This is a genomic window from Cupriavidus sp. UME77, from assembly GCF_014170355.1.
GTDB classification, from domain to species: Bacteria; Pseudomonadota; Gammaproteobacteria; order Burkholderiales; family Burkholderiaceae; genus Cupriavidus; species Cupriavidus basilensis.
Genome location: NZ_LZZU01000090.1, coordinates 284700 through 342370, shown reverse-complemented (window position 1 = coordinate 342370; position 57671 = coordinate 284700). Strand labels below are relative to the sequence as shown.

General features: G+C 65.2%; 51 protein-coding genes, 1 tRNA gene and 1 pseudogene (2 of these 53 cut by a window edge). 32 read left to right on the top strand and 21 right to left on the bottom strand.

What is annotated here, in order from left to right; translation table 11 throughout:
• The 5 genes from A9975_RS35270 to nadC all read left to right on the top strand — a co-directional run.
• Window positions 1-1262, top strand: the 3' portion of a protein-coding gene (locus A9975_RS35270) for a serine aminopeptidase domain-containing protein (protein ID WP_183036768.1). 478 nt of this gene lie to the left of the window's left edge; 1262 of the gene's 1740 nt are visible here — the last part of the coding sequence; its start codon lies beyond the left edge, outside the window; its stop codon occupies window positions 1260-1262.
• 156 nt (window positions 1263-1418) lie between these two features.
• Complete coding sequence (locus A9975_RS35265) at window positions 1419-2822, top strand: mechanosensitive ion channel family protein (protein WP_183036767.1); 1404 nt, start codon at window positions 1419-1421, stop codon at window positions 2820-2822.
• A gap of 398 nt (window positions 2823-3220) precedes the next feature.
• Complete coding sequence (locus A9975_RS35260; protein ID WP_150986015.1) at window positions 3221-4411, top strand: acyl-CoA desaturase; 1191 nt, start codon at window positions 3221-3223, stop codon at window positions 4409-4411.
• A 169-nt stretch (window positions 4412-4580) separates the two neighbouring features.
• The gene (gene nadA, locus A9975_RS35255; RefSeq protein WP_183036766.1) at window positions 4581-5732 is read left to right on the top strand and encodes a quinolinate synthase NadA; all 1152 of its coding nucleotides are present in this window, start codon (window positions 4581-4583) and stop codon (window positions 5730-5732) included.
• Window positions 5729-6625 (top strand): carboxylating nicotinate-nucleotide diphosphorylase, encoded by an 897-nt coding sequence (nadC, locus tag A9975_RS35250; RefSeq protein WP_183036765.1) that lies wholly within the window; start codon window positions 5729-5731, stop codon window positions 6623-6625. The genes nadA and nadC overlap by 4 nt, the downstream gene beginning before the upstream one ends.
• Window positions 6626-6692: 67 nt before the next feature.
• Here the strand turns inward: nadC and nadB are convergent, their stop codons facing one another.
• The 4 genes from nadB to radC form a co-directional block, all read right to left on the bottom strand.
• The gene (gene nadB / locus A9975_RS35245) at window positions 6693-8291 is read right to left on the bottom strand and encodes an L-aspartate oxidase (protein ID WP_183036764.1); all 1599 of its coding nucleotides are present in this window, start codon (window positions 8289-8291) and stop codon (window positions 6693-6695) included.
• Window positions 8292-8508: 217 nt separating this feature from the next.
• Complete coding sequence (gene rpmG, locus A9975_RS35240; protein WP_006157508.1) at window positions 8509-8679, bottom strand: 50S ribosomal protein L33; 171 nt, start codon at window positions 8677-8679, stop codon at window positions 8509-8511.
• Between the two features lie 13 nt (window positions 8680-8692).
• Window positions 8693-8926 (bottom strand): 50S ribosomal protein L28, encoded by a 234-nt coding sequence (gene rpmB, locus A9975_RS35235; RefSeq protein ID WP_006157507.1) that lies wholly within the window; start codon window positions 8924-8926, stop codon window positions 8693-8695.
• A 200-nt stretch (window positions 8927-9126) separates the two neighbouring features.
• Window positions 9127-9801 (bottom strand): DNA repair protein RadC, encoded by a 675-nt coding sequence (radC, locus tag A9975_RS35230; protein WP_183036763.1) that lies wholly within the window; start codon window positions 9799-9801, stop codon window positions 9127-9129.
• A 90-nt stretch (window positions 9802-9891) separates the two neighbouring features.
• Between radC and A9975_RS35225 the strand changes: the two genes are divergently transcribed.
• From A9975_RS35225 to A9975_RS35195, 7 genes are all read left to right on the top strand, one after another.
• Window positions 9892-10389 (top strand): peptidylprolyl isomerase, encoded by a 498-nt coding sequence (locus tag A9975_RS35225; RefSeq protein WP_150986020.1) that lies wholly within the window; start codon window positions 9892-9894, stop codon window positions 10387-10389.
• 50 nt (window positions 10390-10439) lie between these two features.
• Complete coding sequence (gene ispH, locus A9975_RS35220; protein ID WP_183036762.1) at window positions 10440-11402, top strand: 4-hydroxy-3-methylbut-2-enyl diphosphate reductase; 963 nt, start codon at window positions 10440-10442, stop codon at window positions 11400-11402.
• Window positions 11403-12042: 640 nt separating this feature from the next.
• Window positions 12043-13245, top strand: coding sequence for a branched-chain amino acid ABC transporter substrate-binding protein (locus tag A9975_RS35215; protein WP_183036761.1), 1203 nt, complete (start codon window positions 12043-12045; stop codon window positions 13243-13245).
• Between the two features lie 208 nt (window positions 13246-13453).
• Window positions 13454-14389 carry a branched-chain amino acid ABC transporter permease gene (locus A9975_RS35210; protein ID WP_174425539.1) on the top strand — a complete coding sequence of 312 codons (936 nt, stop codon included), beginning with the start codon at window positions 13454-13456 and terminating at the stop codon, window positions 14387-14389.
• A gap of 13 nt (window positions 14390-14402) precedes the next feature.
• Window positions 14403-15563, top strand: a complete 1161-nt coding sequence (locus A9975_RS35205; RefSeq protein ID WP_150986024.1) for an ABC transporter ATP-binding protein — start codon at window positions 14403-14405, stop codon at window positions 15561-15563.
• A 13-nt stretch (window positions 15564-15576) separates the two neighbouring features.
• A complete protein-coding gene (locus A9975_RS35200) occupies window positions 15577-16353 on the top strand; it encodes an ABC transporter ATP-binding protein (protein ID WP_043349258.1) in 777 nt (258 codons plus the stop codon).
• A gap of 15 nt (window positions 16354-16368) precedes the next feature.
• Window positions 16369-17085 (top strand): ABC transporter ATP-binding protein, encoded by a 717-nt coding sequence (locus A9975_RS35195; RefSeq protein WP_043349255.1) that lies wholly within the window; start codon window positions 16369-16371, stop codon window positions 17083-17085.
• A gap of 109 nt (window positions 17086-17194) precedes the next feature.
• On the opposite strand, the gene A9975_RS35190 is transcribed toward A9975_RS35195, so the two are convergent.
• A complete protein-coding gene (locus A9975_RS35190) occupies window positions 17195-18382 on the bottom strand; it encodes an acetylornithine transaminase (RefSeq protein WP_174425535.1) in 1188 nt (395 codons plus the stop codon).
• Between the two features lie 265 nt (window positions 18383-18647).
• Entirely contained in the window at window positions 18648-19721 is a 1074-nt protein-coding gene (locus tag A9975_RS35185) for a CDP-6-deoxy-delta-3,4-glucoseen reductase (RefSeq protein ID WP_183036760.1), read from the bottom strand.
• A gap of 9 nt (window positions 19722-19730) precedes the next feature.
• Between A9975_RS35185 and A9975_RS35180 the strand changes: the two genes are divergently transcribed.
• From A9975_RS35180 to hutG, 11 genes are all read left to right on the top strand, one after another.
• Window positions 19731-20711 carry an NAD-dependent epimerase/dehydratase family protein gene (locus tag A9975_RS35180; RefSeq protein WP_183036759.1) on the top strand — a complete coding sequence of 327 codons (981 nt, stop codon included), beginning with the start codon at window positions 19731-19733 and terminating at the stop codon, window positions 20709-20711.
• 455 nt (window positions 20712-21166) lie between these two features.
• Window positions 21167-22138 (top strand): ABC transporter substrate-binding protein, encoded by a 972-nt coding sequence (locus A9975_RS35175; RefSeq protein ID WP_183036758.1) that lies wholly within the window; start codon window positions 21167-21169, stop codon window positions 22136-22138.
• Between the two features lie 13 nt (window positions 22139-22151).
• Window positions 22152-23024: an ABC transporter permease gene (locus A9975_RS35170; RefSeq protein ID WP_183036757.1), complete on the top strand. Its 873-nt coding sequence runs from the start codon at window positions 22152-22154 to the stop codon at window positions 23022-23024.
• Window positions 23021-23800: an ABC transporter ATP-binding protein gene (locus tag A9975_RS35165; protein WP_183036756.1), complete on the top strand. Its 780-nt coding sequence runs from the start codon at window positions 23021-23023 to the stop codon at window positions 23798-23800. The genes A9975_RS35170 and A9975_RS35165 overlap by 4 nt, the downstream gene beginning before the upstream one ends.
• A gap of 15 nt (window positions 23801-23815) precedes the next feature.
• Complete coding sequence (gene hutC / locus A9975_RS35160; RefSeq protein WP_183036755.1) at window positions 23816-24589, top strand: histidine utilization repressor; 774 nt, start codon at window positions 23816-23818, stop codon at window positions 24587-24589.
• Between the two features lie 76 nt (window positions 24590-24665).
• A complete protein-coding gene (gene hutH, locus A9975_RS35155) occupies window positions 24666-26246 on the top strand; it encodes a histidine ammonia-lyase (protein WP_150986033.1) in 1581 nt (526 codons plus the stop codon).
• A gap of 276 nt (window positions 26247-26522) precedes the next feature.
• Entirely contained in the window at window positions 26523-28244 is a 1722-nt protein-coding gene (hutU, locus tag A9975_RS35150; RefSeq protein ID WP_183036754.1) for a urocanate hydratase, read from the top strand.
• Complete coding sequence (locus A9975_RS35145) at window positions 28241-28852, top strand: HutD family protein (RefSeq protein ID WP_183036753.1); 612 nt, start codon at window positions 28241-28243, stop codon at window positions 28850-28852. The genes hutU and A9975_RS35145 overlap by 4 nt, the downstream gene beginning before the upstream one ends.
• On the top strand, window positions 28849-30123 hold the full coding sequence (hutI, locus tag A9975_RS35140) for an imidazolonepropionase (protein ID WP_183036752.1): 1275 nt from the start codon (window positions 28849-28851) through the stop codon (window positions 30121-30123). Before A9975_RS35145 ends, hutI begins: the two co-directional genes overlap by 4 nt.
• A complete protein-coding gene (locus A9975_RS35135) occupies window positions 30120-31520 on the top strand; it encodes a formimidoylglutamate deiminase (protein ID WP_183036751.1) in 1401 nt (466 codons plus the stop codon). Before hutI ends, A9975_RS35135 begins: the two co-directional genes overlap by 4 nt.
• A 100-nt stretch (window positions 31521-31620) precedes the next feature.
• A complete protein-coding gene (hutG, locus tag A9975_RS35130) occupies window positions 31621-32436 on the top strand; it encodes an N-formylglutamate deformylase (RefSeq protein ID WP_183036750.1) in 816 nt (271 codons plus the stop codon).
• A gap of 964 nt (window positions 32437-33400) precedes the next feature.
• Here hutG and A9975_RS35125 read toward each other — a convergent pair.
• The 3 genes and pseudogenes from A9975_RS35125 to A9975_RS35115 all read right to left on the bottom strand — a co-directional run.
• Entirely contained in the window at window positions 33401-34474 is a 1074-nt protein-coding gene (locus A9975_RS35125; protein WP_174428788.1) for an IS110 family transposase, read from the bottom strand.
• Window positions 34475-34790: 316 nt separating this feature from the next.
• Window positions 34791-36299 (bottom strand): cardiolipin synthase, encoded by a 1509-nt coding sequence (gene cls, locus A9975_RS35120; RefSeq protein WP_255504228.1) that lies wholly within the window; start codon window positions 36297-36299, stop codon window positions 34791-34793.
• Window positions 36300-36418: 119 nt separating this feature from the next.
• Window positions 36419-37093 (bottom strand): annotated as a pseudogene (locus tag A9975_RS35115) (bifunctional aspartate transaminase/aspartate 4-decarboxylase); the annotation flags it as partial.
• Window positions 37094-37533: 440 nt separating this feature from the next.
• On the opposite strand from A9975_RS35115, the gene A9975_RS35110 reads away from it, so the two are divergent.
• Entirely contained in the window at window positions 37534-38568 is a 1035-nt protein-coding gene (locus tag A9975_RS35110; RefSeq protein WP_183036749.1) for a patatin-like phospholipase family protein, read from the top strand.
• An 86-nt stretch (window positions 38569-38654) separates the two neighbouring features.
• Entirely contained in the window at window positions 38655-39560 is a 906-nt protein-coding gene (locus A9975_RS35105; protein ID WP_183036748.1) for an adenylate/guanylate cyclase domain-containing protein, read from the top strand.
• Window positions 39561-39662: 102 nt separating this feature from the next.
• On the opposite strand, the gene A9975_RS35100 is transcribed toward A9975_RS35105, so the two are convergent.
• Window positions 39663-39747, bottom strand: a tRNA-Leu gene (locus tag A9975_RS35100).
• Window positions 39748-40079: 332 nt separating this feature from the next.
• Here A9975_RS35100 and A9975_RS35095 point away from each other — a divergent pair.
• Window positions 40080-41009, top strand: a complete 930-nt coding sequence (locus A9975_RS35095; RefSeq protein ID WP_183036747.1) for an alpha/beta hydrolase — start codon at window positions 40080-40082, stop codon at window positions 41007-41009.
• Window positions 41010-41060: 51 nt separating this feature from the next.
• Here the strand turns inward: A9975_RS35095 and A9975_RS35090 are convergent, their stop codons facing one another.
• From A9975_RS35090 to A9975_RS35080, 3 genes are all read right to left on the bottom strand, one after another.
• Window positions 41061-41930, bottom strand: coding sequence for an NAD(P)-dependent oxidoreductase (locus tag A9975_RS35090; RefSeq protein WP_183036746.1), 870 nt, complete (start codon window positions 41928-41930; stop codon window positions 41061-41063).
• A 21-nt stretch (window positions 41931-41951) separates the two neighbouring features.
• Complete coding sequence (locus A9975_RS35085) at window positions 41952-43127, bottom strand: ABC transporter substrate-binding protein (RefSeq protein ID WP_370565970.1); 1176 nt, start codon at window positions 43125-43127, stop codon at window positions 41952-41954.
• A 75-nt stretch (window positions 43128-43202) separates the two neighbouring features.
• The gene (locus A9975_RS35080; RefSeq protein ID WP_183036745.1) at window positions 43203-43850 is read right to left on the bottom strand and encodes a glutathione S-transferase family protein; all 648 of its coding nucleotides are present in this window, start codon (window positions 43848-43850) and stop codon (window positions 43203-43205) included.
• Window positions 43851-44024: 174 nt separating this feature from the next.
• Here A9975_RS35080 and A9975_RS38425 point away from each other — a divergent pair, with 174 nt between their 5' ends.
• Complete coding sequence (locus tag A9975_RS38425) at window positions 44025-44195, top strand: DUF302 domain-containing protein (RefSeq protein WP_255504227.1); 171 nt, start codon at window positions 44025-44027, stop codon at window positions 44193-44195.
• 39 nt (window positions 44196-44234) lie between these two features.
• Here the strand turns inward: A9975_RS38425 and A9975_RS35070 are convergent, their stop codons facing one another.
• Window positions 44235-45371, bottom strand: coding sequence for a zinc-binding dehydrogenase (locus A9975_RS35070; RefSeq protein WP_183036744.1), 1137 nt, complete (start codon window positions 45369-45371; stop codon window positions 44235-44237).
• Window positions 45372-45712: 341 nt separating this feature from the next.
• Between A9975_RS35070 and A9975_RS35065 the strand changes: the two genes are divergently transcribed.
• The 5 genes from A9975_RS35065 to A9975_RS35045 are packed head-to-tail and all read left to right on the top strand — an operon-like array spanning window position 45713 to window position 52535.
• Window positions 45713-47173 (top strand): MFS transporter, encoded by a 1461-nt coding sequence (locus A9975_RS35065; protein WP_183036743.1) that lies wholly within the window; start codon window positions 45713-45715, stop codon window positions 47171-47173.
• Window positions 47170-48693, top strand: a complete 1524-nt coding sequence (locus A9975_RS35060; protein WP_183036742.1) for an FGGY family carbohydrate kinase — start codon at window positions 47170-47172, stop codon at window positions 48691-48693. The genes A9975_RS35065 and A9975_RS35060 overlap by 4 nt, the downstream gene beginning before the upstream one ends.
• 22 nt (window positions 48694-48715) lie before the next feature.
• Entirely contained in the window at window positions 48716-50395 is a 1680-nt protein-coding gene (locus A9975_RS35055; protein ID WP_183036741.1) for a glycerol-3-phosphate dehydrogenase/oxidase, read from the top strand.
• Window positions 50392-51945 carry an FAD-binding oxidoreductase gene (locus A9975_RS35050; RefSeq protein WP_183036740.1) on the top strand — a complete coding sequence of 518 codons (1554 nt, stop codon included), beginning with the start codon at window positions 50392-50394 and terminating at the stop codon, window positions 51943-51945. Before A9975_RS35055 ends, A9975_RS35050 begins: the two co-directional genes overlap by 4 nt.
• A 5-nt stretch (window positions 51946-51950) precedes the next feature.
• Entirely contained in the window at window positions 51951-52535 is a 585-nt protein-coding gene (locus A9975_RS35045) for a glycerol-3-phosphate responsive antiterminator (RefSeq protein ID WP_183036739.1), read from the top strand.
• A 69-nt stretch (window positions 52536-52604) separates the two neighbouring features.
• On the opposite strand, the gene A9975_RS35040 is transcribed toward A9975_RS35045, so the two are convergent.
• From A9975_RS35040 to A9975_RS35010, 7 genes are all read right to left on the bottom strand, one after another.
• A complete protein-coding gene (locus tag A9975_RS35040) occupies window positions 52605-52844 on the bottom strand; it encodes a hypothetical protein (RefSeq protein ID WP_183036738.1) in 240 nt (79 codons plus the stop codon).
• A 79-nt stretch (window positions 52845-52923) separates the two neighbouring features.
• Window positions 52924-53181 (bottom strand): hypothetical protein, encoded by a 258-nt coding sequence (locus A9975_RS35035; protein ID WP_183036737.1) that lies wholly within the window; start codon window positions 53179-53181, stop codon window positions 52924-52926.
• 332 nt (window positions 53182-53513) lie between these two features.
• Window positions 53514-54866 (bottom strand): metallophosphoesterase, encoded by a 1353-nt coding sequence (locus A9975_RS35030; protein WP_183036736.1) that lies wholly within the window; start codon window positions 54864-54866, stop codon window positions 53514-53516.
• Between the two features lie 138 nt (window positions 54867-55004).
• Window positions 55005-55823 (bottom strand): LytTR family DNA-binding domain-containing protein, encoded by an 819-nt coding sequence (locus A9975_RS35025; protein ID WP_183036735.1) that lies wholly within the window; start codon window positions 55821-55823, stop codon window positions 55005-55007.
• A 35-nt stretch (window positions 55824-55858) separates the two neighbouring features.
• Window positions 55859-56962, bottom strand: a complete 1104-nt coding sequence (locus A9975_RS35020) for a sensor histidine kinase (protein WP_370565969.1) — start codon at window positions 56960-56962, stop codon at window positions 55859-55861.
• Window positions 56955-57257 (bottom strand): hypothetical protein, encoded by a 303-nt coding sequence (locus tag A9975_RS35015; protein WP_183036733.1) that lies wholly within the window; start codon window positions 57255-57257, stop codon window positions 56955-56957. Before A9975_RS35015 ends, A9975_RS35020 begins: the two co-directional genes overlap by 8 nt.
• A gap of 87 nt (window positions 57258-57344) precedes the next feature.
• A protein-coding gene (locus A9975_RS35010) for a DUF6622 family protein (RefSeq protein WP_183036732.1) crosses the window boundary here: on the bottom strand, window positions 57345-57671 show its 3' portion. 186 nt of this gene lie beyond the right edge of the window; the window shows 327 of its 513 coding nt (coding positions 187-513); its start codon lies off the right edge, out of view — the gene reads right to left on this strand; it ends in the stop codon at window positions 57345-57347.

The following is a 57671-nucleotide window of genomic DNA, read 5'->3' as shown; positions in this document are numbered from 1 at the left end:
CGGAGCCGGCGCCTGGCGCCGGCCGGCAATCTGGCATGGACATCCTGGGCATCCATTTCACCGACGCCACGATCGATGGCCTTGGCGGCATCGAACTGCTCAATGCGCCTTGCGCCCCCGCCCCGCAAATCCTGATCGCGGGCGGCGAGCCTCAGATGGCCCCGCTGGCGCGCCACTACGGCACACTGGGCGCGCAGGTGCGGATGGTGCCTTTCCCTGACCTGATCGACTGGTTGCAGGACCCGTTGCATGGCACGCCACCGGATGCGACCTTCGCGGAGGTGGCCGGCTGGATTGCCGGTCTGGCGCCAGCGGCGCCAGTCGGCGAGCCAGCCCCGGGTGTCCGCGCGATGGCGGCAGGGACGGCTTCGTGCCTGCGCGCCGGCGAGTGGGTGGAAACGCCGGTGCGCTTTGGCCAGGGCCTGTTCGGCATGTTATGTGAGCCGCTCGGGCCGCGCATCGAGCGGCCGGCTGTGCTGATCAACAATTCCGGCGGCACGCATCACGTCGGTGCTGGCCGTTGCGGGGTCATGCTGGCGCGCCGGCTGGCGGCACGCGGTGTTGCCTCGTTTCGCATCGATGTGCGGGGCATCGGGGATGCTTCCGTTGGCGCGCGGGCCATCGCGGGGGTGCCGGCCGATCCGGAGGGGTACCGCGATGCCGTCACCGCCTGCGACTGGCTGCTTGCCCACGGCCATCGCGAGGTGGTGGCCTTCGGCGTGAGCTACGGTGCCAATGTGAGTCTGCACGCCGCGGGCGCGCACCCCGGCCTGGTGGGCGCCGTGCTGGTCAACCTGCAGCGCTTGTTGCGCCGGGAGACCTTCACCCGGCCCCGGTGGCTGATCCATGGCCGCAGCGCACCTACGGCAGAAGAGGGCGCGCCCGGCATCAATGCGGCATCGGTCCTGCCCGAGCCTGCCGCGCACGAGCAGCGGGAGATCGAAGGCTTGCTCCAGTCGCTCGACGCGCGCGGCACGGCCCTGCGCCTGCTGTTCGGCCCGGACGATCCCGGGCCTTTCGAGCTGGCGCGGTTCTTCGGGCCGACGCTGGCCGGCCTGGCCGGCTTCTCGCAGTTGCAGATCGAGACTATCGATGGCCTGGACCACGGCATGCTGAACCCGCCGGGTCGGGCGCGGGTGATCGACTATTGCGTCGACCTGCTATGTGGCCCCTTGCATCCCGGGGCGGACCTGCGGGATCGGCTGCAACGCATTGCCGAGCCGTGGCATCGCCCGCCGGATTGCCGGCGAACATGCGGTTGACGGTGCTCGGCCTCGGCGTAGCGCCGCGCGGAGCAGGGCGGCTAGAATGGCTGACTTTTTGGCCGCGGGGCATGCAGTAACGTCATGTAGTGTCCCGCTCACCTTGCCAGGGACCGCCGATCCTGACCGGATGGACCCTGCCAGCCACGGCAGAGCATGAATCCCATTTCCCTGAACGAACTCCATGTTGCGCATCCGGCCTTTGGCAAGATGCTCGATGATCTGATCCGCGATGCGGGTGGCCCTGGCTTCATCTGGCAGTTGGTGGTCCTCGCCGCTTGCCTGGCGGTGGCCTGGCCATTGGCTAGATTGATCGTCAAGCGCCTCGAAGCCCGCTATGCCGGATCCAGCTTCTCCCTGCGTTTCGCCGCCGCCAGCCTGGAACGCGCCATGTTCCCGTTGTTCGGCTGGCTGCTGGTGATGGGTGCGCGCTTCGGGCTGGAGGCGATGATGTCCATCAGTGTGCTACGGCTCGCATTGGTACCCCTTTCTGGCATTACCTTCCTGTATTTCGCCTTCTACATCCTGCGCCGGGTAATGTCGGGCAATGGCCAGTTGCATGGCATGCTGCTACTGGTCGAAAAAGTGCTGACGACCCTGGTTTGGGCGGCGATGGCGCTTTATGTGCTGGGTTTGCTGTGGGATGTCGTGCATTGGATGGACGATATCCGCTTTTCGCTGGGCGGCAAGCAGAAGATCAGCCTGGCGGATACGCTGGTGGCCATCGTGTGGATCCTGGTCACCGTGCTGGCGGCGATGTGGTTCGGCTCATGGCTGGAAGAGCGCCTGATGCGGTCGACCGGGCTGGACAGCAACCTGAAGGTCGTTCTGAGCCGGATTTCCAAGGCGCTGCTGCTGCTCGTGTCCCTGTTGCTGAGCCTGTCGCTGGTCGGCATCGACCTCACGGTGCTGTCCGTGTTCGGTGGCGCGCTGGGCGTTGGCCTGGGGCTGGGCTTGCAAAAGATTGCCAGCAACTACATCTCCGGATTCATCATCTTGCTGGACCGCTCGGTCAAGCTGGGCGACCAGATCACCGTCGACAAGTACACGGGGATCGTTTCGCAGATCCGGACGCGGTACACCGTGGTGCGCAACGGCGATGGCGAAACCCTGGTGCCGAACGAACAACTGGTGGCGCAGGCGGTGCAGAACCATTCGTTCTCCAATACCCATGTGCGCGTGGCGACACGTGTACAGGCCGATTACGCGGCAGACCCCGAAACGGTGCTCGCCTTGCTCGTAGAGGCCGCCCAAGATATCCCGCGCCTGATGGCACAGCCGGGTCCGTCGGCATTTCTGGTGTTGTTCGGCGACAATGGCATCGAATACGAGCTTGCGGGCTATATCGCCGATCCTCAGAATGGTAAGCTGGGCGTGCAATCGGCGATGAACCGGGCGATATGGCGGAAGTTCAAGGAGCATGGCATCTCGATCCCATATCCGCAGCGCGAGGTGCGGGTACTGGGGAAAGTGGAATTCGACGGCCATGGTGGCCTCGTGAAAGAGGTGCAAGAGGCGCGTATCGATTTGCCGGGCGTCCCCGGTGGCTCGGCATCCTGAGCGTTCACGGGGCGTTTAGGGCACCTTGTGGAACAATCCGTGTTGCTTAGCGTCAAACTGAGGGAAAAAGCGGATGTCCGTGCGATGCGGTTCCGGTAGAATCCAAGGTAGTTGCGGGTTCATTCGAAAGGCACGTTTCGCTCGGGTGAGTTTGTTCGACCTCCCGCCCCACACCAGACAGCCGCCAGATTGCAGCGGCTCGTGTCCAGTCCGCCGGCAGGCAGCAGTTTTGCCCATGGCGCCAGGCGCGCGTGCCTTGGGGGCTCCGGCGAATGCCGGGGTTCAGGCAGGCGCCGTATGACGCAATCATTGAATTTGCAGTCCTTTTTCTGCACCTTGTTTGCGGCTCGCCCTGTCGCGCCGCACTGAATGCCCCTGTTTAATCGACGGAGAACAGTTTGTTCGACACTATTCTTGACTGGGCCGCTAATGGCCTCGCCAACTGGTCCTGGTGGGAGATTGTGATCTACACCCTCGTGGTGACGCACATCACCATCGCGGGCGTAACCATCTACCTGCACCGCTGCATGGCGCACCGGTCGCTGGACCTGCACCCTATCGTTTCGCATTTTTTCCGTGGCTGGCTGTGGCTGACCACCGGCATGGTCACCAAAGAGTGGACCGCCATTCACCGCAAGCACCACGCCAAGTGCGAGACCGAAGACGATCCCCACAGCCCGCAGACCCGCGGCATCCGCAAGGTGCTGCTGGAAGGCGCGGAGCTGTATCGCGCCGAGTCCAAGAACAAGGAAACCATCACCAAGTTCGGTCATGGCACGCCTGACGACTGGGTCGAGCGCAATGTCTACTCGCGCTTTGGCTGGCAAGGCGTTGGCCTGATGCTGATCATCGACGTCGCCCTGTTCGGCGTGATCGGCCTGACCGTGTGGGCCGTGCAGATGCTGTGGATCCCGATCCACGCCGCCGGCATCATCAATGGCCTGGGCCACTGGTGGGGCTATCGCAATTACGATTGCGAGGACGCTTCGACCAATGTCTCGCCGTGGGGCATCATCATCGGCGGCGAAGAACTGCACAACAACCACCACACCTACCCGACGTCGGCCAAGTTCTCGATCAAGTGGTACGAGTTCGACATCGGCTGGGGCTATATCCGTGCCATGCAGGCTGTTGGCCTGGCCAAGGTCAAGAAGACCCCGCCGAAGGCGCGCCTGGTGGATGCCCGCCCGGTTGACCACAATACGCTGGAAGCCATCATTGCCAATCGCTATGACGTGATGGCGCGCTATGCCAAGGCGGTCAAGAGCGCCTACAAGCAGGAACTGGAAAAGCTGAAGGAAGCCCGCGTGGCCGAGTACAGCAGCTTCAAGCCGGCTCGCAAGTGGTTCCACCGCGAAGAAGCCAAGCTGGCCGATCCGCAGCGCCAGCAACTGGCCAGCATCGTGGAGCAGAACAAGTCGCTGCATACCTTCGTGGAAATGCGCCGCGAGCTGGCCGCGATCTGGGGCCGCTCCAACCTGACGCGCGAACAGCTGCTGGCGCAGCTGCAGGCCTGGTGCCACCGCGCCGAGGCCAGCGGCATCCAGGCACTGCACGATTTCTCGCTGCGCCTGCGCCGTTATGCCTGATGCGGGCTGATGCCCGAGCTGGCGTGGCCTGATACAATTTAGATCGCCCAAAAGCCCCGCCTCTGGCGGGGCTTTTGTTTTCGCTAAACTCCCCCAATGTCAGGGCCGGCAGCGATAAGCGGATACCAAGCGGAATTCCGAGGCATGCTGTCCAAGAGGAGTATCGGAGATGACCCCCCAAACGATCAAAGCCGTCGAGTTCGAAAAGCCGAACCTCTCGATGGAGTCCCCCGAGGGCGGCAGCTGTGTCGCCCATGCCTGGGCCAAAGTGCCTCCCGTGCTGTCGGCACAGGATCGCACGGCGCTCAAAGCGCGCATCAAGACCTTGCTGAAGCAACGCAATGCGGTGCTTGTCGCGCACTATTACGTTGATTCCGACCTGCAGGACCTGGCCGAGGAAACCGGCGGCTGCGTGTCGGACTCGCTGGAGATGGCGCGCTTTGGCCGCGATCATCCGGCCAAGACGCTGGTGGTGGCGGGGGTCCGCTTCATGGGCGAGACCGCAAAGATCCTCAGCCCGGAAAAGAACGTGCTGATGCCCGACCTGGACGCAACCTGCTCGCTTGACCTGGGCTGCCCGTCCGACGAATTTGCCGCGTTCTGCGACGCGCATCCCGATCGCACGGTGGTGGTCTATGCCAACACCAGCGCCGCGGTGAAGGCGCGCGCGGACTGGATGGTGACCTCGAGCATTGGCCTGAAGATTGTCGAGCACCTGCACGCGCGCGGCGAAAAGATCCTGTGGGCCCCGGACAAGCACCTGGGCGGCTATATCCAGAAGCAGACCGGCGCCGACATGCTCTTGTGGCAGGGTTCCTGCCTGGTGCATGACGAGTTCAAGGGCATCGAGCTTGACCTGCTGCGCCGGGAGTTTCCCAATGCCAAGATTCTGGTGCATCCGGAGTCGCCGGCCAATGTGGTCGAGCAGGCCGATGTGGTGGGCTCGACTTCGCAGCTGATCGCGGCGGTAAAGGAGCTGGACGCGCGCGAGTTCATCGTCGCGACCGACAACGGCATCCTGCACAAGATGCGCCTGGCCGCCCCCGACAAGCATTTCATCGAAGCCCCCACTGCCGGCAACAGCGCGACCTGCAAAAGTTGCGCGCACTGCCCCTGGATGGCGATGAACGCACTGACCAATCTGGCCGAAGTGCTGGAGAACGGTCATAACGAAATCCATGTCGACGCAGACATCGGCCGCCAGGCCGTGACCTGCATCGACCGCATGCTCGACTTCGCCGCGCAGCAGAAGGCCAATGTGCGGCCCAAGGCCGACCTGGCGAGCGAGCAGGCCTTGTTCAAGGGAATCGGCCCGGCATGAGCAGCAATCCAAACGTGAATACCGTGAATTCGAGCCGCAACGCTATCTTCGACAGCTATGGTCCGGCGCTTGCCGGGGCGCTCCAGGCCAATGTCAGCGCAGCGATTGCTGAAGATGTCGGCAGCGGCGACCTGACCGGCATGCTGGTGCCCGCTGGCAAGCCGGCGCGGGCACGCGTGATCGTGCGCGAGCAAGCCGTGCTGTGCGGCCAGCCTTGGTTCGAGGCATGCATGCGCGCGGTCGATCCGGCGTTGCAGGTCGTCTGGCAACAGGCCGAGGGTGCCCGCATGGCGCCGGACTCGGTGGTCTGCGAGATCACCGGCCCGGCCCGTTCGCTGCTGACCGCGGAGCGGCCGTCGCTGAATTTCCTGCAGTTGCTGTCTGGCGTGGCGACCGCTACGCGCCGCTATGCCGACCTGGTCGAAGGTACCCGGGCGCGCGTGCTCGATACCCGCAAGACGTTGCCGGGTCTGCGCCTGGCGCAGAAGTACGCGGTCAGGGTCGGTGGTGGCGACAACCAGCGCCTGGCGTTGTACGACGGCATCCTGATCAAGGAAAACCACATTGCCGCGGCCGGCAGCATCACCGCCGCCATGCAGGCAGCGGCCGCACTGGATGCCGGTGTGTCGGTCCAGGTCGAGGTGGAAAACCTGGCCGAGCTGGAAGAGGCATTGGCGGCTGGCGCGAAATCGATCCTGATCGATAATTTTACCGAGGCAATGATGCGCGATGCCGTGCGTATCAATGCCGGGCGGGCCTTGCTGGAGGTGTCGGGCGGGGTCAGTGCAGACACGATCCGTGCTTTTGCGGAAACCGGCGTGGACCGGATCTCGGTGGGAGCGCTGACCAAGGATGTGCGCGCGACGGATTATTCGTTGCGGATCATCGAGTAAGCGGACTTGGTCAGGCCATGAAAAAAGCGCGCCTTGGCGCGCTTTTTTCATGGCCTGACCCGGGGGCTTACTTCGCCCGTTCCCGCTTGAACACCGGCTGCATCACCGTGGGCAGCGCCTTCGGCAACGTCTCGGGATAGTCGCGGCTGAAGTGCAAACCACGGCTTTCATGGCGCGAATATGCGCTATCCACGATCAACGAGGCGACTTCCACCAGGTTACGCAGCTCCAGCAGGTCGCGGGTGACGCGGAAGTTGGCGTAGTACTCCGCGATCTCCTCGCGCAGCAGGGTGATGCGGTGCTGGGCGCGCTCGAGCCGCTTGCTGGTGCGCACGATGCCCACGTAATTCCACATCATGCGGCGCAGTTCGTCCCAGTTGTGCGAGACCACGACTTCCTCGTCGGCATCCGCAACCCGGCTTTCATCCCATTGGGGCAGGGCGATGTCGGGTTGGCCGGCCTTGTCCTGTCCGGCGATGTCGAGGGCTGCCGCGCGCCCGATCACCATGCATTCGAGCAGCGAATTGGAGGCCAGGCGGTTGGCGCCGTGCAGGCCCGTGCAGCCGGTCTCGCCCACGGCGTAGAGATTGGCCAGATCGGTGCGGCCCGCAGTGTCGGTGACCACGCCGCCGCAGGTATAGTGCGCTGCCGGTACCACCGGGATGGGCTCGCGGGCGATATCGATGCCAAGTTCCAGGCACCTTGCGTGAATGGTCGGAAAGTGCTCGCGCAGGAAGGATTCGGGCTGGTGGCTGATGTCCAGGTGCACGTAGTCCAGGCCGCGCTTCTTCATCTCGAAGTCGATCGCGCGCGCCACCACGTCGCGCGGTGCCAGTTCGGCGCGTTCGTCATGCTCCGGCATGAAGCGGGTGCCGTCGGGCAGCTTAAGCAGGCCGCCTTCGCCGCGTACCGCTTCCGAAATCAGGAAAGACTTGGCGTAGGGGTGATACAGGCAGGTCGGGTGGAACTGGATGAACTCCATGTTCGACACCCGGCAGCCCGCGCGCCAGGCCATGGCGATGCCGTCGCCGGTGGCGGTGTCGGGGTTGGTGGTGTAGAGATAGACCTTGCCCGCGCCGCCTGTCGCCAGCACGGTGTGGGTGGCGGTAATGGTCTGCACTTCGCCGCTGGCGTCGTCCAGCACGTAGAGGCCGTAACAGCGGTTGCCCGGCAGGCCAAGCTTGCGCGAAGTGATCAGGTCCACCGCGAAGTGGTCCTCGATGATCGTGATATTGGGATGCTGGCGCGCCTGCTCGCTCAACGTGGACACGACAGCATGGCCGGTAGCGTCCGCCGCGTGGATGATGCGCCGACGGCTATGGCCGCCTTCCCGCGTGAGGTGGTAGCCGAGTTCTGCCTGGTCATCGCGGGTGAACGGCACGCCGCGGTCGATCAGCCACTGGATCGCTTCGCGCCCGTGCTCGACGATATAGCGCGTGGCGCTGTCATCGCAAAGGCCGGCGCCTGCCACCAGGGTGTCCTGCGTGTGCTCATCGTGGCTGTCGCCTGAGTCCAGGACCGCGGCAATGCCGCCCTGAGCCCAGTCGCTGGCGCCTTGCGTCATGGCACGTTTGCAAATGATGACAACCCGATGGGTGTCGGCCAGTTGCAGCGCGACCGTCAGACCGGCCAGTCCGCTGCCGACAATGGCGACATCGAAGTTCATGGTGCGAGAGACGCGCGCGGCACGCGGTCGGGAGGCAGGAAAGTTGGAAAGTGTACACCGCCGGCGGGCTTGCGTGGGCAGGCAAGCCATGCGTAAGCCGGGGGTGGGAGGCGTTGGCTACGCAATGCGGCGTATGCTGCCCGGAAAAGCAAAAACCCCGCGTGAGCGGGGTTTCTACAGACATGCCGCGCGATCGGCATGCGGAAGACAGGATCAATTACTTGATCTTGGTTTCCTTGTACGACACGTGCTTGCGGGCGACGGGATCGAACTTCATGATCTCCATCTTTTCCGGCATCGTGCGCTTGTTCTTGGTGGTCGTGTAGAAGTGACCCGTACCTGCAGTCGACTCCAACTTGATTTTATCGCGTCCGCCCTTGCTGGCCATGATGTGCTCCTAATTAGACTTCGCCACGTGCGCGCAGATCCACGAGCACGGTGTCGATGCCTTTCTTGTCGATCAGGCGCAGGCCGGCGTTCGAGACGCGCAGGCTCACCCAGCGGTTTTCCGATTCAACAAAGAAACGACGATTCTGCAGGTTGGGCAGAAAACGACGCTTGGTCTTGTTGTTTGCGTGGGAAACGTTGTTGCCGACCATCGGCGCTTTCCCGGTCACTTGACAGACGCGTGCCATGAAGCACTCCTAACTCTTCTACGTGGACAATGTTCGCAACAGATCAACAAAAGGCGCGCTGGCCCGGACTGCAGCGGTTGAGACTTCAGCAAACGAGCATTATAGACTGGAAAGCACTGGCGAATCAATGCTTTCTCTCGTTTACCGTTCAGGGGTGTGCATCCGTGCGGTGCGCATCACAACACGCATCGCATCTTGCATCACAGCTGGCCGTGTTCGGCGAAGGAGTGGATGTTACTACCTGCGACGATGAAATGGTCAAGAACTTGCACGTCAATCAGGGCCAGGGAGCGGGACAGCGCGCGGGTCATGGTGAGGTCGGCGGCGCTGGGCGTGGTGATCCCCGACGGGTGGTTGTGCGCCACGATGACCGCCGCGGCGTTATACGAAAGTGCCTTACGGGCAACTTCGCGCGGATAGACGCTGGTTTGGGTCAGCGTGCCGCGAAACAGCTCCTCACTGGCGAGCAGGCGGTTGCGTGCGTCCAGGAACAGGCACAGGAAGGCTTCGTAGGTCAGTCCCGCCAGAGACAGGCGCAGGTAGTCGCGCACCGCCGTGGGCGAATCCAGTGCCCCGGGCAGTTGCAGCTGCTCGCCCAGCGCGCGCCGGGTCAGCTCGCGGGCCGCCTGCAACTGCGCGTACTTGGCGCTGCCAACGCCCTTGACGCGTGCCAGTTGCCCGGCGTCCGCCGCAAACAGGCTGCTGAGCGTGCCGAAATCGTTCAGTAGCTCCCGGGCGATGTCGACGGCACTTTTTCCCGCCACGCCCACGCGCAGGAACACGGCAAGCAGTTCGGCGTCCGAGAGCGTAGCGGCCCCGCCGCTCAGCAGTTTTTCGCGTGGCCGCTCATTGCTGGGCCAATCGGTAATGCGCATGGCACGATCCCCTCGGAACAATGGCACCGCGGACAAGGCGGCGCGCGGTCGAGTCGCTTACAATACGGGTTGTTGACTGGTTGAGCACCTATGACTTTGCAAACTTTTGCTTCCGGCCCGAAGGATGGGGACGGCACCCCGGATCTGCGCAAGACCGTGCAGGCGGATTCCTTCCTGACCCTTCACTACAGCATCTCCATGGAGAACGGCACTGAGATCGTCAGTACCTTCGCGGAGAAGCCCGCCACGCTGCTGCTGGGGCAAGGCCAGTTCGCGCCTACACTGGAGCAGGCGCTGCTGGGCATGCCGGAGGGCGAGCGCATGACTTACCGGCTGGCGCCGGAGCACGCTTTTGGCCCGCGCAACCCCGATCTGCTGCAACGGGTTTCGCTGGCGACGCTGCGCGAGAACTCTTCATTTGAAGAGGACTACGCGCCGGGTGACCTGGTTGAGTTCAATGCACCCGGCGGCGGTAAGTACGCCGGTGTGCTCAAGGAGATCGGCACGACGTCGGCGCTGTTCGATTTCAACCACCCGCTGGCCGGACAGACCATCCTGTTCGATGTCCAGCTGATCGGCATTCTCTAAGCAGACCACCGGCCGGGCCTTGTGCCGGCACCCTTGAGTCGAATCCTTGCATGTCTGAACCCACCACAGCCCCCGATGCCGAGATCCTGATGGCGCAGCCGCGCGGCTTTTGCGCTGGCGTGGATCGCGCCATCGAGATCGTCGAGCGCGCCCTTGCACGCTACGGCGCGCCGATTTACGTGCGCCACGAAATCGTCCACAACGCCTATGTGGTGGAAGACCTGCGCCGCAAGGGCGCGGTCTTCGTGCAGGAGCTCGAGGAAGTGCCGCCCGGCTCGACCGTGATCTTCAGCGCCCACGGCGTATCCAAGGAAGTGCGCGCCGATGCCACCGTGCGCGGCCTGAACGTGTTCGACGCGACTTGCCCGTTGGTGACCAAGGTGCACGTGGAAGTCGGCAAGATGCGCACCGAGGGCTGCGAGATCATCATGATCGGCCACAAAGGCCATCCTGAAGTCGAGGGCACCATGGGGCAGGCCGAAGGCGGCATGCTGCTGGTCGAGTCTTCCGAGGATGTTGCCAAGCTGCACGTAGCGGATCCCACGCGCCTGGCATTCGTGACCCAGACCACGCTGTCGGTGGACGAAACGCTGGAGATCGTCGCCGCGCTCAAGGCGCGCTTCCCGCTGATCCGCGAGCCCAAGAAGCAAGACATCTGCTACGCCACCCAGAACCGCCAGGATGCCGTGAAGTTCATGGCGCCCCAGGTGGAGGTGGTGATCGTGGTGGGCAGCCCCAACAGTTCCAACTCCAACCGCTTGCGCGAGCTCGCGGAGCGCCTGGGCGTGCCGGCCTACATGATCGATTCACCCGATCAGCTCCAGCCGGAGTGGATCGCGGGCAAGCGCCGCATCGGCCTGACCGCCGGCGCCTCCGCCCCTGAGGCACTGGCACAGGCCATTGTCGCGCGTCTGCACCTTCTCGGTGCGCGCAACGTGCGCGCGCTGGACGGGATCGAGGAAAAGATGTCGTTCCCCTTGCCGCGCGGCCTGCAACAGGTCACGTCCGCCTGATCGGCCTGCTTTACCTGACCGTCTGGCAAAACGGCCCGCTCTAGCGGGCCGTTGCTTTTTGCGCAGCCGCTTCTGCCCGGCAGGCGCAGCCCTCGCGCGCCAGTTGCACACCGTCGCGCACCATTCTCTCTCCAGGGTTGCACCAATATATAGCACTCTATATTGCCTGCTATCCCTTGGATAATGCACAGGCCCGGCGCGAGCGGTCTTATGCCTGTCTGTCTGAAAAGACAAATAAGGGAAATCCCTGTAATTGGGGATTTCCCTATTATGGTGCCGGCACACTCGCGCGTTGTATTTGAATGAGACTGTTGATATTAAATGAAACACCTATTTAATACGCAACCCCGCAAGTGACTTAAAGGCTGCAAAGCCAACCTGTGGCAAGCGGTAGGCACGAATCTTGTTAGTATCAACGGCTAGCCTCCATGTGGGAGGGAATTGCCCCAATGTGTGCATTGGGGAAATTCCCTAGCTCATTTGGTGGGTTAATCCTTCAGGTTGTTGCGTCGCATATTGCATCCGTATAAAAAGGGAATACAATTCGCGCGTTTCAAATTGAAACTAAACTAAGGCGGCTCAGGGAAGCGTCCGGGGGGCGTTGGTTTACCCTGATCATGTGAATCCTAGGAGATCACTCATGCAAATCACGTTTGCCAAGATTCTGCCGATCGCAGCCGCAGTGGCGCTGGTTACTGCTTGCGGCAAGAAAGAAGAAAAGCCCGCTGATGCGGCAGCATCGGCTCCTGCTGCGGCCATGGCCCCGGCGGGCGGCGGTGAAGTCGTAGTCAAGATCGGCCATGCGGCACCGCTCACCGGCGGTATCGCCCACCTTGGCAAGGACAACGAAAACGGCGCTCGCCTGGCCGTGGAAGAAGTCAACAAGACCGGCCTGGAGATCAACGGCAAGAAGATCAAGCTCGAGCTGGTCGGCGAAGACGACGCAGGCGACCCGAAGACGGGCACCGCCGTGGCGCAGAAGCTGGTGGACGCCAAGGTCGTGGCCGTGGTTGGCCACCTGAACTCGGGCGTATCGATTCCGGCCTCCAAGATCTATAGCGATGCCGGCATCGTGCAGATCTCGCCGTCGTCGACCAACCCCGACTACACCAAGCAAGGCTTCAAGACCACGTTCCGCGTGGTGGCCACCGACGCCCAGCAAGGCCCCGCACTGGCCAACTACGCCACCAAGAGCCTGCACGCCAAGACCGTGGCCATCGTCGACGATGCCACTGCCTACGGCAAGGGCCTGGCCGACGAGTTCGAGAAGACCGCCAAGGCTTCGGGCGTGAACGTGGTGGCACGTGAAGCCACCAACGACAAGGCTACCGACTTCAAGGCCATTCTGACCAAGATCAAGGGCAAGAAGCCCGACGTGATCATGTACGGCGGCATGGACGCCACCGGCGGCCCGTTTGCCAAGCAGGCCAAGGAACTTGGCATCACTTCCAAGATCGTTGGCGGCGATGGCGTCTGTACCGACAAGGTGGCTGAGCTGGCCGGCGATGCCGTGCAAAACATCATCTGCTCGGAAGCCGGTCTGGCGCTGTCCAAGATGGAACAGGGCGCGGATTTCGACAAGCGCTACCAGGCTCGCTTCAATGCGCCGGTGCAGATCTACGCACCGTTCACCTATGACGCCGTCATGGTCATTGTTGACGCGATGAAGCGCGCCAACTCGACCGAGCCGGCGGCCATCCTGGCCGAGATGCCCAAGACCAACTACAAGGGCCTGATCGGCAACATCGCCTTCGATGAAAAGGGCGACATGAAGGAAGGCACCATCACGTTGTATGAGTACAAGGACAAGAAGAAGACCGTCCTTGACGTCGTGAAGATGTAAACCGGGCTTACCGGCCCATCCGAACGGCACCGCGAGTATGTTGCGGTGCCGTTTTTTTAGCCTTGCCATACGTGCAGCATCCTTACCATGGGTGGAGTAGGCAGGCCGCTTACCAGCAAATATCGACACTACCAAACCACCCACATATCAACGTCCCCCCGACATCCACACCATGCCGAGGGAATTTGGACGGAAGCAAGGAGTTTTCATGGATATCTTTATCCAGCAGATCGTGAACGGTCTGGTGCTCGGCAGCATCTATGCGCTGATCGCACTCGGCTACACCATGGTCTACGGCATTCTCGGGATCATCAACTTCGCCCACGGCGACGTGCTGATGATCGGCGCGCTGACCGCCCTGTCAGCCATACTTGGCTTGCAGAAATTCTTCCCCGGCTTGCCGGAGTGGCTCACGCTGGTCATTGCCACGCTGATCGCCATGCCGGTTTGCGCCGTGCTGGCCTACACCATCGAGCGGGTCGCCTACCGGCCGTTGCGCAACGCGCCCCGGCTAGCCCCGCTGATCACCGCCATCGGCGTGTCCATCATCCTGCAGACCCTGGCGATGATGATCTGGTCGCGTAACCCGCTGACCTTCCCGCAGCTGCTGCCCTCGTCGCCGATCGATATCGGTTCGACCGGCGCCACCATCACGGGCAAGGAAATCGTCATCATCGGCATGGCGCTGATGGTCATGGCGGGCCTGCTGACCCTCGTCAACCGCACCAAGCTGGGCCGCGCGATGCGCGCCACCGCCGAGAACCAGAAGGTGGCAGGCCTGATGGGCGTGAACCCGAACTTCGTCATCTCGGCCACCTTCATGATCGGTGCCGCGCTGGCCGCGCTGGCCGGCGTGATGATGGCGACCAACTACGGCAACGCGCACTTCTACATGGGCTTCATCCCGGGCCTGAAGGCGTTCACCGCCGCGGTGCTGGGCGGCATCGGCAACCTTGCTGGCGCCATGGTCGGCGGCATGCTGCTGGGCCTGATCGAAGCGCTGGGCGCCGGCTATATCGGCGATCTCACCAACGGGGTGTTTGGCTCCAACTACCAGGACGTGTTCGCCTTCATCGTGCTGATCATCGTCCTTGTATTCCGTCCGTCCGGCATCATGGGCGAGCGGGTTTCCGAACGCGCCTAAGGAGAGAGAATCCATGAATACCCCGATTCCATCCCCGGCGGCGCAGGCTGCGCCGCTGACCAAGACGCCGGCCAAGACCATGGCCGCGTTGCTTGGCTTCCTGGTCATCGCCCTGTGCGCCCCGTTCCTGGTGCAGACGCTGGGCGGCAACTACTGGGTGCGCGTGCTCGACTTCGCGCTGATCTACATCATGCTGGCGCTTGGCCTGAACATCGTGGTGGGCTTTGCCGGCCTGCTCGACCTTGGCTACATCGCTTTCTATGCTGTCGGCGCTTACATGATGGCCTTGCTGGGCTCGCCCCATCTGGCCAACCAGTTCGAGTGGATCCACCAGCTTTTCCCCAATGGCCTGCACCTCTCCATGTGGTTCGTGCTGCCGCTGGCGGTGCTGGTGGCGGCAACGTTTGGTGTGCTGCTAGGTGCACCAACGCTCAAGCTGCGCGGCGACTACCTGGCCATCGTGACCCTGGGCTTCGGTGAGATCATCCGCATCTTCCTCAACAACCTCGACCGGCCGCTGAACATCACCAATGGCCCGAAGGGGATCACCGCGGTGGACCCGGTCCACATCTTTGGCTTCGATTTCTCCAAGTCGCACGAGATCTTCGGGCTGAAGTTCACGCCGGTGTTCATGTACTACTACCTGCTGGTCGTGCTGGTGATCGCCATCGTGTTCATCTGCCTGCGCTTGCAGAACTCGCGTATCGGCCGCGCTTTCGTGGCCATCCGCGAAGACGAGATTGCCGCCAAGGCGATGGGCATCAACACCCGCAACATCAAGCTGCTGGCTTTTGCCATGGGCGCGTCGTTCGGCGGTGCGTCGGGCGCGGTGTTCGGCGCCTTCCAGGGCTTCGTGTCGCCTGAGTCGTTTGTGCTGTGGGAGTCCATCTACATCCTGGCCATCGTGGTGCTGGGCGGCATGGGCCACATTCCTGGCGTGATCCTGGGCGGTATCCTGCTGGTGGGTTTCCAGGAACTGCTGCGCGCCGTGGCGGAGCCGGCGCAGAACATGCTCTTCGGCCATACCATCGTCGACGCCGAAGTGCTGCGCCAGCTGTTGTTCGGGCTGGCCCTGGTTGGTGTGATGCTGTATCGCCCGGCGGGCCTGTGGCCGTCGCCGCGCAAGGAAGACCGGCCGGTGATCCGCCGCCCGGGCAGCGTTGGCCGTTTCTGACCAGGAGGACATCATGAGCAACGAGAATCTCCTCCTGTCGGTACAGGGGGTCAACAAGCGATTCGGCGGCCTGCAGGCATTGTCCGACGTGGGCCTGCAGATCAAGCCGGGCGAAATCTACGGCCTGATCGGTCCCAACGGGGCTGGCAAGACCACCTTCTTCAACGTGATTACCGGCCTGTACACACCGGACTCCGGCGAGTTCGTGCTGGGCGGCAAGGCCTACCAGCCGACCGCCGTGCACGAAGTTGCCAAGGCCGGCATTGCCCGCACCTTCCAGAACATCCGCCTGTTCGGCGAGATGACCGCGCTGGAAAACGTGATGGTGGGTCGCCATGTGCGCACCAAGGCCGGCCTCTTTGGCGCGGTGTTCCGCCCGCCTTCGGTCCGGCGCGAGGAGCACTCGGTGGAAGACTGGGCGCATGACCTGCTGGAGTACGTCGGCATCGGCAAGTACGCGCACTTCACCTCGCGCAACCTGTCCTACGGCCACCAGCGCCGCCTGGAGATCGCGCGGGCGCTGGCCACCGAGCCCAAGCTGCTGGCGCTCGATGAGCCCGCCGCTGGCATGAACGCCACCGAGAAGGTGGAACTGCGCGGCCTGCTCGACAAGATCCGCAGCGATGGCAAGACCATCCTGCTGATCGAGCACGACGTGAAGCTGGTGATGGGCCTGTGCAATCGCCTGACCGTGCTCGACTACGGCAAGGTCATCGCGCAGGGCCTGCCGCACGAAGTCCAGAGCAATCCAGCGGTGATCGAGGCTTACCTCGGTACCCCGGCGCACTGACGGGGGAAAGACACAATGAAAGAAACACTACTGAAGATATCCGGCCTGAAGGTCGCGTACGGCGGCATCCAGGCGGTCAAGGGCATCGACCTCGAGATCAAAGAAGGCGAACTGGTCACGCTGATTGGCGCCAACGGCGCTGGCAAGACCACCACCATGAAGGCCATCACCGGCCTGCAGGGATGGGCCGGCGGCGATGTGGAGTACATGGGCAAGTCCATCAAGGGGGTGCCGAGCTACACGCTGCTCAAGCAAGGGCTGGCGATGGTGCCGGAAGGGCGCGGGGTGTTTGCGCGCATGACCATTACCGAGAACCTGCAGATGGGCGCCTACACGCGCACCGACGAGGCCGGCATCAAGGCCGACATCGACCGCATGTTCGGTATCTTCCCGCGCCTGAAGGAGCGCGCCAACCAGCTGGCCGGCACCATGTCCGGCGGCGAACAGCAGATGCTGGCCATGGCGCGCGCGCTGATGAGCCAGCCTAAGCTGCTGCTGCTGGATGAGCCCTCGATGGGCCTGTCGCCGATCATGGTCGCGAAGATCTTCGAGGTGGTGCGCGACGTCTCCGCGCTGGGCGTGACCGTGCTGCTGGTGGAGCAGAACGCGCGGCTGGCGCTGCAGGCGGCGCACCGCGGCTATGTGATGGAGTCCGGCCTGGTCACGATGAGCGGCGACGCCAAGCAGATGCTGGACGATCCGAAGGTCCGCGCGGCGTATCTGGGCGAGTGATGTCGCCTGTGTGACGCTGCAGTTTGCTGCAAGGAAAAAGCCCCGCAAGCGATTTGCGGGGCTTTTTCCATGGTGCCTGGCCGGCGGCGCGCCGGCTTCAAGACGAGGCTCAGGCCAGCTTTTTCAGCAGCGTGCGCAGCATGCCGATCATCTGGTCGATTTCCTCGATGGTCACGTTCAGCGCGGGCATGAAGCGCAGCAGGTTGGGGCGCGGCGAGTTCAGCAGCAGGCCTTGCGGCTGCATGTCGCGCGCTTCTTCCACCAGTTGCGGGCCGATGTCCTTGTTCAGCACCAGTGCGCGCAGCAGGCCTTCGCCGCGCTCGCCACCCAGGCCGAACTCGGATGTCAGCGCCAGCAGCTGCTCGCGCAGGTAGGCGCCTTTGTCTTGCACGCTTTGCAGGAAGCCGGGCGCGGTCAGCTGCGAGATCACGGCGCTGCCAACGGCCGTCATCACCGGGTTGCCGTTGTAGGTGCCGCCCTGGTCGCCGGCTTCGAAGCTTGCGACCTCGGCCTTGCACAGCAGGGCTGCCAGCGGCACGCCGCCGCCAATGCCCTTGCCCAGCGTCATGATGTCCGGCTCCACGCCCGACAGTTCATAGGCGAACATGGTGCCGCAACGGCCGCAGCCGGTCTGCACTTCGTCGACGATGAACAGCAGCTTGTGCTGGTCGGCCAGCTTGCGCAGGCCTTGCATGAATTCGCGCGAGGCGGGGATCACGCCGCCTTCGCCCTGCACCGGCTCCAGCATGATGGCCACGGTCTTGTCGTTGATCAGCTTTTCGACCGAGGCCAGATCGTTCAGGTCGGCCTTGGGGAAGCCCGGCACCTGCGGCGCGAAGATGGTGTCCCAGCCGGCCTTGCCCGACGCGCTCATGGTGGCGAGCGTGCGGCCGTGGAAGCTGTGGTCCATGGTGATGATCTCGAACGCGCCGTTCTTGTGCTTACGGCCCCATTTGCGCGCCAGCTTGATCGCGCCCTCGTTGGCTTCCGCGCCGCTGTTGGCGAAGAACACCTTGTCGAAGCAGCTGGCATCGGTGAGCTGCCTGGCCAGCTTGAGCATGGGTTCGTTGTAGAACGCCGGGCTGGGGTTGAACAGCTTCTTCGACTGGTCGACCAGCGCATCGATCATGGCCTGGTTGGAGTGTCCCAGGCAGTTGACCGCCCAGCCCTGCACGAAGTCCAGGTATCGCTTGCCGTTATGGTCCGTGAGCCACGAGCCCTTGCCTTCGGTAAAGACGAGCTCGGGCCGGTTGGTGATGTACATCAGGGATTGGACGGGGTACTCAGCAAATGCCATGGCGGACTCCAGGGGTCGGCGTGAAACAGGGGAGAGGAGAGCAGAAAAACAAAAAGCCACGGGGATTGCCCGTGGCTTGTTGACCTGAACAGAAGCTATGGACGGTCAGCCGCGAGGCACCCCGGTGGGGAGCGACGTACGGTAGCTGCGTCGGTTGTTGATAGCGTAGTTCATGGCCGCCAATATAAGGGCCATGCGCCCGGCTGTCAAAACGAATTTTGGCGGGGCCGGGCATTGTTGTAGCTTGGCAGGGGCAGCGGGGCGCTCAGGCCGCCGGTGCCGGCGGTACCGAGCCTGCCGGATGCATGTCCGCTTCCGACGTGAACGAGTCGGCGAAGAAGGCATCCTCGTGCAGGTCGCAGCGCAGGGAAAAGTCCTTGCGCGCCGCATTGATCATCACCGGTGCGCCGCAGGCGTAGACCTCGAAGCCGGACAGGTCGGGATGGTCTTCCATCACGGCCTCGTGGACAAAGCCGGTGCGGCCGTCCCAGTCGTCGCTGTCCTGGGCGTTGGAGATCACCGGCACGTAGCGGAAGTTGGGCAGCTCGCGCGCCCATTGCTCGCACAGCGCGTGCATATAGAGATCGCGCGGGCGGCGTCCGCCCCAGTACAGCGTCATCGGGCGGGTGATGCCGGTGTAGACCGCGTGCTCGACGATGGCCTTGATCGGCGCGAAGCCGGTGCCTGAGGCCAGCAGGATGATGGGCTTGTCAGAGTCTTCACGCAGGAAGAAGCTGCCGAGCGGGCCTTCGAAGCGCAGGATGTCGCGCTCCTTCATTGCCGGCTGGCCCTCCCTGGCGCCAAACACGTAGTCGGTGAAGGTGCCGCCGGGCATGTGGCGGATGTGCAGCTCGATCGGGCCTTCCTGGTGCGGCGGCGTGGCGATGGAGTAGCTGCGGCGCTTGCCGTCGCGCAGCAGGAACTCGACATATTGGCCGGCCAGGAACTGCATGCGCTCGGTGGCGGGCAGCTGCAGGCGGGTCACGATGACATCCTCGGCCACGCGTTCCAGCGTGGCGACGCGGCACGGCACCTTCTTGATGGGGATGTCGCCGGCGCCTTGCACCTCGCGGCATTCGATGGTGATGTCCGAGGTGGGCTTGGCGCAGCAGAACAGCGCGCGGCCCTCGGTCTTTTCCTGCGCGGACAGCGCGGAAGCGGCATGGTCGCCCTGCTCGATGCCGCCAGCGGTGACACGGCCCTTGCAGGATCCGCATGCGCCGTTCTTGCAGCCGTAGGGCAGGCCAATGCTGTGGCGCAGGGCCGCGGTAAGGATGGTTTCATCCGCGGCCGCTTCGAACGTGCGGCCGCTGGGCATGACGGTAACTTGATAAGCCATAATCACTCTATGAGCAAAAATCTGTCGCGACGCCGCCTGGGTCGCCCGCGCCTACTCATCGTTGGCTGTGGGGATGTGGGCACACGTTGCCTGCGTATTCTATCGACGCGCTGGCGCGTCCTTGCCATCACTTCGCAGCCGTCCCGCCGCACTGAGCTGCGGGACAACGGCGCCGTGCCGCTGGTAGCCGACCTGGACCGGCCCGCCACGCTGGCGCGCCTGGCCGGGCTGGCCGACAGGGTGCTGCACCTGGTGCCGCCGCCGTCCCGCGGCGAGGGCGATCCCCGCACGCTGGCGCTGCTGCGCGCCTTGCGGCGTGGTGCTTGGCGGCGGTCCGCCGCACGGCCTGGCGGATGGTCTGCCAAGCCCGCTATTCTACCCGAGCGACGCTACGGCAGGTCCGGCCGTAGTGCCGCGCCGCCAGCGTTTGTCTATGCCAGCACCTCGGGCGTGTATGGCGACCGGGGCGGCGCCAGGCTGGCGGAATCGCACGCGGTGCGCCCGCAAACCGCGCGCGCACGGCGCCGCGTGGCGGCCGAGCAGTCCGTGCGGGACTTTGGCCGCCATGCCGGCTGGCGTGCTTCCATCGTGCGCATCCCCGGCATTTATGCCGAAGACCGGCTGCCGCTGGCCCGCCTGGCCAAGGGCACGCCGGCGCTGGCGCCGCAGGATGACGTCTATACCAACCACATCCATGCCCTGGACCTGGCCCGCGCCATGGTGGCGTCGCTGTTCCGCGGCCGCGCGCAGCGGGTGGTGCATGCCAGCGACGATTCGGAAATGCGCATGGCGGATTACTTCGACCTGGTGGCCGACCGCCGCGGCCTGCCCCGCCCGCCGCGCCTGGCTCGCGCGCAACTGCGCGAAGCCGTGGAGCCAACCTTGCTCAGCTTCATGAGCGAATCGCGCCGGCTGGAAAACACCCGTCTCAAACGCGAGCTGCGCCTGCGGCTGCGCTATCCCACCGTGACCTCCTTTTTCGACGCCTGAGTTCAGGTGCTCTCGGCGTCTCCCGGGAGCGCTTTCCTCCCGCAGCCCTGCGGCGGCCGGTGGCACGCCGCTTGCGTTGGTGTTGCCGCTCGATCCTGTATAGACAGCAAGTGACGCATTCAGCGTAACCGTGCGCGGATCTGGTGCGCGCAGGCGCAAGCGGCGAGGGCCGGATGCCCCGTCAGCGGGCATCGGCGGGCACCCGGCTTGAGCCCGTTTCGTCGCTGTTTTGTGCTCGTTTCGTGCCATTCCAGGCTCGGCGGCACGTAAGTGCCGGCCACGCCAGTTCTGCGCTTCGCCTCGGGTTAACTACTGCATTGACTTGTATATACAGGGTTGCTAAATTGCCTGGCAAATGACCGGCGCCGCAAGTACGGCGCCGCCCGAGCCGGGCGGTCCGGCCGCCGCCAACGCTGGCGGGGCCCCGTTCGCATCACACCAAAGGAGCCAGGAAGATGGGATTTCGTATCCGTAGCGGTAAGTCGCTAGCCGTCGCCGTAGCAGCAGTCGTCGCCACGCTGGGTACCGCGGGCACCGCGCAAGCGCAAGCCACGCAGGTCACGCTGGGCATGAGCGGCTGGACCGGCTTCGCGCCGCTGACGCTGGCTGACAAGGCCGGCATCTTCAAGAAGCATGGTGTCGACGTCGACATCAAGATGATTCCGCAGAAGGACCGTCACCTGGCACTTGCCGCGGGCGCCATCCAGTGTGCTGCCACCACGGTCGAGACCCATGTGGCCTGGAACGCCAACGGCGTGCCCATCACCCAGATCGTGCAGCTCGACAAGTCCTACGGCGCCGACGGTCTCGCCGTGCGCGGCGACGTGAAAGGCTTCGCCGACCTCAAGGGCAAGACCGTCGGCGTGGACGCGCCGGGCACCGCGCCTTACTTCGGCCTGGCCTGGATGCTCAAGAAGAACGGCATGAGCCTGAAGGATGTGAAGACCACCACGCTGTCGCCGCAAGCCGCCGCGCAGGCCTTCGTCTCGGGCCAGAACGATGCGGCCATGACGTATGAGCCGTACCTGTCGTCGGTGCGCCAGAACCCGGACAAGGGCAAGATCCTCGCCACCACGCTGGACTACCCGATGGTGATGGACACGCTGGGCTGCGCGCCCAAGTGGCTCAAGGACAATCCCAAGGCCGCGCAAGCGCTGGTGGACAGCTACTTCGAAGCGCTCGACATGATCAAGCAGGACCCGGCCAAGGCAAACGACATCATGGGCGCGGCGGTCAAGCAAAGCGGCGAGCAGTTCGCCAAGTCATCGGCCTACCTGCGCTGGCAGGATCGTGACGCCAACCGTAAATTCTTCAGCGGCGAGCTGGCCAGCTTCAGCAAGGAAGCGGCGCAGGTGCTGCTCGATATCGGCGTGATTCGCCAGGTGCCGGACGTCACGGCCCTGTACGACGCGCGCTTCATCAAGTAACGAGGTCGGTGCCATGACGCAGGTTCACATTGGTTCGCCCGCCGCTGGTGCGGCTACAACGCCCGCTCCCGCCACGGTGACTCGGGCGGCCATGCGCCGGCATCCCTGGCTGGCGCCGCTGGCGCCGGTCACCCAGCGCGCGCGCTGGGTCCTGGGCTTGTCGTTCTTCGTGGTGTTTTTTGCCGTGTGGGCGGCGGTGACCCTGGGCGGCATGGTGCCGCGCACCTTCCTGGCCGACCCGATGACCATGGCCCATGAAGGTGTGTTGCTGTTTACCGAGTACAACTTCATCGGCGACATCGGCATGACGGTATGGCGCGTGCTGGGCGGCTTCGTGCTGGCCGCTGTGCTGGCCGTGCCGCTGGGCATCTTCATGGGCGCGTACAAGGCGGCGGAGGCGTTCTTCGAGCCCTTCGTCTCGTTTTGCCGCTACCTGCCGGCGTCGGCCTTTATTCCGCTGCTGATCCTGTGGGCCGGCATCGGCGAAGCGCAGAAGGTGCTGGTGATATTTATCGGCTCGTTCTTCCAGATCGTGCTGATGGTGGCGGTGACGGTAGGCGCCGCGCGGCGCGACCTGGTGGAGGCGGCCTACACGCTGGGCGCCAACAGCAGCGGCATCGTGCGGCGCGTGCTGATCCCGGGCGCCGCGCCGGAGATCGCCGAGATCCTGCGCCTGGTGCTGGGCTGGGCCTGGACCTATGTCATCGTGGCCGAGCTGATCGGCTCGTCGTCCGGCATCGGCCATATGATCACCGACAGCCAGGCGCTGCTCAACACCGGGCAGATCATCTTCGGCATCATCGTGATCGGTTGCATCGGCCTGGTCTCCGACCTGGCTTTCAAGCTGGCCAACCAGCGCCTGTTCCCGTGGAGTTCGATCAAATGAGCGCGCTGTCCATCCAGCAGGTCTCGCGTACCTTCGTCAATCCGCGCGGCGGCCAGACCCTGGCTCTGCAGCCGACCGATTTTGAAGTGGCGGACAACGACTTCGTCACCATCCTCGGCCCCTCGGGCTGTGGCAAGTCCACGCTGCTGCGCATCGTCGCCGGGCTGGATACGCCCACCACCGGGCGCGTGCTGCTCGACGGGCAGGAAGTCACGGGTCCGGGCGCGGAGCGCGGCATGGTGTTCCAGTCGTACACGCTGTTCCCGTGGCTGACCATCGAGCAGAACGTGCGCTTTGGCCTGCGCGAGCGCGGCATGAGCGAGGCCGACCAGCGCGAGCGCAGCGACTTCTTTATCCAGCGCGTGGGCCTGCGCGGCTTCGAGCATCATTTTCCCAAGCAGCTCTCGGGCGGCATGCAGCAGCGCACGGCCATTGCCCGGGCGCTGGCCAACGACCCCAAGATCCTGCTGCTGGACGAGCCCTTCGGCGCGCTGGACAACCAGACCCGCGTGCTGATGCAGGAACTGCTGCTGGGCATCTGGGAAGCCTCGCGCAAGACGGTCCTGTTCGTCACGCACGATATCGACGAGGCCATCTTCATGGCCAACCGCGTGGCCGTGTTCTCGGCGCGGCCTGGCCGCATCAAGCGCACCATCGATGTGGATTTTCCGCATCCGCGCCACTACACCATCAAGACCTCGCCGGCGTTCTCGGAACTCAAGGCGGTGCTGACCGAGGAAATCCGCGCCGAGGCCATGGCCAGCGCCGAGCACTGAGTTGCCAACCAAGCCATGAAAGCTGCCACCGCCAACCGCCGGGGCGTTCCCGATGCCACTCCCGCCGCGCTCTACCAGCAGGTGAAGGAGTACATCGCGCGCCATATCCAGAGCCGCGCGTGGCAGCCGGGCGACCGCGTGCCCTCCGAGCAGGAGCTGGTCACCCGCTTTGGCGTATCGCGCATGACGGTGAACCGCGCGCTGCGCGAGCTGGCCGAGCAGGGCCGGGTGGTGCGCGTGGCTGGCGTGGGCACCTTCGTGGCGGAGCACAAGCCGCAGTCGACGCTGCTCAACGTGGTCAACCTGCAGGACGAGATCCGCATGCGCGGGCACGACTACGCTTGCGACGTCATGGTGGTGGAACGCGTGGCTGCCTCCATCGAGGTAGCGGCCGCGCTGGATCTGCGCACCGGTGAATCGGTGTTCCACTCCGTGTGCGTGCACCGGGAGGACGGCGTGCCGGTGCAGCTCGAAGACCGCTATGTGAACCCGCGCGTCGCGCCGGACTTCATCAACCAGGATTTCGTCGCCGCCGATGCGGTGAAGCCGGGCGAATACCTGCTGCGCCACGTGCCCTACGACCAGATCGAACACGTGGTCGATGCCATCTCCGCTACGGCGGAGCAGGCCACCCAACTGGAAATGCCGGCTACCCAGCCGTGCCTGCTGCTGACCCGCCGCACCTGGACGGGCGGCACCCCCGTGACCTTTGTACGTTGCCTGCACCCAGGCAACCGTTACCGCCTAGGCAGCCGATTCCGCGCCGATGGCAACCCGGCCTTCGGCTGAACCCGCCAAGGGCCGTTAGTTTTTTCAGATCCACCAGCCAACGCACGAACCCGGCTGTATAGACAGGGACATACAAATGAGCGCCACCCAAGCCAACCAAACTTCCCGCCCGCTGCTGACCTTGCAGCCCGGCTCCGTCACGCTGGCCGACCTGCGCCGCATCCATCGCGGCGAAGTGAGCCTGGCGATGGATGAATCCGCGTGGGCTGGCGTGCGCGCGTCCCAGGCCACCGTGCAGGACATCATCGACGCCGATGCGGTGGTCTACGGCATCAACACCGGCTTTGGCAAGCTGGCGCAAACGCGCATCCCGCATGACAAGCTGGCGGAGCTGCAGCGCAACCTGGTGCTGTCGCACAGCGTGGGCACCGGCGCGGACCTGAACAGTGACACCGTGCGGCTGATCCTGGCGATCAAGGCCGTGAGCCTGGCGCGCGGCCATTCCGGCATCCGCCCAGAAATCATCGAGGCGCTGCTGGCGCTGGCCAACTCGGGCGTCACGCCGTGCATTCCGGCCAAGGGCTCGGTGGGCGCGTCGGGCGATCTCGCGCCGCTGGCGCATATGTCGTGCACGCTGATCGGCGTGGGCGACGTGATGATCGACGGCGTGCGCCGCCCGGCCGCCGAAGGGCTGGCCCGCGCGGGCCTGGCGCCTTTCACGCTGGGCCCCAAGGAAGGGCTGGCGCTGCTCAACGGCACGCAGGTTTCCACCGCGCTGGCGCTGGCGGGCCTGTTTGCCGCCGAAGACATCTTCGCTGCCGGGCTGGTGGCGGGCGCGCTGTCGCTCGAAGCCATCAAGGGCTCGGTCAAGCCGTTCGACGCGCGCATCCACGCCGCGCGCGGCCAGGCCGGCCAGATTGCCGTGGCCGGCGCCGTGCGCGCGCTGCTTGATGGCAGCAAGATCGTGGACTCGCACGTGAGCTGCGGCCGCGTGCAGGACCCGTACTCCATCCGCTGCCAGCCGCAGGTGATGGGTGCCTGCCTGGACAACCTGCAACATGCAGCGCGCGTGCTGCAGATCGAGGCTAACGCCGCGTCGGACAATCCGCTGGTGTTCCCGGAGCAGGGCGATGTGATCTCGGGCGGCAACTTCCACGCCGAGCCGGTGGCGTTTGCCGCCGACATCATCGCGCTGGCCATCGCCGAGATCGGCGCGATCTCCGAGCGCCGCCTCGCGCTGCTGCTCGATTCCGGCCTGTCCGGCCTGCCGCCGTTCCTGGTGCGCGACGGCGGCCTGCATTCGGGCTTCATGATCGCGCAGGTCACTGCCGCCGCGCTGGCGTCCGAGAACAAGTCGCTGGCGCATCCTGCCAGCGTGGACAGCTTGCCGACGTCGGCCAATCAGGAGGACCATGTGTCGATGGCCACCTACGGCGCGCGCCGCCTGGGCGATATGGCAGAGAACACCGCCGTGGTGGTCGGCATCGAAGCCATGGCCGCCGCGCAGGGCATCGAGTTCCACCGCCCGCTGGAATCCTCGCCGCTGATCGAGACCGAGATCGCACGCATTCGCGAGCGCGTGGCCTTTGTGGAAGGCGACCGCTACTTCGCACCGGATATCGAGGCGATGAAGCAGTGGGTGCAGCAGGGCGATGCGGGTGCCGGCTGGCCCGAGTCGGTGCGCCAGGTGCTGCCGTCGCAGGTGGGCGTGGCTTAAGCCGCCGGGCTGAAGAAAACAATTGGCTTCGCTTCAAGTGGCTCCTAGCCAAACCGCCCCTCTCCCCAACCCTCTCCCCGTGAGGGAGAGGGAGTGACAGCCGTCGTCATTCCAGATGGCTTTGGCGCATCGTGCCGGCTTCGGCCAATGCCGCCGGGTTACTCCCCTCTCCCGCTTGCGGGAGAGGGGCAGGGGGAGAGGGCGGGCGCCAACAGATGCGACGTACTACAAATCACCGCAGTGCAGGGTTGAACCCAACACGCAGGAGAACCAGACATGAACGCCAACGAACACCAATTCACCAAAGCGGCACCTCTGCGCGGCCAGCGCGAGATCCGCGCGCCGCGCGGCACCGAGCTGCACTGCAAGAACTGGCTGATCGAAGCCGCCTACCGCATGCTCCAGAACAACCTGGATCCCGACGTGGCCGAGCGCCCGCAGGACCTGGTGGTGTACGGCGGCATCGGCAAGGCGGCGCGCAACTGGGAATGCTTCGACGCCATCCTCGACAGCCTGCGCAACCTGGGCGAGGAGGAATCGCTGCTGGTGCAATCCGGCAAGCCGGTGGGCGTGTTTCGCACCCATGCCGACGCGCCGCGCGTGCTGATTGCCAACTCCAACCTGGTGCCGCACTGGGCCACCTGGGACAAGTTCAACGAGCTGGACCGCGCCGGCCTGATGATGTACGGCCAGATGACAGCCGGCTCGTGGATCTATATCGGCACGCAGGGCATCGTGCAGGGCACCTTTGAAACCTTTGTCGAAGCCGGCCGCCAGCACTACAACAACGATCTCACCGGCAAGTGGATCCTCACCGCAGGTCTCGGCGGCATGGGCGGCGCGCAGACGCTGGCCGGCGTGCTGGCCGGCGCGTGCGTGCTGGCGATCGAGTGCCAGGAGTCGCGTATCGACTTCCGCCTGCGCACGCGCTATGTCGACAAGAAGGCCACCAGCGTCGACGAAGCGCTGGCCATGATCGAAGAAGCCACGCGCAACAAGCAAGCCATCTCCGTCGGCCTGCTCGGCAACGCTGCCGAGATCATGCCGGAGCTGGTCAAACGCGCGCAGGCCGGCGGCATGCGCCCGGACATCGTCACCGACCAGACCTCGGCGCATGACCTGGTCAACGGCTACCTGCCGGCGGGCTGGACCGTGGCGCAGTGGGAAGCCGCGCGCACGGCTGATCCCAAGTCGGTCGAGGCCGCCGCCAGGGCTTCCATCGTCAAGCACGTGCAGGCCATGCTGGCCTTCCAGCAAATGGGCGTGCCCACGCTGGACTACGGCAACAACATCCGTCAGGTCGCCTTTGACGAGGGCGTGGCCAATGCCTTTGATTTTCCCGGCTTTGTGCCGGCGTATATCCGCCCGCTGTTTTGCCGAGGCAAGGGCCCGTTCCGCTGGGTTGCGCTATCGGGCGACCCCGAGGATATCTACAAGACCGATGCCAAGATGAAGGAGCTGTTCCCCGAAGACGCGCACCTGCACCGCTGGCTTGACATGGCGCGCGAGCGCATCGCCTTCCAGGGCCTGCCCGCGCGCATCTGCTGGGTGGGGCTGGACGAGCGCCACCGCGCGGGGCTGGCCTTCAACGAGATGGTGAAGAACGGCGAGCTGAAAGCGCCGATCGTGATCGGCCGCGACCACCTGGATTGCGGCTCGGTTGCCAGCCCCAACCGCGAGACCGAAGCCATGCGCGACGGCTCCGATGCGGTGTCCGACTGGCCGCTGCTCAACGCGCTGCTCAACACCGCGGGCGGTGCCACGTGGGTCAGCCTGCATCACGGCGGCGGCGTGGGCATGGGCTTCTCGCAGCATTCGGGCGTGGTGATCGTCTGCGACGGCACCGACGCCGCGGCCAGGCGCATCGAACGCGTGTTGTGGAACGACCCGGCCACCGGCGTGATGCGCCACGCCGATGCCGGCTACCAAAGCGCGATCGACTGCGCCCATGAGAAGGGCCTGAACCTGCCGATGGTGCCGAAGGCGGCAGGCGCATGAACGGCGTCGAACGTTTCTCGCTCGGCGCGCTGGCTGCGCAGCCCTGGAAGAACGGCGGCGGCGTCACCCGCGAGATCGCGGCGTGGCCGCCGGGCGCCGGCATGGACGCATTCCTGTGGCGCGTGAGCGTGGCCGACATCGCCGCCGATGGGCCGTTCTCCGCCTTTCCCGGCATCGATCGCCAGATCGTGCTGCTGGACGGCGCGGGCGTACGCCTGCTGGCTGACGATGGCAGCTTCGATCATCGCCTCGATACCGTGGGCGAGCCCTTTGCCTTTGCCGGCGAGCGCGGCGTGCAGGCCACGCTGCTGGATGGCGCCACGCGCGACTTCAATGTGATGACGCGGCGCGGCCAGTGCCGCGCGAGCGTGGTCGCGGCGCGCGACGAGTTCACGATCGCGCCCGGCGCGCATGTGGTGTTGTTGTTTGTGGTTGAGGGGGCATGGCGCCACGGCGTTGCCGGGCAGGGCGGTCAAGCCGTGCTGGCGAGCGACGACGGCATGCTGTTTGCCGAAGGCGTAGCGGTGCCATATCGCCTGCAGGCGATGTCGGAGCCCGCGCTTTGCCTGTGCGTCACCCTGGAACTGGAGTTGGAGAACCCGCAATGAACCTGAACACGGCCCAGGCCGCCGTTACCCCTTTGTCCGCCGACGGCGTCTGGCATCGCTGCCACCTGCTGCCCGACGGGGATCCCGCCAAGGCCATCCGTGACGCCGCGCTGGTCGTGCAGCAAGGCCGCATCGCGTGGCTCGGCGCGCAGGCAGCGCTGCCGCAGGGGTACGCCGCGCTGCCGCGCCATGACGCGGGCAACGCGTGGATCACGCCGGGCCTGGTCGACTGCCATACCCACCTGGTGTACGGCGGGCAGCGCGCCGACGAATTCGCCATGCGCCTGGCCGGCGCAGGCTATGAGGAAATCGCGCGCGCCGGCGGCGGCATTGTCTCCACCGTGCGCGCCACCCGCGCCGCCGATGAAGACACGCTGTTCGCGCTGGCCGCCGCGCGTCTCGCGCCGCTGCTGGCCGAAGGCGTGACCACGCTGGAGATCAAGTCCGGCTACGGCCTGGACCTCGCCAGCGAGCGCAAGCAGCTGCGCGTGGCGCGCCGCCTGGGCGAGGCCTTCGGCGTGACGGTGCACACCACCTTCCTTGGCGCGCATGCGCTGCCGCCGGAATACGCGGGCCGCGCCGACGACTACATCACGCTGGTGTGCGAAACCATGATGCCCGCGCTGGCCGAAGAGGGCCTCATCGACGCGGTGGACGCCTTCTGCGAGTCCGTGGGCTTCAGCCTGGCGCAGACCGAGCGCGTGTTCCAGGCCGCCGAGCGCCACGGCTTGCGCGTCAAGCTGCACGCCGAGCAACTCAGCAACCTGGGTGGCGCCGCGCTGGCTGCGCGTTACCGCGCGCTGTCGGCCGATCACCTGGAACATCTCGATGAGGCCGGCGTCGCTGCCATGGCCGAGTCGGGCACGGTAGCGGTCCTGCTGCCGGGCGCCTATTATTTCCTGCGTGACACCAACCTGCCGCCGATCGACCTGCTGCGCCGGCATGGCGTGCCGATGGCGATCTCCACCGATCACAATCCCGGTACGTCACCCGTCACTTCGCTGCTGCTGATGATGAATATGGCGTGCACCTTGTTCAGGCTGACCGTGCCCGAAGTGCTGGCAGGCGTCACCACGCACGCCGCGCGCGCGCTGGGCGCTGGCGACCGGCACGGCTTGCTGGCCGCCGGGCGCGCCGCCGATTTCGTGCTGTGGAATATCGATTCGCCGGCCGAGCTGGCGTACTGGTTCGGGCGCAATCCCGCTGCCGCCGTGGTGCGCCAGGGCAAGGTCTATCCCGCTGCCACGCCAGCGCAAGGAGTGCGGCCATGAGCGCCGGAAGCCTGTTCGCCACGCAGGCCTTGCTGCCCACGGGCTGGGCCAGCGATGTACTGCTGGCCTGGGACGACGCTGGCGCATTCACGACGGTGCAGGCCGGCGCGAAACCCGCCGTGGACGTGCCGCGCGCCGCCGGACCGCTGTTGCCGGGCATGCCCAATCTGCATTCGCATGCGTTCCAGCGCGGCTTTGCCGGGTTGACCGAGTTCCGCAGTGAGACGCTGGCCGACGGCCAGGAGAGCGATTCCTTCTGGAGCTGGCGCAAGCTGATGTACCGCTTTGCGCTGCGGCTTTCGCCCGATACGCTGGAAGCCATCGCCACGCAGCTCTATATCGAGATGCTGCGCGCGGGCTACACCAGCGTTTGCGAATTCCACTACGTGCATCACGACACGGACGGCAAGCCTTATGCCGACCCCGCCGAGATGTCGCTGCGCCTGCTGCGCGCCGCGAGCACCGCCGGCATCGGCATCACGCTGCTGCCGGTGCTGTACCAGACGGCCGGCTTCGGCGACAAGCCCGCGGTGCCGGATCAGCGCCGCTTCCTGCATGAGACGCACGCCATGCTCGACTTGATTGGCCGGCTGGCACCGCAATGCCATGGCCAGGCTCGCCTGGGACTTGCCCCGCACTCGCTGCGCGCGGTGCCGCCGCGCAGCCTTGCCGACGCCGTGGCGGGCTTGCACGCGCTGGATGCAACCGCGCCAGTGCACATCCATATCGCCGAGCAGCAGCGCGAGGTCGACGAGTGCATCACGCTCACGGGCACACGCCCGGTGGCATGGCTGCTCGACCATGCCGAGGTGGACGCGCGCTGGTGCCTGGTGCATGCCACGCACCTGGACTGGGACGAGCGGCGGCGGCTGGCGCACAGCGGCGCGGTGGCCGGCATCTGCCCGACCACCGAGGCCAACCTGGGCGATGGGGTATTCGATGCCGCGCCCTACCTGGGGCAGGGCGGTGTCTGGGGCATCGGCTCGGACAGCCACGCCAGCGTCAGCGTGGTGGAAGAGCTGCGGCTGTTCGAGTACGGCCAGCGGCTGGCGCTGCAAAAGCGCAATGTGCTGGCTTCGGACGCGCACAAGCAGGTGGCGGACCGCCTTTACCTCGATGCCGCCTTTGGCGGCGCGCGCGCGTCGGGCCGGGATATCGGCGCGATTGCCGTCGGGCAGCAGGCGGATTTCGTCGTGCTGGACGGGGCGCATCCCGCGCTCTCGGGTTTGTCGGGCAGCCAGGCGCTGGCGGTCCATGTGTTCACCAACCATGGGCATGAGACACTAGCGGAAGTCCGCACGGCGGGCCACACGCGCGTGCAGCATGGTATGCATGCCTTGCAGGCCGACGCCGGCAAGCGCTTTGCCGCCGCGCGCGCCAGCCTGCTGACTGACTAAAACCCGGCGCACCACGCGGCCTGACGCTTGACGCTACAAGCTTCAGGCCCGCATTGATGGGCACTGCGCCTTTATGTTGCAAAGTAGCAAACAAGAAAACATGGCCTTCTCGACCGATACCCCCGCTTTCACCCTGCATCGCGGCACGCGCCCGATGCTGGTGTCGATGCCGCACGTCGGCACCCACCTGCCGGCCTCCGTGTCCGACCGGCTGACCGCCGAGGCACGCACCGTGCCCGATACTGACTGGCACCTCGAGCGCCTGTACGATTTCGCGCGCGAGCTCGGCGCCTCCATCCTGGTGGCCACCCACTCGCGCTACGTGGTGGACCTGAACCGCCCGCCCGACAACGCCAATCTCTACCCCGGCCAGGACACCACCGGCCTGTGCCCGGTCGATACTTTCGACAAGACGCCGATCTACGCCGACGCCAGCAGCCTGCCCGCCGACGACGAAATCGCCGCGCGCCGCGACGCCATCTGGCATCCGTACCACGGCGCGCTCGCCGGGGAACTGGCCCGCTTGCGTGCCGAGCACGGTACCGTGGCGCTGTGGGACGCGCATTCGATCCGCTCGGTGCTGCCGCGCTTTTTCGAGGGCAAGCTGACCGACTTCAACCTGGGCACCGCCAATGGCGCCAGCTGCGACGCCGCGCTGGCCAACCAGCTGCTGGATATCGCTGGCGCGTTGCCTGGCTATACGTCGGTGCTCAACGGGCGTTTCAAGGGCGGCTATATCACGCGGCAGTACGGGGCGCCAGCGCAGGGCGTGCATGCCGTGCAGCTGGAGTTGACGCAGTCGGCCTATATGAGCGAGACCTATCCCTTTGCTTATGACGAAGCGCGGGCAACGCGTATCCAGCCTACGCTGAAGACGATGCTGGAGACGGTGTTGGGGTACGTGGAGGCGCGTTAAGGTTGCTGGCCCCGCTGACGCGGGGGGTGTCTCTTGCGCTTCTGTGGGCGGGGTTTTACTGCTTCTAGCTGCTGTCGCGGCTGTGCGGTGTTGGCCGTTTACGCACGTGTGAGATGTCACTTCTCTTTACTCGTAAAGAGAAGTAACCAAGAGAAAGCGATCCTTGCAGGAGGCTGGCTTGTCGGGGTTGCGTAGCCCGGTGGTTTCGTCGTCAGGCCCTGGGTTTTAATAGCCTCGTGCCGTTACCGGTTCAAAGGACCACTATTCAGCAAATGACGCTGGTTTCGCGGTGAGGCTGCTCGGTAGCGGCATCCCTGCTCATTCACGCATCTGCCGGTACCGGCTCGAAGTGCCACGATATATCACGCTGTGATGGTTTCGGGGTGGGGTGGGCGCGGCGAAGAAGTTCTTGGTCCTATCCATTCGGTGCCACCGCGCCCACGACGGAAACGGGACGCTTGCAACTTCGTGGCCAGTCACTCCGCGAGCGACAGACGGCTTGAAGTTCGTGGTGGCCGCTACCGGGGGGACCACCACGAATCCTTGGACATTGGCTGCGTCGTGGTGGTCTAAACTGGTAACGGCACGAGTCCATTAGCACCCGGGGCTGTACGACGAAACCATTGGGGCTCCCAATGACGCCACGCCAGCCTCCTGCAAGGATCGCTTTCTTTTGGTTACTTATATGAACGCGCCCCGGTTTGCCAGGTAAATCATCTCATGATGCTCGGCGAGGATTTGGTTGCAGCCTTATATCCGGCCTCATGCAGGTCAAGCCTGCGGGCCCGTATGGAATTCGCCAAGAACGGCCCTCGTCTTTTCAGCGTGCTCGAAGCACTAGTAACCGATCAGGGTCTCGTTCTTGCGGTCCAACCTGTCTTGCCATCACTTCACGTCTACCCGCGCAACCTGCTAGTCGAATTCAATTAACCTGCTTCAATAGCCGCAGCTAGGGCTGCTGTGCCTACGGTTTTGGTAGGCGCAGATGCCCTAGCGCGGAATCCGTCATTTGCCTGGCCCGCTCCGCTTTCTTCAACTCATGCTCTCTTTCATACGGCTCCTTGCCCCTCAGCACCGCCCAGGCAATTCTCGCCGCCTTGTTCGCCATTGCCACCACCGTCACGTTGGTCGGGCGTCGGCGTGCCAGTTGGTCGCACCAGGCCCCTTTGTCCTTGGCCCTGAACAGCACTGCCCTGGCACCGTGGATCAGCAGCATGCGCAGGTAACAGTCTCCGCGTTTGCTAATCGCTCCCAGTTGCACCTTGCCCCCAGTGCCACGCTGGCGCGGCACCAGCCCCAGGTAGGCCGACAGTTGCCGCCCCGATTCGAAGCCCTGCGCATCGCCGATTGTCGCTAGCAGCGCCGTGGCCGTGAGCATGCCAATCCCCGGAATCGCCATCAGTTGCTCGCACGCCGGCTGCGTTTGGGACCAGGCCTTGATCTGTCCTTCCAACTGCTCAATGCCTTTGTCTAGCCGGCCGATCAGCTCGAACTGTTCGCGCAACGCCTCGAAGACCCTCGCCGGCACGTCTTCCTCCACTTCCGCCAGGCGCTCGCGCATCTCCGCCAGGCCCGCCTGACGCCCCCTCTTGAAGCTCAAACCAAACTCGTAGAGCGCACCGCGCAAGGCATTGATCATCATGGTGCGCATCTTGATGTGCTGCTCTCGCATCCGATGCAACACCAGCGTGGCCTGCTGCTCCACTGTCTTCGGTGTCACTGTCGGCATGCCCGGCTGTTGCGCCGCCGTCCAGATCGCGCGCGCATCTGCGGCGTCAGTCTTGTTCGTTTGCACGAACGGGCGGACGTATTTCGCGTGCAGCAGCTTCACCTCATAGCCCATCTCGAGGAGCTTGCGGGCCCACCAGTGCCCACTGCCGCAGGCCTCCAGCGCCACGCGTCCTTTGTGCTGAGCTAGAAACTCGATCAGCTTTTGACGCTGGAATCGCCGGTTGTGAATCTCGCCAGTCTCAGGGTCAACCCAGTACAGCTGGAACACATGCTTTGCAATATCCAGCCCAAATGTCATAGCATTCATTTCGGGTCCCTCCGTTCCTGTAGTGGTGGTGACATCTTCCACTCTGGCACATTGCGATGCCGTTCGGCCTGGAGGGACCCCCCACTCATCAGACTCTTTTCTGCCCGCCCCACACTACCGTCTCGCCACCTCGCGCTCCACTGCGGGGGGCGGAGCGCGTTCATACCATCTTTTCTTTACGAGTAAAGAAAAGTGACATCTCACACGTTCCAAAACGGCCAACACCGTACAGCCGCGCCAGCAGCTAGAAGCAGTAAAACCCCGCCCACTAGAGACAACCCCCGCGTCAGCGGGGCCACTGGCCGCGTTCTCACACCTACAGCAACGAATCCGCCAACCGGCAAAGATTCTGCCAGGTCCGCGTATGCAGCGGCCGCCGCTGCCAAACCGCCCGCACCACCGTCTCACTATTGGCCAGATACCGCTGCTGGATCCGCCGCATGCGCGCCACCACATCACGGTCATAGATCACCAGCGCGGCCTCGGCATTGAGCGCGAACGACCGGATATCCATGTTGGTCGATCCCACCATGGCAACTTCGTCGTCAATGGTGACGTGCTTGGCATGCAGGAAGGCGGGGCGGTACAAGTGGATCTGCACCCCCGAGTCCAGCAGCACGCCGAAGTAAGCCTCTTGCGCGGCCTGCGTGAAGCGCTGGTCGATCCGTTGCGACAACACCAGGTGCACCGCCACGCCACGGTAGCAAGCCAGGTGCAGCGCTTGCAGGAACGCTTCATCCGGCACGAAGTAGGGCGTGGTGATGACCACTTCGCTGCGCGCGCGGTGGATCATGCTGATCAGCGCCATCTGCGCGTTCTGCGTGCCGTAGCCAGGGCCGCTGGGCAGCATCTGCGCGATGTGCGGGCCTTGCGCCTCCATGGGCGGGAAGCTGTCGAGGTCGAAGTTGCCGTCGCCGGTTTCCAGGTAGCGGTCGGCCAGGAAGACCGCTTGCAGCTCCGCCACCACTGGCCCGGTCACGCGTGCCACCAGTTCTTCATTGGGCAGTCCAGGCATCGACTCGGCATCGATCACGTTTTGCGAGCCGATATAGCCAATGCTGCCGTCCACCACCAGGATCTTGCGGTGATTGCGCAAGTCGAAGCGCGCGCTCTTGCCTTTGAGCACCGCCATCAGCGAGCGCATGGGCAGGGCCTGCACCACCTCCACGCCGCCGTCGCGCAGCGTATCGGCAAACATGCGCCAGCCCGCGCGCGCGCCCAGCGCATCCACCAGCAGGCGGCAGCGCACGCCTCGCGCGCTGGCTCGCAGCAGGGCGTCGGTAAAGGCGCGGCCGGTCGCGTCCGCGGCGTAGATGTAGACCAGCAGATGGACCTGGTGCCTGGCGCCGTCGATATCGGCAATCATTGCTGCTACCGTCGCGTCATAGTCGTCGAGCAGCGCCACGGCATTGCCGCGCATCGGCGAGTAGGAGCCGAGCCGCTCGATCAGCCCGGCCGCGTCGGCGGCAACGGCGGCGGGCAGCGGCTGCAATGGCGCGAAGCGCGCCACCCGGTCACGCACGTTTGCGATGCCCTGGTTGATGCGGGCCAGCTTCAGGCGGCGCGACTTGGGATAGTAGATGCGGCCGAACAGCGCATAGAGCACCAGCCCCAGCCATGGCAGGAAGAAGATCAGCAGCAGCCAGGTGCGCGCCGCCGCCGGGGCGCGGCGCTGCGGCACGTAGACCAGCATGGCCAGGCGGATCGCCCATTCCGCCAGTGTGAACAGCGAGGGCCACCACCAGGAAAAGCCCACCGGCATGGCGCTTTGCAGCGAGGCGAGCCAGGACGCAGGCAGGGGGGTAGCTAGAAGGGAAGGGGACATGCGGCTCGGTGCCTCGGCGGCGGTTTGGCGGACCGCCCACCATACCAGAGCCGTGCGTGGGGGCGCGTGTCAGGCAGATGCCGGGCCATGCCGGCATCTGCCCGTCACAAGCCGTTGGCTTACTTCTTCGTCACGTCCTTGCGCGCCTTGCTGCCCGTGGCCTTGTTGTACTGCTCCACGTACTCCTCGAACAGCTTGCGGATCGAACGGCCGATCTTCACGTAGTCCGATTCGTTGAGGTTGGCCAGCGACACGCGCCCGGAGGGATGGCGCGTGCCAAAGCCGCGGCCCGGCAGGAGCACCACGCCCGCTTCCTCGGCGAGGCGGAACAGCAGCTCCACTGGCTCGGCGGAGGTGAGTACCCATTTGACGAAGTCCGGGCCGATGGCCTTGCCGCCAAGCTGCTCGATGTCGAGCAGCGTGTAGTAGTCCACGGCATTGGGGTCATCGTTGTCCGGCGCAATGCCGATCTCGCGGTACAGCGCCGCCTTGCGGCTGCGGATCAGGCGCTTCATCGCGGCCTTGTACTCGTCATGCGTGTCCATCAGCGAGAACAGCGAGAACAGCACCATCTGCACCTGCTGCGGCGTGGACAGCCCGGCCGTGTGGTTCAGCGCCACGGTGCGGCTGTCGGCGACCAGGCGGTCGATGAACTTGAGCTTGTCCGGCTCGGTGGTGATGGAGTTGTAGCGCGTGTGCAGGCCGTCGTGCTGGGGCTTGGGCAGCTTGGCGATCAGCGCGTCGAAGACGTTGTCCTGGTGCGTGGCGATGACGCCGAGGCGCCAGCCTGTTGCGGCGATGCGTCGATGATTGGTCGAGCGCATCGCACAATCGGGCCGCATCTTTCATCAAAGCGGGGGCGATCCGGAGCTACAGTGACGGCATTCCTCCAATAACGAGATGGGAGATGCCCATGCTTTTCGCCCTGACTTTCGGGCTTGTGCCCCTGGCCGCCGACTGAGCGCGCGCGGGCAATGCCGCGCTGCCGCATCGCGCGCTGGTGCCTGACCTGAGCGAACTGATGTTTGAGTGGGTGCGACCAGGCGCCGATTTGTACCCGATCAGCCCCTTGTGTCCCGAGCTGCCAGTCGGACGGCGAAGCCAGGCAACGCGCTGGTTTGCGCCGGTTGTCCGCCCGCATGCACTACGCTGCAACCACAGGGAGCCGGAAGGCCAGCACGGGCCGAGCTGCCCGGGCTGGGCGATGCCAGAGGCACGCAAACAGGAGGCGACCATGCAAGCCACGCAACCCCCCGCGATCCGCCGCATCAACATCGCGTTGCAAGGGGGCGGCACCCATGGGGCATTCAGCTGGGGCGTGCTGGACCGGCTGCTGGAAGACAGGCGCATCGGCATCGATGGCATCAGCGGCACCAGTGCCGGCGCCGTCAACGCCACCGTGCTCGCCTACGGCCTGGCAAGCGGTGGGCCGGAGGGCGCGCGGCAGGCCCTGGAGACGTGCTGGCGCAAGGTGTCCGACTGCGCGAAGCTGAGTCCCCTGCAACCTACCTGGCTGGACCGGTTGATGGGCGCTGGCGGCAATATGGAGATGTCGCCGGCGTGGATGATGTTCGACCATCTCACGCGCTTTTACTCGCCTTACCAGCTCAATCCTTGCAATCTCAACCCGCTGCAGAACCTCCTGGATGAGACCATCGATTTCGAGGTGCTGCGCCGCAGCAAGAGCGTCAAGCTGTTCCTGTGCGCAACCAATGTGCTGCGCGGGCGCATCCGCGTGTTCAGCACTGGCGAGATCTGCGCCAAGGCCGTGATGGCTTCGGCCTGCCTGCCGACGCTGTTCCAGGCTGTGGAGATCGACGGCGAGTATTACTGGGACGGCGGTTATATGGGCAACCCGCCGATCTATCCGCTGATCTATGAGACCGACAGCCGCGATGTGCTGATCATCCGCCTCAACCCGATCCATATTCCTCAGGTGCCTGTTACGGCACGCGAAATCCTGGACCGTATCAACACGCTCAGCTTTAACTCCTCGTTGATGCGGGAGATGCGCGCCATCGAGTTCATTACCCGGCTGATCGACGAAGGCGCGCTCGACCCGGCGCGCTACCGCCGCATGCTGATCCACGGCATCGATGCCGAAGCCGAGATGGCACGGCTGGGCGCGCCCAGCAAGTTCAAGGCGGACTGGGCCTTCCTGCGCAGCCTGTTCACGCTCGGGCGCGAGCGCGCCGACGCCTGGCTCGCGGCAAACTTCGAGGCACTCGGCCAGCGCTCATCGATCGATATCGCTGAAACATTCCTTTGAGCGTGCGGCCGCGTACTACCATCAGTGCAGGGCGCCATGCGAGGCGCGCGGCGAGCGAACAAGTTGAGGTGCATATTGAGGTGCATATGGACCGGGAATCGAGGCCTGCGATGTCCGACGGTGACGGTTCCGTACTGTTCGCGGATGTCAGCAGCAGCACCAAGCTGTATGAAAAGGCCGGCAACACAGCGGCCTTCGGCGCAATCGGGCAGTGCATTGCCCTGATGAAGTCCTGCTCGTCGGCGCAGCAAGGCCGCGTGGTGAAGACCATCGGCGATGAAGTCATGGCGGTGTTCCCCTGCGCCGAGAATGCCATGCAGGCTGCACTCGACATGCAGATGGCGATTGCAGCGCTGCCGCCCGTATCCGGCATCCCCATGTCCATCCATATCGGCTTTCACCACGGCCCGCTCCTGCATGATGCATCGGGCGACGTGTTCGGCGACACGGTGAACCTTGCCGCGCGCCTCACCAAGCTCGCATCGCAGGGGCAGATCATCACCAGCAAGGACGCCGTGGCGCATCTGCCGGCAGGCCTGCGCCAGGCGATGCGCTACCTCTACCCGATACAGGTGCGCGGCAAGGACGTGCCCGTGGAGTTGTTCGAAGCGATATGGCAGCAGAACGCCGAGTTGACCATTCTGGCCGACGTCAGCCAGCGCGCGATCCGCCCCGCGCTGCTAACGCTGCGGTATCGGGAGATGGAGGTCCGCATGAACGGCGCCTCGCCGCCGGTCACGCTAGGGCGCGACGCCGCGATGACGATCGTCGTTGCGGATCCGCAGACATCGCGGTTCCACGCCATGATCGAGTTCCGCGCCGGCAAGTACATGCTGATCGACAGAAGCGCGAACGGTACGCATGTCGCCATCGACGGTGATGACGAAATCATCCTGCGCCGCGATGAAGTTGCGCTAAGAGGGCACGGCTGGATTACGTTTGGGCAGTCGATGGCTGGCGCCGGGGAGCGGGTTGAGTTCTTTCCGGCTTAGCTTTGGGCCAGCACGCCGTACGGAACATAAACGCGTGGTGAAGCTGCGCTCGCCCTTGGGCGTATGCGTATCTGTAGCTACTTGTTTCTTTGGGAAAGATAGTGGTGCCCGGGGTCGGACTCGAACCGACACGCCTTGCGGCGGGGGATTTTGAGTCCCCTGCGTCTACCTGTTTCACCACCCGGGCTGAGTGGGTGCTGGCGGAATTGCCGGGAGTCCGGCGTACCAGCACGGTGCTGAGCCGGGAATTATGCCGCAAATCCTGCCAGGCCACAACTGGCTCCGGTAGCGGGTCCCCAACGCGCCCCATCCGCAGCCCTGGCGCCTCCGCTTGTCCCGCGTCGCCCGGCTGCGATCGCTAGCTGTTGACGCCGGGGCGCGGGGAACCTGGCCATGGAGCCAAGGCTTGCCGCAGCGGCGCGATATCCGGGAAGTTGTCGATATCTGGCGCCGTGCGAACTGGCTAGCATGCTTGCAGCCGTGGCGCTGCCCGGTCTCTCTCATCCACCCCGGAGCCACATGTCAGCCCAGCCCTCCCTCGCCAGTCTTGCGCGGCTGCCGTCGCAGGATCCCGCCTTCTATGCGCGCGAATACAACAACCGGGCCAACGTGCCCGACAATGCCGCCCACATGGCCCACTGGGCGGAGTTGTCGCGGCAGGTGCGCAAGCGCGCCGGCTGGCTGGAGGACCTGAGCTATGCCGGTGCCGAGCCCGGCCCGCATGCAGCGGACGAGCGGCTCGATTACTTTCCGGCCGAGCCGGGCGCCACCGATGGGCCGCCGCCGCTGCTGGTGTTCCTCCACGGCGGCTACTGGCGCGCGCTGGACAAGCGCGACCACAGCCTGGTGGCCAATGCGCTGCCGCACTGCGGCGTGTCGGTGGCGGTGATCAATTACTCGCTGTGCCCGGCGGTGACGGTGCAGACCATCGTGCTGCAGGCCGTGCGCAGCGTGGCGTGGCTGTACCGGGAGTCCGGCCGGCTTGGCCACGACAAGTCGCGCATCTTCGTGGGCGGGCATTCCGTCGGCGGCCACATGGCCGCGATGATGCTCACCACGCTGTGGCCGCGCGTAGGCAGCGATCTGCCCGCCGACCTGGTCAAGGGCGTGGTCTCGGTCAGCGGCCTGCATGACCTGGAGCCGCTGCGCCGGGCGGATTTCCTGCAGGTCGACCTGAAGCTATCGGCGCGCGACGTTGACCGGCTCTCGCCGGCCTTCCTGCCGCCGGCCACGGATGCGCCGCTGGTCACCGCGGTGGGCGGGCTGGAGCCGGGCGAATACCACCGGCAGACCGATCTGCTGCGCGCCGGCTGGCCTGCCAACGCGCATGCACCGGGCGCGGCGCATGTGCCGATGCCCGACAGGCACCATTTCAACGTGATGCATGATTTCGCCGACAGGGACAGTCCGCTGCTGCTGGCTGTGCGACGGATGATGGGGGTGGCTTAGCGCCTCCTTTTTGGCCACTCTTTGGCCACGCTTCGCCCACTCATCGGCCATTCAGCCCTCCAGCACCCGCAGCAACGACGACGTATCGTCCTTGCCCCAGCCCTTTTCCATCAGCGTGCCGAGCTGGCGCGAGGTGGCTTGCATGGCCGGCAGCTCCAGCCCGAGCTGGCGCGCAATCTGCGCGGCCAGGCCGAAGTCCTTGTCGTGCAGCCGCGCTTCGATACCGGGGGCAAAGTCGTGGGCGACCATCTTCGGTCCCATCATGTCAAGCATGCGGCTGCCAGCCATGCCGGTGGCCATGGCTTGCAGCACGCGGCCGCTGTCTACCTGCTGCGCCTGCGCGAAGCGCATGGCTTCGGCAATGCCTTCGATATTGACCACCTGGGCGATCTGGTTGCACAGCTTGGCGACTTGCCCTGCGCCGTGATCGCCGATGTGGGTGATGGTCTTGCCGAGCAGCGCGAGCAGCGGCCGCACGCGCTCCAGCATCTCGGCCTTGCCGCCCACCATGATGGTGAGGCTGGCGGCCTCGGCGCCGACCGTGCCGCCGGAGACCGGGCAGTCCAGTGCTTCGATGCCGCGCTCGGCCAGCCTGGCGGCAATCTCGCGGGTGACGATGGGCGAGATCGTGCTGTGGTCGATGCAGATGGTGCCCGGCGCCGCGCCTTCGATCACGCCGTGCTCGCCCAGCAGCACGGCCTGCACGTCGTCCGATGACGTGACGTTGGTAAACACCACCGAGGCGCCGCGCGCGGCTTGCGCCGGCGTGGTGCAGGGCACGGCGCCAAGCGCGCGGGCCGCGTCGGCGGCCTCGGGGCGGCGTACATAAGCGCGCACGGCGTGGCCGCCGGCGAGCAGGTGGCGCACCATCGGCGTGCCCATGGCGCCAAGGCCGATAAAGCCAATCGTCGTATTGCTCATCTCAAATATCCTTGCCTATCCTTACTTGTCTGACGCGTAGGCAAACTTGCCGTCGCGGATCACACCCATCACGCGTGAGCGCTGGTCAAAGCCTTGATGGTCCTTCGCGCTCAGGTTCATCACACCATTGGGAATGGTCAGGTTGGTGGTCGTCTCCAGCGCATCGCGCATGGCGTGGCGGAACTCGCGCGTGCCCGGCTGCGCGCCGCTCTTGCCGGCACGGCGCGCGGCATCGTCCAGCAGCATCCACGCGCCCCAGGCATCGCCGGCAAATTGGGTGATGCTGTCCGCGCCGTACTTTGTCTCATAGCGCGTCACGAAATCCAGCGCCACCTTCTTTACCGGATGGCCATCCGGCAACTGCCGCGCCACCACCACCGGCCCGGTCGGGAACAGCGTGCCTTCCACATCCTTGCCGCCCACCCGCAGGAAATCCCAGGTGGCGATGCCGTGCGTCTGATACACCTTGCCCTTGTAGCCGCGCTCGGCCAGGGTCTTCTGCGGCAATACCGACGGCGTGCCCGCGCCGGCAATCAGGATTGCATCCGGGGTGGCGGCCATCAGCTTGAGCACCTGCCCGGTCACCGAAGTATCGGTGCGCGAGAAGCGCTCGTTGGCTACCACCTTGAGCTTGCGCACGTCCGCCAGCTTGGAGAACTCGCGCCACCAGCTCTCGCCGTAGGCATCGTTGAAGCCGATGAAGCCGACAGTCCTGATGCCGTGGTTGCTCATGTACTCGGTCAGGACCGTCGCCATATGCGAATCGTTTTGCGGCATCTTGAACGCCCAGCGCCGCTTGGGGTCCGACTGCGGCTCGATGATGGCGGCCGACGCAGCCAGCGCCACCATCGGCGTCTCGCCCTCCGCCACGGCATCCAGCGCAGCAATGGCGGTGGGCGTGATGTTGGGGCCCACCACCACATCCACCTTCTCCTCGGAGATCAGCTTGCGCACATTGCGCACGGCCGCGGCCGGGTCGGAGCCATCGTCAAGGATCACGTACTGCGCGCGCTGGCCGCCCAGGGTTTGCGGCCACATCATGATGGTGTTCTTGGACGGGATGCCGATGGAGGCGGCGGGGCCGGTGGTGGAAACGTCGATGCCCACGCGGATGTCGGCGTGGGCGGGGAGGGCTTTGAGGCAGGCAAGCAGCAGGGCGGCGCACGGCAGGGCGGTGCGATTGAGCGGGTGGGGCACGGTTAGTCTCCTCGGAGTTTCTTGTTGTTGGCCTGGCGCGCGATCAGCAGGGCTGTCGAACCGTAGAACAGTCAATCAGTAATCGAGCCGCCCGCGCAATTCGTCGAACGGTACCATCACATGCTCGCGATAGGCGGGGCGTTGCTTGAGCCGCTCGTACCACGCTTCTACATTGGGCAGGCGCGGCCTCTCGATTTCCAGCTCGAAGTATCGATACAGGTTCGTCCCGGCCGGAATATCCGCCAGCGTCAGGCGGTTGCCATTGAGGAACGGACGACCGGCAAGCACACGGTCGAGAATCCGGAAGTGCTGCGCACAAAGCGCCAGGCTATTGTTGATGCCGCTCCAGTCCCGCTGCGCCGGCGGCGTGCGATAGAAGCCCCAGAACACGCCAATCAGGAAGGCAGGCTGCAAGGTGGTCTGCGACCAGTCCATCCAGCGCTCCACGTCAGAGCGCCTGCTGGCATCTTCGTCCCAGAAGCCAGGCTTGCCATGGCAAGCGGCCAGATACCGCAGGATGCTGTGCGATTCCCAGACCACCGTGCCGCCATCGTCGATGACAGGGATCTTGCCATGCGGATTCATGGCCAGGAATTCAGCCGTGTCGTTGATGCCGAAACCGCCGCCAGCCGGGATGTGCTCATGCGCAAGACCGAGCTCGCCGACCAGCCACATCACCTTCTGCACATTGAATGAGCTACGCCGCCCCCAGACCCTAAGCACAAGCATCCCCTCCCGGAATTTGCCACCATGCATCGGCAATTGTAAATCGGCAGCGGCCAGCTACCGCACTCGCCTCGCGCGGATCGACCATGCCGACGCTGCACGCAATGCCTGGCTGGCAATGCCGCCGACACAGGTGCTGATCTATGGCAACCCAAAGGGGGGGCGCCGTTGATGCTCGCGGCACCCAGCGTTACGCTGGACCTGCCTCTGCGCGTATTGGTGCGCGATGACGGCCAGGGCAGCACCTGGGTGAGCTTCCACGCTGCCGCGGAACTGGAAAGCGCTCACCCGTTGCCTGCAGGCAGCGCAGCGCCGCGCCGCTGGCCGCGGCGCAGCGGCTGATACTTGACACGGCGGGCGCGCAAGGCGCCCCGGGATGACTTAGCCTGCCAGACCCTTGTTCGGGTTGATCAGGTACTTCTCACCTGTCGCGCGCTTGTTGTAGACGGCGATCACGTCCAGGTCCAGCACCTCGGCCAGCGAGATCTCCTTCGAGTAATGGCTGGCAAAGGTGGTTTTCAGTTCCGCCACCACGCGCTGCTTGAGTTCGTTGGCCCGCTCGCGCCCGATTTTCTGCAAGAACGGGAACAGCAGCCAGCCGCCCATGCCCCACGCCATGCCGAAGCTGCGGCTGAACTCGGTCGGGCTGGTGTCCAGGCCGCCGTAGAGGTAGACCTGCTTGTGGGTGGTCGAGCCATAGCGGCTGTATTCGCGCGCGGTCTTGTTCAAGGCCGCTTCCATGCAGGTGAGGATCTGGCCGCCGAGCTTGCCGCCGCCCGTGGCGTCGAACGCGATCGTTGCGCCAGTGGCGACGAGTGCCTCGGTGAGGTCCTGCATGAACGTGGGCGACGCGGTGTTGCACACGTAGACCGCACCCTGTGCCTTGAGCAGGTCCGCCTGCTCTTCCTTGCGCACGATGTTCACCAGCTTGATGCCATCCTTGAGGCAGATCTGGTTGAGCATCTGGCCCAGGTTGGAGGCCGCCGCAGTGTGCACCAGCGCGCTATGCCCTTCGCGCCGCATGGTCTCCACCATGCCCAGCGCGGTGAGCGGGTTGACGAATGACGACGCGCCATCGGCGGGCGTGGCGCCTTCGGGCAGGACCAGGCACTGGTCCGCCGGAACGCAGCGGTACTGCGAGTACATCGCGCCGCCGATGGCGGCCACGGTCTTGCCCAGCAGCGCTTGCGCCGCGGGGGACGAGCCTGCATCGACGACCACGCCCGCGCCCTCATTGCCAACCGGCATGGACGCATCCATGCGGCCGGCCATGCTGCGCATCGCCCCTTGCGGGACGCGCGCGGTGACCACTGGGCGCGCTGCTGTGCCGCTGGCCTTGGCCGTGCTCATGTCGGCCGCACCGAACAGCAGGCCAAGATCGGACGGGTTGAGGGGAGAGGCTTCAATGCGGATGAGCACTTCATCCGGGCCGGGGGGCGGCGTGTCGATGCTGTCTAGCGACAGCTCGAGTTCACCGCTGCTCTTGATTAGCGAACGAAGTTGAAGGCCGGTGCGCATTCGATGTCTCCTTGATCTGTCGGTGTGCGGTGTGCAGTGCGAGATGGGCGAGGCGGCAACGTGAGGCCGCTCTTGCCGGAAGAATCAGCAATGTAGCAAGTTCCTGGGAAACGCGTACTGGGCCGGAAATCCAGGTCATGCGCCTGCCGACAGACCGTCATGCATCGCGCTGATGGAGGCGTATCAATATGCGCTCGTCCACGCGCTTGCCCTCCTTGACACCCCGAATCTTTCAACCTAAAGTTCGCCTGCAGATCTAGATAAGAGACCATCTGTAAGATGGTCTCTTCCTGCGTGCAGCTTGCTGCGGCCTCTTACAGAAATAAAACAAGGAGACCGCTGTGCAATCCACGATCAAGATCCGTGGCATCGATGATGTCATCGCATTTATTGATTCCTGCCCGGGCATAAAAGGTAGAGCCGGCCTCATCTGGTGGCTTGCGCTGGGAGGACTGTTCCTTGACGCATTTTCCAATTCCGCATTGAGCGCCGGGCTCGGGCCCATGACGCGGAACCTGCAGCTTGCCGCTTCGCAAGTTGCGCTGCTGACGTCCTTTGCTTCGTGGGTGGCGATCGCCTTCAATCCCATCGGCGGATGGATGGCGGACCGCTGGGGCCGCATTCGCCCGCTGATCATCGCGAAATTCCTGGCGGTGATTGGCGCGCTGCTGGTGGTGTTCGCGCCTGGCTTCGAAGTGATCCTCGTCGGGCGCTTCTTTGTCGGCGCGGCCTATGGCATCGACTTTGCCATCGCCATGGCAGTGCTGGCCGAATTCACGCCGGTCAGGTTGAAGAGCCGGCTCAATACCTGGCAGGGCATGTGGTACACCGCGGTCTGCAGCAATTTGCTGCTGGCGTTGTTGTTCCATTCGTGGAATGTGGGCGACGCCATCTGGCGCTACTCCGTGGCGGCCACCGCCATCTTCGGGCTCGGCATCCTGGTGCTGCAGCTTGCGTTCCTGGTGGAGAGCCCGATCTGGCTGGCGCGCAAGGAGCGGCTGGTCGACGCCGCCAAGGCAATGACGCGGATCTATGGCCGGCCCTTTTCCGCAGCGCCGGAGGAAGAGCGCCTGCCGGTGCTGAATCAGGCAAAGCGCGGGCTGGCCAATGTGCTGCTGATCTTTCGCGGTGTGTATCTGCCGCGCACCATTCTTGCAGCGACGGTGCAGATCGGGCAATCCATCCAGTATTTCGCGGTGGGTTGGTATCTGCCGCTGATCAGCGCGGCGCTGTTCGGCAAGGATTTTGTCTACGCCACGGTGGGTGCGCTGGTCTTCAACGTCTTTGGCATCCTTGGTGGCTTCATGTCGCCGCTGATCGGGCGCAAGCTGGGTCTGCGCCGTGCTTCCGCCTTTGGTTTCGCCGCCGTCTTCGTCATGCTGCTGATCCTCGGCCTGTTCAACGGCAAGATGCCGATCTGGGTGGCGGTGATCGTGCCGTCGCTGTTCATCCTTTTCCATTCAGGCGGTCCCGGCGCCAACGGCAAGAGCCTTTCGTCGCTGTCGTTTCGCAGCGAACTGCGCGCGGGGGCCAACGGCATCATCGGCGCACTGGGCTCAACCGGCGCCGCACTGGGCCTGTTGATCTTCCCGCTCTTCCGGGAGAAATACGGCCTGGAGACGACCTTTCTCATCCTCTCGATCGTGCCGCTGACGGCCAGCATCATCTGCTTTGCCATCAAGTGGGACCCGACGCGCACCACCATCCATCCTGACAACGAAGCCGACGCGCCGCAATTCGGCGGCGACGAGGCGCCGGCCCCGGCGTTCCTCAACCCGGCGATAGAGAAATCCCAACGATGAAGACCAACAGGAACGTCATACTCGCCATCGACGAAGGCACGTCCGGCACGCGGGCGGCCGTGGTTGCCGCCGACGGCCATGTCTCGTGCCTCGAGTACACCACGCTGCAGGTGGACGCGCCACGGCCCGGCGTGGTCGAGCAAGATGCCAACGCGATACTGGAAAAGACGATCGCCGTCTGCCGCGCCACCATCGCACGCGCGCAGCAAGAGCAGTTGCGCATTGTCGCGTTGGGCATTGCCACGCAGCGTGCCACCGCGGTGCTGTGGGATACCCGCAGCGGGCGGGCGATCGTGCCCGCCATGGTCTGGCAGGACACGCGCTATGTCAGTGAGCTCAGCGCGCTGGCGCCAGCCTGGGACAAGACGCTGCTCGAGCAGGTCGGGCGACCGGTCGGCGTGCGTTCTCCCTACCTCTGGGCCGCGCGCCATCTGCGGGACACGCCCGAGGTGGCCGAGGCGTTTCGCGCGGGCAGCCTGGCGTTTGGCACCATCGACACCTGGCTGCTCTGGCATCTGTCCACCGAACGCGCCTGCGTGACCACGCCGACCAACGCCACCTCCGCCAGCGCCTACGTGCTGGCCGGGCACCGCTATCACCTCGGCTGGCTCGATGCGCTGGGCTTCCCGCACACGCTGTTGCCCGCGCTGCGCCAGGACGCCGACGATTTCGGGCGCACGCGCCCGGCGCTGCTGGGCATCGACGTGCCGATCCTCGCTTGCGCAGGCGACCAGCTTGCCGGCGCCGCGGGGCTCGGATGCCTGGAGCGCGGGCAGTCGATGTGCGTGCATGGCACCGGCAGCTTCGTGGACCTGGTGATCGGGCCGCAGCCACCGGCCAAGGCCGGCCTGTACGACGGCACCCTGACCATGACCGCGCGCCGGCAGCACGATGTCTCGCATCTTTCCGTGGAAACGTTCGTCGCCACCACGGGCTCCGCGCTGAACTGGGTTTGCGAGAAGCTGCGCTGGTTCGAGAGCGCGAAGCAGATCAGCGCGCTGGCCGCCACCGCCGACTCCGCGCGCGGCGTGACCTTCCTGCCCGCGCTCACCGGGCTGCGCGTCCCGCAGATGCAGCCAGGAGCCCGCGCGTCGCTGACGGGCATCTCCATCGCAAGCACGCAGGCCGAGGTGGCCTACGCCATCCTGGAAGGCATCGCGCATGCCGTGTCGTCCTGCATGGAGGCCAACGAGGAAGTCGCCGGCGTGCCCGTGGCCGAACTCATCGTGGGTGGTGGCCTCTCCGGCAGCGACGCGCTGCTGCAAATCCAGGCGGACCTGACCGGCATGCCGATCCGGCGCATGCGCGAGACCGATCGCGCCAGCTTGCGCGGCATCGCCTTCTTCGCGGGCTCGTCGGGGCTGCTGTGGGACTCGCTGCAGGACGCCCGCGCGACCAATGAAACCGATGCCGTGTTCGAGCCACGCCTTGGCGCCGACCAGCGCGGCGAGCGCCGCGCGCTCTGGCACGCGCGGGTCGCGTCCGAGTTGCGCCACGCGCAAACCTTCCATCACCACTGACCTGCCAGGAGATCGCCGAAACATGATGGTTTTTCCATCCAGAAGTCCCAGCCGGGACCGCGCCAGGATGACATCCACGGAACCGCTGCGCCTGGTGCGCCAGGCGCAGCTCGATCGCCTTGGCAGCGAGACCTTCGACATCCTCATCGTCGGCGGCGGCGTGACCGGCGCCTATGCCGCGCTGGATGCCAGCCTGCGCGGCTATCGCGTCGCCCTGGTGGAGAAGAACGATTTCGCCTCCGGCACATCGTCCAAGTCCTCCAAGATGGTGCATGGCGGATTGCGTTACATCGAACAGGGCAACCTCGGGCTGGTGCGTCATTCCTTGCTGGAGCGCCAACGCCTGCGCAGGAATGCGCGGCACCTCGTGCAGCGCCTGCCGTTCCTCTTTCCCGTGATGGAGAAGGACGGCGTGTTCGACAAGCGCCTGTCCAAGGCATTCGAGAGCCTGCTCTGGACCTACGACCTGGCGGGCGGCTGGCGCGAAGGCATCCTGCATCAAAAGCTCACCAAGGCCGAGGTGCTGTCGCATTGCCCGACCTTCAACGAGGAGAACCTGCTCGGCGGCTTCATGTACTTCGATGCGCGCGTGGACGATGCCCGGCTTACGCTGAACATCGCCCGCACCGCGGCCTTTCACGGCGCGGCAGTGGTCAACCACGCGAAGGTGGTGGAGATCACGCGCAACGGGCACGGCAAGGTCGACGGCGCCATCATTCATGCCGGGGATCGAGAGATCCGCGCCAGGGCCGGCGTTGTCGTCATGGCCACTGGCGTATGGCTGCGTGACTGGACCGGCCGCAAGAAGGGCGAGGAAAAGACGCTGCATATCCGCCCGGCCAAGGGCGTGCACGTGGCCATTCCCTGGCTCAAGGTCCGCAACGACTGCACCGTGACCATCCCCGTGCCGGGGCGCAACCGCCGCGCCACCATCACGCGCTGGGGCAACGTCTCCTACCTGGGCACCACGGACGAAGACTACGAAGGCGATCTCGACAACGTCTGCTGCACCCGCGAGGAACTCGACTTCCTGCTGGACGGCGCGCGCTGGGCGTTGAAGACGGACCTGCAGGCCGAAGACGTGCTGGGCAGCATCGCGGGCTGCCGGCCGCTGGTGGCGCCGCCGGGGGGCAAGACGCTGGAGATCAAGCGCAACCATGAGATCCATACCGCCGCCGATGGTCTCGTCACCATTGTCGGGGGCAAGCTGACCACCTCCCGGCACATGGCCGAGCAAACCATCGACGCGGCCCAGAAAGTGATTGGCCAGCGCAACAGATGCCAGACCAAATCCGCGTACCTGCTGGGTGCCGCGGGATACGACGCGCAGGCCATCGTGGCTTCCGGCGGCTTGTCCGCCCACCTGGGCGAGCGTTATGGCACGGAAGCCCGCTTCGTCAGCGACATCCTGCAGGCCGATGCGCGCCTGCAAGCACCGATTGTCGAAGGGCTTCCCTATACCGAAGCCGAGGTTGTCTACGCCGCGCGCCACGAGCTGGCGGGGAGCGTGGACGACGTGCTCTCGCGCCGCATCCGCGCCCGCCTGATGGCGCGCGATGCCTCGGCGCGCGCCGCGTCCCGCGTGGGCGCAATCCTGCAGGCCGAGCTTGGCCTGTCCGAATCCGTGGTGGCGCAGCAGGTCAATGACTACCTGGCTGCCGTCGCACATGAAAAATCCGTTCTACTGGGAGATGCACAATGATCAGCAAGGAAGCCATCAAGCGCGGCTACAACCGTGGCAACTATGTCGTCGGCGCGCACACGCCGCCGGCCTATGCGGCCACCATCAAGGTGACCTCCAGCATGCCCGGCCTGCAGCGCAACGCCGTCGCCGTGGATGCCGCGCACATCGATGCGCTGCGCGGCGTGGCCGATGAGGTGCTGACCGATGCCGCCAGCGTGGTGGCCTGGACGCGCGACTGGTGGGCCGGCTCCATGATGACCGAGACCGCGGGTCGGCCGGCCACGCCGCAAGCTGTCATCGTGCGCGTGTCCACCGTCGGGCAGATCCAGGCCGTCATGCGGATCGCGCACGCGGCGGCGATCCCGTTGACGGTGTCGGCGGGCCGCAGCAATGTCACCGGCGCTGCGCTGCCGGTGCGCGGCGGCATCGTGCTGGACGTGTGCGAGCTGAACAAGGTGCTGGGCTTCGACAGGGAAAGCCAGGTCGTCGAGGTGGAAGCCGGCCTGTTCGGCGACGTGTTCGAGCAGACCATCCAGAAGGACTACGGCATGACGATGGGCCACTGGCCATCGTCCTTCGCCATCAGCACCGTGGGCGGCTGGGTGGCGTGCCGCGGCGCCGGGCAGCTTTCCACGCGCTACGGCAAGATCGAGGACATGGTCTTCGGCATGGATGTGGTGCTGGCCGACGGCAGCCTGATCAGCGTGGGCGGCTACTCGCGCGCAGCACTCGGCTCGGACCTGCAGCAGCTGTTCATCGGCTCGGAAGGCACGCTCGGCGTGATCGTGCGAGTGCGCCTCAAGCTGCATCGGCTGCCGGACTACGGCCGCGCCATTGCCTATGGCTTCAAGACCTTCGCCATCGGCCTGGAAGCCTGCCGCGAGATCATGCAGCGCGGCGCCAATCCCGCAGCCCTGCGCCTGTACGACGCGCTTGAGAGCCGCGTGCAGTTCAACCTGCCGGACACCAACGTGCTGCTGATCGCCGACGAGGGCGCGCGCGAGATGGTCGATGCCGTGATGGCCATCAGCGAAGGCGTATGCAAGGGGCTCGGCGATGCGCTGGACAGCGAAGCGATCTTCGAGCGCTGGCTGGATACGCGCTACCTGACCGGCAAGAGCGCGGAAGGCTTCAAGCGCAGCCCCGGCTTTGTCGCCGACACGCTCGAGATGTCCGGCCCCTGGCGCGACCTGCCCGCCATCTACACGGACGTGGTCAACGCCATCAACGCCGTGCCCGGCACGCTCGCCGGCTCCGCGCACCAGTCGCATGCCTATGTGGACGGCGCCTGCCTGTACTTCTCGCTGCGCGGCGAGGTCGAGGTGGAGAACCGGGCGAAGTGGTATCGCCAGGCCTGGGATGCCGCCAACGCGGTGTTGATCAAATACAATGCCGCGTTGAGCCACCATCACGGCATCGGGCTGCTGCGCGCGCCGTATATGCGCGAATCGCTGGGCAGTGCGTTTGCGGTGCTGACGGCGGTCAAACAAGCGCTGGATCCCAAGAACATCCTCAACCCCGGCAAGCTCGGCCTGACGGACGCGCTGCCCCACGACCCGGATCGGTAAGCACCATGGATAAGTCCCTCGGGGCACGCCTGACGCGGCACCCGGTTATCGCGACGCTCTTCGGTGTCGAGCAGGCCGATATCCTGATCGAGAGCCACGCCGAGGTCTGCATCGTTGCCAACGTGGAGCTGCGCAAGCTGCAGCCCGTGGTGGCCACGCTGACCAAGGCCGGCAAGTACGTCATCGTCAATATCGACAGTTGCGAAGGGCTGTCGCAGGACAAGGGCGGCGTCGAATATCTCGCCGATATCGGGGTGACCAGTCTCGTCTCGACCCGGGTAGCGACTATCCAGCGCGCCAACCGGGCCGGCCTGATCACCATGCAGAAGGTGTTCGTGACCGACCGTTCGACCTGGCCGCGCAGCGTCAAGGCGCTGGAGCAAAGCGATCCCAACCTGGTGCAGTTGATGCCCGCGCCCATGCTCGCGCATCTATCCACCCAGGACCGCAAGGCGCTGCCGCCCATCGTGACCTCGGGGTTCGTCTGCAACAAGGACGACATCCGCAGCGCGATCCGCGAAGGCGCCGTGGCGGTGTCCACCAGCGACAGCAAGCTGTGGAACCTGGAGCCGTCCGTGCTGAAGTCCTGATGCCATGGAGCCATCAAGCCTGATCGAGCGAAAGCACGCCTGCGCGTGCTTTCGCTCGCCGGGCGCCGCTCAGCCCCTGGCGCCGTCGGTGTACGGGTCAACCTGGCGAGCGCCTTCGCCGAACGAATCGAACTTGCCGGTGCGGCCGCCGTCGGTGTATGGGTCCACTTTGCCGGCCCGGTAGTTGTAGCCGTAGCGGTCACCATAGAGGGTACGGTCCTGTGGGCCGGCGGCCTGGGCGGCGCCGGCGAGCAAGGCCGCCGCAAGTGCTGCGGCGGAGAGGGTGGCAGTGGCAAATTTGTTGTGCATGGTGTGCTCCTTGAATGCGGGGTTCGGCCTCTTCCGTGCCGTTGGATCTCGTGACGTTCGTGGCGTTAAAGGGCAGGGGTCAGAGAGGAACGATCTTCGGCTCGCCGGAGTCGGGCCCCATCAGCGGCCCGTGATAGATCGGCGAGCCGCACGGGAACGAGTTCGGGATCGCAGGCATCTCCGGCATCCCAGGCAGCTTCGGAAACTCGCCATAGCCGGGATCCCTGCGGATGATCATGGGCATGGGGTAGACACCGGTGCCGCCGGTCACGGCGATCCGGGCGGCCTGCTCAAGCTCGCTGAGGCGAGGCAGGTTTCCGATGGATAGGGTGGGCATGGTCTTCTCCTGAGTGGGTTGTGATGGAGGAGCGCCGGGCTCGGCGCTCCCCCTTCACCACGCACACGGCATGCCATGGCCTGGCGCCGCGCAGTGTGCGCGGGCGGGCATAAATCCGGAGGAAAACGATGGTGCGGCGCCAACACGCCGGGCAAGCGTCGGTGGCACGCAGACACCTGCGCGGGATTTTCGTCCGTGACTTGCGCGACACCGTGGTGCCTGGCTCAGGCGAGCCGCAGAAGTTCCGCGGTGGCCGTTTCAGGAAAGGCCGTGCCGCACAAGCGCCGGGCAGGCAAAGGGCGGGCGTGATGCGGGCCCGCCTGTGGATGCACTCACGGCCGCGCAGCCAGGCGCGCCTTGATCTTCTGGCCGAGCGGAAACTGAATGCTGCCATTCCTGTGGAAATCCACATCCCGCACCCACTCCATCTTTCCCGTCGACAGGCGCCAGTAAAACAGGCGCGCGGATCCGTGATCCAGGTTCACCCGCACGGCGTTGAAGCTCTTCGGGTACTTCTCGTGGGTATAGAGCGCACCGGCCGCGAAGCGGAAGTTCGGATCTGCATCCAGCTGCCGCAGGGATGCGCCGTGAGGATCGTGCTCATGCCCGCGAAGCACGAAATCGAACGCCCCCAGTTTTGCCCGTTGATAGAGAATGTCGTCCCGGATAAACCAGTCCGACTCTGCGGGATGATGCAGCAGCAAGATGCGCAGGTCCGCGCCGGCCAGCGCGGCAATGCTCGCGTCGATCTGCGGCACGCCAAGTATCAGGTTGTCGCGATCCCCGTCGGAGCTGCAGCGCCAGGCCGAGTTCATGCCTGCGACTCCCACCGTAATGCCGCTGTGCTGCCATGTGTCGGTATAGAAGTATCCGTGATTGACGGCTGGCTGGCCCAGCGCCTGGCATTTGCCCAGAAAACTGAAATAGTTATCCAGCCTGGCGAATACGCGGTCGCGATCGTCCTTGCAGTCCTGGGACGTCAGGTAGTCGATGATCGCCTCGTTGCCGGTAAGCCGGGATTTGGCGCTCTCCTCCTCTCGGGTGAACCGCTTGACGACGCCTCGGTCGACATCGTGATTGCCCGGGACAAACAGGAAGCGGGCTTGCTTGTTGGGTAGCTTGTCCCGCAACTGCGTGAAGAACTCGAAGGACTTGTCGAATTCCGCGGGCGAACCGGTCTTGGATATGTCGCCGGTGACAAAGACGGCATCCGGCTTGAGATCATCATCGTCCAGGATGGATTCGAGATCATCCAGGAACGCCTTCTTCACGCGCTCCTGGCTGCCCGCATGGGCTTGCGCGGCGGTTTCAAAGTGCACGTCCGACAGATGGAGCCACGTGAGCTCGCGTCCGTTGCGCCGGATCAGCACCTCGTGCTCGCTGAAGTGACCGGAGCGCACGCGAAAGCATATGCGGAATTCCGACGCTTCCTGCTCGGCCAGCGCGGCCGCATTCGCCAGTTCCAGGATCCTGGCGGCGATCTTGCTGTCGCTCTTTAGCGTGACCTTGGTACAGCCGTGGCGGATGCTGGTGATCTCGATGGCGCCAGGCTCAACGGCGAGTACCGCGTGAAGGCGCGCGAGAAAATCATCGCGCACCGCCATGAATTCTTCGGGCTCCATGTCGAGCACCAGCGTGATTTCGCTATCGGGTTCGTCGCCGGGACTATCAGGAAGATGTGCCATCTGTCGCTCCAGGCGCCCCGCTCTCCATGCGCTGAGGTGGATTCAGGTGACTTGCGGGGCAAAGTGGCTCTAACTATGCACTGCCTTGTGCTTCTGTCAGTGCGGGAGCGAACATAGGGGGCGCCCGCGGCGTTGCGCCTACATCCCCTTGAACGCGTCCGCATAAAGCCGGCTGACCCCCAGCTTTTCCGGCCGGTCGCGCAGGGTCAGGGTGAGCTTGCCGCTGTCATCGCGCTGCGCGCTGGCAATGGCCGTGCAGCGTACGATGGTGCTGCGGTGGACCTGCCAGAAGCACGCCGGATCGATCCGCATCTGCAGCTCCCGCAGCGACATGCGAATCAGGTGCTCGCGCTGCGCGGTGACCACCCGCACATACTTGTCCGCGGCCTCGAAATACAGCACCTCGTCAATCGGCACCATCGTGATGGTATTGCCGGCGCTGGCCTGGATCACCTGCAACGGGCTGGCCGCCGGTGCGGCTGGCTGCGCAGGGATGCCGACGCCAAGCAGCGCGCGCAACTGATCCATGGCGGCATCCAGCGATGGCGGGGCGGCGTGCGGGGCTGCACGCTGTTGCAACGTGGCCTGCAGGCGCGCGCAGGTTTTTGCCAGGCGGTCGGTCTGCACGGGCTTTAGCACGTAGTCGACGGCCGCATGCTCGAAGGCGTGCAAGGCGTATTTGTCGTAGGCCGTCACGAAGACGATCAGCGGGAATGGCTTGGCCGAGTCGGGCCAGTCCTCGGCCAGGGTCTGCGCCGCCTCCAGTCCGCTCATGCCCGGCATGCGGATATCCAGGAACAGCAGATCGGGCTGCAGCGCGAGCGCCTGCGCCACGGCGGCCTCGCCGTCGCCTACGGTTGCGACGATGTTCAGCGCCGGCCACAAGCGGGCCAGCTCCGCCTGGAGGTCCGCGGCCAGCAGCGCTTCATCTTCGGCGATCAGGGCAGTGGTTTGCATGGAGGCGATATCGGGCAGGGTGGGGCGGCAGTCAATCAGGATAGCGGAAGGTGCACGATGGCCAGCGTGCCGCCGCCGCCATCGCCGGCATCCAGCAGCTGGAAGCTCGCGGCTTTGCCATAGAGCTGGGCGAGCCGTTCGCGCACCTGTGATGTGCCAAAGCAATCCGAGCCGGGCGGCAGGTCGCTCAAGCCCACGCCGGTGTCGCGCACGGCGAGCACCAGCGTGCCGCCTTCGCGGCGGGCCGTCACCTTGATCCAGCCGCCCGCGACGATGGGCTCCAGCCCGTGCTTGATGGCGTTCTCAACCAGTGGTTGCAGCAGCAGCGGCGGCACAGGCAGGTTGGCCAGGCCAGCTGGCAGGTCGAGCTCGACCTGCAGCCGCGCACCCATGCGCACCTGCATCAACGCCAGGTAGTCGGCGATGCGATCGAACTCGCATGACAACGGATGCGAACCGGAGCGCGAGGCCTGCAGCGTGGCGCGCAAGAACGAGATCACCTGGTTCAGCATCTCTTGCGCGCGCTGCGGATCCTGCCCGATCATCACGCGCAGGTTGCCCAGCGTATTGAACAGCATGTGCGGCTCCAGCTGCGACTCCAGCAAGCGCAGCTGGTTCTCCGCGGCGCTGCGCATGGCCGCCTGCGCCCGCGCGTCCGCGGCCGCCATGCGCCCACGCGCATAGTGGAAGTAAGAGATGCCAAGCGCCAGCACCAGCGCCACCGTCATGCTCAGCAGCAGGGCGCGCGGATTGCGCATCAGATCCAGCGGCGAGCCATGGCTACCGGTGAGCACGTTGGCAATCGCGTGCCCGCAAAAATAGCCCACTACGCCAGAAGCGACGATCCACGGAAACATCCACTTCCAGTCCGGCCAGCGCCGCTGCGTGGTGGGAGCACCCGGCGAGGCATCGGGCAGCCGGCGCGTGAGGCCATAGCGGCCCAGCTTCACCAGCGCCTGGATCATCATCGTGATGCACAGGGCATAGGCCAGGTTCATGCCAAACGGCTCGCGGAACACGACGGAGAAGAAGCCGGCGGAGCCGAACGCCACGGGCACTCCAATCCGCAGTTCGCGAAACAGCCAGGTCAGTTCCTTGGCGGGATAACGCATGATGCGCCGTGGCCGGATGTCAGCCACCAGCAACGCCTTGCGGCATCTCAGCCTGCGGGCGCCGCGCGCGCAGTTCCGCCGTGGTATTGCCCTCGCCATGCGGTGTCCAGCCCGGCGGCATGAACAAGTACCCAAGGAACGCGCGCAAGCTGCGCGCCCCGGCCAGGTCGCGCAACAGATGCACCCATTGCGTGAACTTGATCCGCAACGGATTCGCGCTCTCGATGCGCTGGCGGCGCGACAAGATGATGGCCTCGGTCAAGGCGAATGCCAGCACCGACGGGGCCGCGATAAACAGCTGAAACGGATCGAGCGCGTTCATGACTGCACGCCTGGACGTGGTTCGGGACAGGGGTTGCTGGCTTCGGTTGCTGGCATTAGTTGCTGGCGTCAGTGGCGGCCTGAGTGATCAGCCCGGCACGCTGTTGGGCATTGCCTGCCGGGTCAGCCTCCAGGTCACCAGGCTACGTGAGAGGAAGATACCGCTAACGGCACCATAGATAAAGCCGATCGGCATCGCGACGCTGGCATGCCACAGCAAGCCGGGGTTTACCGCCATGGCCACGCTCACGCCGTAGCGGGTGATGAACAGGCAGAGGATCAACGCCAGCGGCACCCAGCTTGCGGGCACCAGCAGCCGGCGTTCGGCCTCCAGCCAGCGAATGCCGCTCCAGGCGCCGATGGCGTGGGCCAGCGCCAGCGCGACAGCGACACCCACTCCCCATCCAGGCAGCGC

Coding starts and splice junctions, on each gene's coding strand:
- A9975_RS35265 (WP_183036767.1), top strand. CDS start 1,419: ATGAATCCCATTTCCCTGAACGAACTCCATGTTGCGCATCCGGCCTTT.
- nadA (WP_183036766.1), top strand. CDS start 4,581: ATGACCCCCCAAACGATCAAAGCCGTCGAGTTCGAAAAGCCGAACCTC.
- nadC (WP_183036765.1), top strand. CDS start 5,729: ATGAGCAGCAATCCAAACGTGAATACCGTGAATTCGAGCCGCAACGCT.
- nadB (WP_183036764.1), bottom strand. CDS start 8,291: ATGAACTTCGATGTCGCCATTGTCGGCAGCGGACTGGCCGGTCTGACG.
- rpmG (WP_006157508.1), bottom strand. CDS start 8,679: ATGGCCAGCAAGGGCGGACGCGATAAAATCAAGTTGGAGTCGACTGCA.
- rpmB (WP_006157507.1), bottom strand. CDS start 8,926: ATGGCACGCGTCTGTCAAGTGACCGGGAAAGCGCCGATGGTCGGCAAC.
- radC (WP_183036763.1), bottom strand. CDS start 9,801: ATGCGCATTACCGATTGGCCCAGCAATGAGCGGCCACGCGAAAAACTG.
- A9975_RS35225 (WP_150986020.1), top strand. CDS start 9,892: ATGACTTTGCAAACTTTTGCTTCCGGCCCGAAGGATGGGGACGGCACC.
- ispH (WP_183036762.1), top strand. CDS start 10,440: ATGTCTGAACCCACCACAGCCCCCGATGCCGAGATCCTGATGGCGCAG.
- A9975_RS35215 (WP_183036761.1), top strand. CDS start 12,043: ATGCAAATCACGTTTGCCAAGATTCTGCCGATCGCAGCCGCAGTGGCG.
- A9975_RS35210 (WP_174425539.1), top strand. CDS start 13,454: ATGGATATCTTTATCCAGCAGATCGTGAACGGTCTGGTGCTCGGCAGC.
- A9975_RS35205 (WP_150986024.1), top strand. CDS start 14,403: ATGAATACCCCGATTCCATCCCCGGCGGCGCAGGCTGCGCCGCTGACC.
- A9975_RS35200 (WP_043349258.1), top strand. CDS start 15,577: ATGAGCAACGAGAATCTCCTCCTGTCGGTACAGGGGGTCAACAAGCGA.
- A9975_RS35195 (WP_043349255.1), top strand. CDS start 16,369: ATGAAAGAAACACTACTGAAGATATCCGGCCTGAAGGTCGCGTACGGC.
- A9975_RS35190 (WP_174425535.1), bottom strand. CDS start 18,382: ATGGCATTTGCTGAGTACCCCGTCCAATCCCTGATGTACATCACCAAC.
- A9975_RS35185 (WP_183036760.1), bottom strand. CDS start 19,721: ATGGCTTATCAAGTTACCGTCATGCCCAGCGGCCGCACGTTCGAAGCG.
- A9975_RS35180 (WP_183036759.1), top strand. CDS start 19,731: ATGAGCAAAAATCTGTCGCGACGCCGCCTGGGTCGCCCGCGCCTACTC.
- A9975_RS35175 (WP_183036758.1), top strand. CDS start 21,167: ATGGGATTTCGTATCCGTAGCGGTAAGTCGCTAGCCGTCGCCGTAGCA.
- A9975_RS35170 (WP_183036757.1), top strand. CDS start 22,152: ATGACGCAGGTTCACATTGGTTCGCCCGCCGCTGGTGCGGCTACAACG.
- A9975_RS35165 (WP_183036756.1), top strand. CDS start 23,021: ATGAGCGCGCTGTCCATCCAGCAGGTCTCGCGTACCTTCGTCAATCCG.
- hutC (WP_183036755.1), top strand. CDS start 23,816: ATGAAAGCTGCCACCGCCAACCGCCGGGGCGTTCCCGATGCCACTCCC.
- hutH (WP_150986033.1), top strand. CDS start 24,666: ATGAGCGCCACCCAAGCCAACCAAACTTCCCGCCCGCTGCTGACCTTG.
- hutU (WP_183036754.1), top strand. CDS start 26,523: ATGAACGCCAACGAACACCAATTCACCAAAGCGGCACCTCTGCGCGGC.
- A9975_RS35145 (WP_183036753.1), top strand. CDS start 28,241: ATGAACGGCGTCGAACGTTTCTCGCTCGGCGCGCTGGCTGCGCAGCCC.
- hutI (WP_183036752.1), top strand. CDS start 28,849: ATGAACCTGAACACGGCCCAGGCCGCCGTTACCCCTTTGTCCGCCGAC.
- A9975_RS35135 (WP_183036751.1), top strand. CDS start 30,120: ATGAGCGCCGGAAGCCTGTTCGCCACGCAGGCCTTGCTGCCCACGGGC.
- hutG (WP_183036750.1), top strand. CDS start 31,621: ATGGCCTTCTCGACCGATACCCCCGCTTTCACCCTGCATCGCGGCACG.
- A9975_RS35125 (WP_174428788.1), bottom strand. CDS start 34,474: ATGAATGCTATGACATTTGGGCTGGATATTGCAAAGCATGTGTTCCAG.
- cls (WP_255504228.1), bottom strand. CDS start 36,299: ATGTCCCCTTCCCTTCTAGCTACCCCCCTGCCTGCGTCCTGGCTCGCC.
- A9975_RS35110 (WP_183036749.1), top strand. CDS start 37,534: ATGCAAGCCACGCAACCCCCCGCGATCCGCCGCATCAACATCGCGTTG.
- A9975_RS35105 (WP_183036748.1), top strand. CDS start 38,655: ATGGACCGGGAATCGAGGCCTGCGATGTCCGACGGTGACGGTTCCGTA.
- A9975_RS35095 (WP_183036747.1), top strand. CDS start 40,080: ATGTCAGCCCAGCCCTCCCTCGCCAGTCTTGCGCGGCTGCCGTCGCAG.
- A9975_RS35090 (WP_183036746.1), bottom strand. CDS start 41,930: ATGAGCAATACGACGATTGGCTTTATCGGCCTTGGCGCCATGGGCACG.
- A9975_RS38425 (WP_255504227.1), top strand. CDS start 44,025: ATGCTCGCGGCACCCAGCGTTACGCTGGACCTGCCTCTGCGCGTATTG.
- A9975_RS35070 (WP_183036744.1), bottom strand. CDS start 45,371: ATGCGCACCGGCCTTCAACTTCGTTCGCTAATCAAGAGCAGCGGTGAA.
- A9975_RS35060 (WP_183036742.1), top strand. CDS start 47,170: ATGAAGACCAACAGGAACGTCATACTCGCCATCGACGAAGGCACGTCC.
- A9975_RS35055 (WP_183036741.1), top strand. CDS start 48,716: ATGATGGTTTTTCCATCCAGAAGTCCCAGCCGGGACCGCGCCAGGATG.
- A9975_RS35050 (WP_183036740.1), top strand. CDS start 50,392: ATGATCAGCAAGGAAGCCATCAAGCGCGGCTACAACCGTGGCAACTAT.
- A9975_RS35045 (WP_183036739.1), top strand. CDS start 51,951: ATGGATAAGTCCCTCGGGGCACGCCTGACGCGGCACCCGGTTATCGCG.
- A9975_RS35040 (WP_183036738.1), bottom strand. CDS start 52,844: ATGCACAACAAATTTGCCACTGCCACCCTCTCCGCCGCAGCACTTGCG.
- A9975_RS35035 (WP_183036737.1), bottom strand. CDS start 53,181: ATGCCCACCCTATCCATCGGAAACCTGCCTCGCCTCAGCGAGCTTGAG.
- A9975_RS35030 (WP_183036736.1), bottom strand. CDS start 54,866: ATGGCACATCTTCCTGATAGTCCCGGCGACGAACCCGATAGCGAAATC.
- A9975_RS35025 (WP_183036735.1), bottom strand. CDS start 55,823: ATGCAAACCACTGCCCTGATCGCCGAAGATGAAGCGCTGCTGGCCGCG.
- A9975_RS35015 (WP_183036733.1), bottom strand. CDS start 57,257: ATGAACGCGCTCGATCCGTTTCAGCTGTTTATCGCGGCCCCGTCGGTG.